Annotated in this window: 56 protein-coding genes and 1 tRNA gene (2 of these 57 only partly in view); 7 read left to right on the top strand and 50 right to left on the bottom strand. The window is 74.3% G+C overall.

The genetic code is table 11. The annotated features are described in order from the left end of the window. From ACI8AA_RS01110 to ACI8AA_RS01025, 18 genes are all read right to left on the bottom strand, one after another. Positions 1-881, bottom strand: partial view of a type I restriction endonuclease subunit R gene (locus ACI8AA_RS01110; RefSeq protein ID WP_457042669.1) — the beginning only. Its footprint begins 2,332 nt before the window's first position; 881 of the gene's 3,213 nt are visible here — the first part of the coding sequence; the start codon lies at positions 879-881; its stop codon lies beyond the left edge, outside the window. Positions 882-886: 5 nt separating this feature from the next. After that, complete coding sequence (locus ACI8AA_RS01105) at positions 887-2,176, bottom strand: restriction endonuclease subunit S (RefSeq protein WP_457042668.1); 1,290 nt, start codon at positions 2,174-2,176, stop codon at positions 887-889. Then, entirely contained in the window at positions 2,173-4,179 is a 2,007-nt protein-coding gene (locus ACI8AA_RS01100) for a type I restriction-modification system subunit M (RefSeq protein WP_457042667.1), read from the bottom strand. The genes ACI8AA_RS01105 and ACI8AA_RS01100 overlap by 4 nt, the downstream gene beginning before the upstream one ends. A gap of 994 nt (positions 4,180-5,173) precedes the next feature. Then, positions 5,174-5,605 carry a hypothetical protein gene (locus ACI8AA_RS01095; protein ID WP_457042666.1) on the bottom strand — a complete coding sequence of 144 codons (432 nt, stop codon included), beginning with the start codon at positions 5,603-5,605 and terminating at the stop codon, positions 5,174-5,176. A 179-nt stretch (positions 5,606-5,784) separates the two neighbouring features. Beyond that, positions 5,785-9,018 (bottom strand): LysM peptidoglycan-binding domain-containing protein, encoded by a 3,234-nt coding sequence (locus tag ACI8AA_RS01090; RefSeq protein WP_457042665.1) that lies wholly within the window; start codon positions 9,016-9,018, stop codon positions 5,785-5,787. After that, a complete protein-coding gene (locus tag ACI8AA_RS01085) occupies positions 9,015-9,455 on the bottom strand; it encodes a TadE/TadG family type IV pilus assembly protein (RefSeq protein WP_457042664.1) in 441 nt (146 codons plus the stop codon). The genes ACI8AA_RS01090 and ACI8AA_RS01085 overlap by 4 nt, the downstream gene beginning before the upstream one ends. Further along, a complete protein-coding gene (locus ACI8AA_RS01080) occupies positions 9,452-9,877 on the bottom strand; it encodes a TadE/TadG family type IV pilus assembly protein (protein ID WP_457042663.1) in 426 nt (141 codons plus the stop codon). The genes ACI8AA_RS01085 and ACI8AA_RS01080 overlap by 4 nt, the downstream gene beginning before the upstream one ends. After that, positions 9,874-10,269, bottom strand: coding sequence for a TadE/TadG family type IV pilus assembly protein (locus tag ACI8AA_RS01075; protein ID WP_457042662.1), 396 nt, complete (start codon positions 10,267-10,269; stop codon positions 9,874-9,876). Before ACI8AA_RS01075 ends, ACI8AA_RS01080 begins: the two co-directional genes overlap by 4 nt. Before the next feature lie 67 nt (positions 10,270-10,336). Next, positions 10,337-10,534, bottom strand: a complete 198-nt coding sequence (locus tag ACI8AA_RS01070) for a hypothetical protein (RefSeq protein WP_457042661.1) — start codon at positions 10,532-10,534, stop codon at positions 10,337-10,339. 31 nt (positions 10,535-10,565) lie between these two features. Further along, on the bottom strand, positions 10,566-11,477 hold the full coding sequence (locus ACI8AA_RS01065) for a type II secretion system F family protein (protein ID WP_457042660.1): 912 nt from the start codon (positions 11,475-11,477) through the stop codon (positions 10,566-10,568). Next, a complete protein-coding gene (locus tag ACI8AA_RS01060; protein ID WP_457042659.1) occupies positions 11,474-12,382 on the bottom strand; it encodes a type II secretion system F family protein in 909 nt (302 codons plus the stop codon). The genes ACI8AA_RS01065 and ACI8AA_RS01060 overlap by 4 nt, the downstream gene beginning before the upstream one ends. Then, on the bottom strand, positions 12,379-13,800 hold the full coding sequence (locus tag ACI8AA_RS01055) for a CpaF family protein (RefSeq protein ID WP_457042658.1): 1,422 nt from the start codon (positions 13,798-13,800) through the stop codon (positions 12,379-12,381). The genes ACI8AA_RS01060 and ACI8AA_RS01055 overlap by 4 nt, the downstream gene beginning before the upstream one ends. Further along, entirely contained in the window at positions 13,790-14,620 is an 831-nt protein-coding gene (locus ACI8AA_RS01050) for a hypothetical protein (protein WP_457042657.1), read from the bottom strand. The genes ACI8AA_RS01055 and ACI8AA_RS01050 overlap by 11 nt, the downstream gene beginning before the upstream one ends. 15 nt (positions 14,621-14,635) lie before the next feature. Beyond that, complete coding sequence (locus ACI8AA_RS01045) at positions 14,636-15,337, bottom strand: SAF domain-containing protein (protein WP_457042656.1); 702 nt, start codon at positions 15,335-15,337, stop codon at positions 14,636-14,638. Next, positions 15,334-15,987, bottom strand: coding sequence for an ATP/GTP-binding protein (locus tag ACI8AA_RS01040; protein ID WP_457042655.1), 654 nt, complete (start codon positions 15,985-15,987; stop codon positions 15,334-15,336). The genes ACI8AA_RS01045 and ACI8AA_RS01040 overlap by 4 nt, the downstream gene beginning before the upstream one ends. Positions 15,988-16,241: 254 nt before the next feature. Next, entirely contained in the window at positions 16,242-16,700 is a 459-nt protein-coding gene (locus ACI8AA_RS01035; RefSeq protein ID WP_457042654.1) for a hypothetical protein, read from the bottom strand. Positions 16,701-17,058: 358 nt separating this feature from the next. After that, positions 17,059-17,511 carry a helix-turn-helix domain-containing protein gene (locus ACI8AA_RS01030; RefSeq protein ID WP_457042653.1) on the bottom strand — a complete coding sequence of 151 codons (453 nt, stop codon included), beginning with the start codon at positions 17,509-17,511 and terminating at the stop codon, positions 17,059-17,061. A gap of 1,182 nt (positions 17,512-18,693) precedes the next feature. Next, positions 18,694-18,766 (bottom strand) — tRNA-Asn (locus ACI8AA_RS01025). A gap of 141 nt (positions 18,767-18,907) precedes the next feature. On the opposite strand from ACI8AA_RS01025, the gene ACI8AA_RS01020 reads away from it, so the two are divergent. Next, positions 18,908-19,222, top strand: a complete 315-nt coding sequence (locus ACI8AA_RS01020; protein WP_457042652.1) for a hypothetical protein — start codon at positions 18,908-18,910, stop codon at positions 19,220-19,222. Positions 19,223-19,242: 20 nt separating this feature from the next. On the opposite strand, the gene ACI8AA_RS01015 is transcribed toward ACI8AA_RS01020, so the two are convergent. The 12 genes from ACI8AA_RS01015 to ACI8AA_RS00960 all read right to left on the bottom strand — a co-directional run bounded on the left by ACI8AA_RS01015 (position 19,243) and on the right by ACI8AA_RS00960 (position 31,976). After that, positions 19,243-19,824 (bottom strand): hypothetical protein, encoded by a 582-nt coding sequence (locus ACI8AA_RS01015; RefSeq protein WP_457042651.1) that lies wholly within the window; start codon positions 19,822-19,824, stop codon positions 19,243-19,245. Further along, entirely contained in the window at positions 19,821-21,701 is a 1,881-nt protein-coding gene (gene dnaG, locus ACI8AA_RS01010) for a DNA primase (protein WP_457042650.1), read from the bottom strand. Before dnaG ends, ACI8AA_RS01015 begins: the two co-directional genes overlap by 4 nt. Positions 21,702-21,803: 102 nt before the next feature. Continuing rightward, on the bottom strand, positions 21,804-22,325 hold the full coding sequence (locus ACI8AA_RS01005; protein WP_457042649.1) for a hypothetical protein: 522 nt from the start codon (positions 22,323-22,325) through the stop codon (positions 21,804-21,806). A gap of 9 nt (positions 22,326-22,334) precedes the next feature. Then, positions 22,335-22,961, bottom strand: coding sequence for a YdcF family protein (locus ACI8AA_RS01000; RefSeq protein ID WP_457042648.1), 627 nt, complete (start codon positions 22,959-22,961; stop codon positions 22,335-22,337). A gap of 64 nt (positions 22,962-23,025) precedes the next feature. Beyond that, positions 23,026-25,737, bottom strand: a complete 2,712-nt coding sequence (ppdK, locus tag ACI8AA_RS00995) for a pyruvate, phosphate dikinase (protein ID WP_457042647.1) — start codon at positions 25,735-25,737, stop codon at positions 23,026-23,028. Positions 25,738-26,003: 266 nt separating this feature from the next. Then, positions 26,004-26,381 carry a hypothetical protein gene (locus ACI8AA_RS00990; RefSeq protein ID WP_457042646.1) on the bottom strand — a complete coding sequence of 126 codons (378 nt, stop codon included), beginning with the start codon at positions 26,379-26,381 and terminating at the stop codon, positions 26,004-26,006. A gap of 104 nt (positions 26,382-26,485) precedes the next feature. Then, positions 26,486-26,926, bottom strand: coding sequence for a hypothetical protein (locus tag ACI8AA_RS00985; RefSeq protein WP_457042645.1), 441 nt, complete (start codon positions 26,924-26,926; stop codon positions 26,486-26,488). Next, on the bottom strand, positions 26,923-28,077 hold the full coding sequence (gene dusB, locus ACI8AA_RS00980) for a tRNA dihydrouridine synthase DusB (RefSeq protein WP_457042644.1): 1,155 nt from the start codon (positions 28,075-28,077) through the stop codon (positions 26,923-26,925). Before dusB ends, ACI8AA_RS00985 begins: the two co-directional genes overlap by 4 nt. Positions 28,078-28,212: 135 nt before the next feature. Continuing rightward, positions 28,213-29,613: a glycine--tRNA ligase gene (locus ACI8AA_RS00975; protein WP_457042643.1), complete on the bottom strand. Its 1,401-nt coding sequence runs from the start codon at positions 29,611-29,613 to the stop codon at positions 28,213-28,215. Positions 29,614-29,707: 94 nt separating this feature from the next. Then, positions 29,708-30,694 (bottom strand): hypothetical protein, encoded by a 987-nt coding sequence (locus ACI8AA_RS00970; protein ID WP_457042642.1) that lies wholly within the window; start codon positions 30,692-30,694, stop codon positions 29,708-29,710. 39 nt (positions 30,695-30,733) lie between these two features. After that, complete coding sequence (locus ACI8AA_RS00965) at positions 30,734-31,051, bottom strand: antibiotic biosynthesis monooxygenase family protein (protein ID WP_457042641.1); 318 nt, start codon at positions 31,049-31,051, stop codon at positions 30,734-30,736. Between the two features lie 85 nt (positions 31,052-31,136). Continuing rightward, positions 31,137-31,976 carry a hypothetical protein gene (locus tag ACI8AA_RS00960; RefSeq protein ID WP_457042640.1) on the bottom strand — a complete coding sequence of 280 codons (840 nt, stop codon included), beginning with the start codon at positions 31,974-31,976 and terminating at the stop codon, positions 31,137-31,139. Between the two features lie 279 nt (positions 31,977-32,255). On the opposite strand from ACI8AA_RS00960, the gene ACI8AA_RS00955 reads away from it, so the two are divergent. After that, positions 32,256-34,070, top strand: coding sequence for a serine/threonine-protein kinase (locus ACI8AA_RS00955; protein WP_457042639.1), 1,815 nt, complete (start codon positions 32,256-32,258; stop codon positions 34,068-34,070). An 82-nt stretch (positions 34,071-34,152) separates the two neighbouring features. Here the strand turns inward: ACI8AA_RS00955 and ACI8AA_RS00950 are convergent, their stop codons facing one another. Then, positions 34,153-34,998: a protein kinase domain-containing protein gene (locus tag ACI8AA_RS00950; protein WP_457042638.1), complete on the bottom strand. Its 846-nt coding sequence runs from the start codon at positions 34,996-34,998 to the stop codon at positions 34,153-34,155. Between the two features lie 255 nt (positions 34,999-35,253). Between ACI8AA_RS00950 and ACI8AA_RS00945 the strand changes: the two genes are divergently transcribed. Continuing rightward, on the top strand, positions 35,254-37,371 hold the full coding sequence (locus ACI8AA_RS00945) for a cation:proton antiporter domain-containing protein (RefSeq protein ID WP_457042637.1): 2,118 nt from the start codon (positions 35,254-35,256) through the stop codon (positions 37,369-37,371). Positions 37,372-37,685: 314 nt separating this feature from the next. Here the strand turns inward: ACI8AA_RS00945 and ACI8AA_RS00940 are convergent, their stop codons facing one another. From ACI8AA_RS00940 to hrcA, 15 genes are all read right to left on the bottom strand, one after another. Continuing rightward, positions 37,686-39,185, bottom strand: coding sequence for an FHA domain-containing protein (locus tag ACI8AA_RS00940; protein WP_457042636.1), 1,500 nt, complete (start codon positions 39,183-39,185; stop codon positions 37,686-37,688). Next, the gene (locus ACI8AA_RS00935) at positions 39,185-39,619 is read right to left on the bottom strand and encodes a hypothetical protein (protein WP_457042635.1); all 435 of its coding nucleotides are present in this window, start codon (positions 39,617-39,619) and stop codon (positions 39,185-39,187) included. The genes ACI8AA_RS00940 and ACI8AA_RS00935 overlap by 1 nt, the downstream gene beginning before the upstream one ends. Positions 39,620-39,675: 56 nt before the next feature. After that, on the bottom strand, positions 39,676-41,232 hold the full coding sequence (locus ACI8AA_RS00930) for a hypothetical protein (protein WP_457042634.1): 1,557 nt from the start codon (positions 41,230-41,232) through the stop codon (positions 39,676-39,678). Positions 41,233-41,370: 138 nt separating this feature from the next. After that, positions 41,371-42,135: an isoprenyl transferase gene (locus ACI8AA_RS00925; RefSeq protein WP_457042633.1), complete on the bottom strand. Its 765-nt coding sequence runs from the start codon at positions 42,133-42,135 to the stop codon at positions 41,371-41,373. Beyond that, positions 42,125-42,916 (bottom strand): DNA repair protein RecO, encoded by a 792-nt coding sequence (gene recO / locus ACI8AA_RS00920; RefSeq protein ID WP_456928418.1) that lies wholly within the window; start codon positions 42,914-42,916, stop codon positions 42,125-42,127. Before recO ends, ACI8AA_RS00925 begins: the two co-directional genes overlap by 11 nt. Further along, the gene (era, locus tag ACI8AA_RS00915) at positions 42,916-43,830 is read right to left on the bottom strand and encodes a GTPase Era (RefSeq protein WP_457042632.1); all 915 of its coding nucleotides are present in this window, start codon (positions 43,828-43,830) and stop codon (positions 42,916-42,918) included. Before era ends, recO begins: the two co-directional genes overlap by 1 nt. Before the next feature lie 40 nt (positions 43,831-43,870). After that, on the bottom strand, positions 43,871-44,221 hold the full coding sequence (locus tag ACI8AA_RS00910) for a cytidine deaminase (protein WP_457042631.1): 351 nt from the start codon (positions 44,219-44,221) through the stop codon (positions 43,871-43,873). Between the two features lies 1 nt (position 44,222). Further along, complete coding sequence (locus tag ACI8AA_RS00905) at positions 44,223-45,554, bottom strand: hemolysin family protein (protein WP_457042630.1); 1,332 nt, start codon at positions 45,552-45,554, stop codon at positions 44,223-44,225. A gap of 4 nt (positions 45,555-45,558) precedes the next feature. Further along, positions 45,559-46,062 (bottom strand): rRNA maturation RNase YbeY, encoded by a 504-nt coding sequence (ybeY, locus tag ACI8AA_RS00900; RefSeq protein WP_093580955.1) that lies wholly within the window; start codon positions 46,060-46,062, stop codon positions 45,559-45,561. A gap of 5 nt (positions 46,063-46,067) precedes the next feature. Then, positions 46,068-47,201 (bottom strand): PhoH family protein, encoded by a 1,134-nt coding sequence (locus ACI8AA_RS00895; RefSeq protein ID WP_457042629.1) that lies wholly within the window; start codon positions 47,199-47,201, stop codon positions 46,068-46,070. 88 nt (positions 47,202-47,289) lie between these two features. Next, positions 47,290-48,117 carry an enoyl-CoA hydratase/isomerase family protein gene (locus ACI8AA_RS00890; protein ID WP_457042628.1) on the bottom strand — a complete coding sequence of 276 codons (828 nt, stop codon included), beginning with the start codon at positions 48,115-48,117 and terminating at the stop codon, positions 47,290-47,292. A gap of 67 nt (positions 48,118-48,184) precedes the next feature. Then, positions 48,185-48,544: a histidine triad nucleotide-binding protein gene (locus ACI8AA_RS00885; RefSeq protein WP_456928412.1), complete on the bottom strand. Its 360-nt coding sequence runs from the start codon at positions 48,542-48,544 to the stop codon at positions 48,185-48,187. Positions 48,545-48,626: 82 nt separating this feature from the next. Further along, positions 48,627-49,394, bottom strand: coding sequence for a 16S rRNA (uracil(1498)-N(3))-methyltransferase (locus ACI8AA_RS00880; protein ID WP_457042627.1), 768 nt, complete (start codon positions 49,392-49,394; stop codon positions 48,627-48,629). Beyond that, on the bottom strand, positions 49,391-50,524 hold the full coding sequence (gene dnaJ / locus ACI8AA_RS00875; protein WP_457042626.1) for a molecular chaperone DnaJ: 1,134 nt from the start codon (positions 50,522-50,524) through the stop codon (positions 49,391-49,393). The genes ACI8AA_RS00880 and dnaJ overlap by 4 nt, the downstream gene beginning before the upstream one ends. A gap of 14 nt (positions 50,525-50,538) precedes the next feature. Further along, complete coding sequence (hrcA, locus tag ACI8AA_RS00870; RefSeq protein WP_457042625.1) at positions 50,539-51,558, bottom strand: heat-inducible transcriptional repressor HrcA; 1,020 nt, start codon at positions 51,556-51,558, stop codon at positions 50,539-50,541. Positions 51,559-51,731: 173 nt separating this feature from the next. Between hrcA and ACI8AA_RS00865 the strand changes: the two genes are divergently transcribed. Further along, positions 51,732-52,133 carry a type II toxin-antitoxin system VapB family antitoxin gene (locus tag ACI8AA_RS00865; RefSeq protein ID WP_457042624.1) on the top strand — a complete coding sequence of 134 codons (402 nt, stop codon included), beginning with the start codon at positions 51,732-51,734 and terminating at the stop codon, positions 52,131-52,133. Continuing rightward, complete coding sequence (locus ACI8AA_RS00860) at positions 52,133-52,600, top strand: N-acetyltransferase family protein (protein ID WP_457042623.1); 468 nt, start codon at positions 52,133-52,135, stop codon at positions 52,598-52,600. Before ACI8AA_RS00865 ends, ACI8AA_RS00860 begins: the two co-directional genes overlap by 1 nt. A 3-nt stretch (positions 52,601-52,603) precedes the next feature. Here the strand turns inward: ACI8AA_RS00860 and ACI8AA_RS00855 are convergent, their stop codons facing one another. The 3 genes from ACI8AA_RS00855 to hemW all read right to left on the bottom strand — a co-directional run bounded on the left by ACI8AA_RS00855 (position 52,604) and on the right by hemW (position 55,657). Next, the gene (locus ACI8AA_RS00855; protein WP_457042622.1) at positions 52,604-53,209 is read right to left on the bottom strand and encodes a response regulator; all 606 of its coding nucleotides are present in this window, start codon (positions 53,207-53,209) and stop codon (positions 52,604-52,606) included. Then, on the bottom strand, positions 53,206-54,321 hold the full coding sequence (locus tag ACI8AA_RS00850) for a sensor histidine kinase (protein ID WP_457042621.1): 1,116 nt from the start codon (positions 54,319-54,321) through the stop codon (positions 53,206-53,208). Before ACI8AA_RS00850 ends, ACI8AA_RS00855 begins: the two co-directional genes overlap by 4 nt. 112 nt (positions 54,322-54,433) lie before the next feature. Then, positions 54,434-55,657 carry a radical SAM family heme chaperone HemW gene (gene hemW, locus ACI8AA_RS00845; protein WP_457042620.1) on the bottom strand — a complete coding sequence of 408 codons (1,224 nt, stop codon included), beginning with the start codon at positions 55,655-55,657 and terminating at the stop codon, positions 54,434-54,436. 47 nt (positions 55,658-55,704) lie between these two features. On the opposite strand from hemW, the gene ACI8AA_RS00840 reads away from it, so the two are divergent. Together ACI8AA_RS00840 and ACI8AA_RS00835 are read left to right on the top strand one after the other, a co-directional pair. Further along, a complete protein-coding gene (locus ACI8AA_RS00840) occupies positions 55,705-56,487 on the top strand; it encodes an enoyl-CoA hydratase-related protein (RefSeq protein ID WP_457042619.1) in 783 nt (260 codons plus the stop codon). A gap of 32 nt (positions 56,488-56,519) precedes the next feature. Further along, positions 56,520-56,675: a hypothetical protein gene (locus ACI8AA_RS00835; RefSeq protein WP_457042618.1), complete on the top strand. Its 156-nt coding sequence runs from the start codon at positions 56,520-56,522 to the stop codon at positions 56,673-56,675. 154 nt (positions 56,676-56,829) lie between these two features. Here ACI8AA_RS00835 and selB read toward each other — a convergent pair whose 3' ends face one another. Further along, positions 56,830-57,296, bottom strand: partial view of a selenocysteine-specific translation elongation factor gene (gene selB / locus ACI8AA_RS00830; RefSeq protein WP_457042617.1) — the 3' portion only. It continues 1,279 nt past the right edge of the window; only the last 467 of its 1,746 coding nucleotides appear in the window; the start codon falls outside the window, past its right edge; its stop codon occupies positions 56,830-56,832.

Raw genomic sequence — 57,296 nt, 5'->3', positions numbered from 1 at the left:
AACATCAGCGTCGTGGACCGCTTGATCTTGCCGGTGGCGGGATCCTCATAAACCTCGGTCTGAAGGAACATCTGCGATCCGAGGATGGCCAGCCAGTTGTCGCGCTGCAGGATCTGTTCCCACAGGTAGGACGTGGCGGCACCGTTCGGGTTCGGCGGGTTCCCGGGCGCGCCAGTGTCCTCGTGGCCACGGTTGAACGGCAGGAAGTAGGTCTTCTCACCTGCCAGCTTCGTGGTCATGTGGACCTGGTCGTCGTCGACGGCGAAGTGGACCAAGGCGCGGGTGCCGAACCCGAGAAGCGGCTGTCCCGCCGGGTTCCGGTCGGTCGCGTATTGGCTGACAGCGGTACGCCACTTCTGCTTGAAGAACGACTTCAGCTCACACGTCGCGACCGGAAGACCGTTGACGAAGAACACCATGTCGATCGACCGGGCATCGCCGCGCTTCGGGGAGAAGTGCACCTGGCGGACCACCCGCAGCCGTACCTTCCGGTATTGGTCGGTGACCTCGCGGTTCAAGGTGGTGGCCGGCTTGAACTGACACATCCGCAGGTGCGCGGTCGCACCTCGGGTGTGGGAGAACTTTCGGCGAAGCACGTTGAGAGTGCCGCCACCCGAGGCCATCGGCGTGTTCAGCTGCGTCACGAGCGAGTCCAGCAGTGCAGAACGATCCGCTGACTCCGCGGGGGTGCCGACCCGAACTACCTTGCCGTACTCATTGGGCTGAGTCTCGCTTAGCCACCAGTGCACATCCTCGGGCCACAGCGCCCGCTCGACGTCGTAGCCGTCGTCGGTCGCGCTGTACTCCCAGCCGTGCGCGGCGAGGTACTCGGCGATCTGGGTCTCGAACACTTCCTCACGAGTTCCGTCGGGTGCTGCCATCGCCCTCAGCACGCCTTCCGCACGGTCCGCACATCGACCCGTCCGGTCACCGCCGCAGAGATCAGCGCGGAGCCGCGTTCATTAGCGAGGGCAATGTGCTCCTCGGCCTTCGCGACCAGGGCGTCGATACGGGTGGTCTCGCTTTTGAGATCGGTCAGCTCGGCTCGCTGAGTGCCCAGGTTTGGGATGTCTAGACGAATATCGAGGAGGTCAGCGGTGTTGATCCGTGGCGTCCGAACGTTGCCGCTATCTGTGCCTCCGATTCCCCGGAGTCTCATGGTGATCTCACCCACGAAAGCCCTGGTGCGCATCGATTCCGCAAGCCAATGTGGATCAGTTTCCAGGGTGGCGACCCTGAGGACCGCGTAGTCGGGGCTGACGAGCCCGTCCTCTGGTGCCACTCCAAGAGCACCCTGGAAGGCACGCATCCGATTCACAACGATGTCGCCTTCGCGGCAGACCTTGTAGTGACTCAGGTCCTCCGCTCGTGCGAGCTTCTCCGTCATCTCATCTCGACGACGGACGCCCCAGTCAATCGACACCGACATAAGCGGCAGATCTGCTGCGCGCGCACCCGCACGCTGGTCGACCTCGTGGAGCACCCACCGCAACCGATGTCCATGGGTTACTCGATGCGCGAGCGCCTCACGTGCGCGCGTCCGTCGTTCCTGCAACAGTCGGACGAACTCCTGCTGCTTGGCCACAAGCGCGTCGATCTGGGCCGTCTCATGGTCGAGGTAGTCGGCGATGGCTCGCTGCTCGTCAAGCGGCGGGAGCGGAATCGTGACCTTGTTGAGGTCGGTGCTGCGGATGCCGACACGAGTCACACCGGCAGCGGTGACACCCCACTGGCGAGCGATGGGCTCGGACGCGAGCGCCCAGTACAGGAACTTCGGCGCAGTCTTACGCCGGTCTGGTCGGATTATGGCCAGGTGATACCCGCAGATAAGGTCGTCGGCTTCGTATTCAACGAAGGCTGGGACGCCGATGTCGTCCGCCGTCTCAGAGTCCTTGGTGATGAGGGTGTCTCCGACTCGAATTCGAAACTTCTTGATCTGTTCGCGCGTCGCGGTGGCGGCCATGAAATCGAGCGACTCGACGATGGAGTCATTTTTGTAGACGTCCACGTAGTTGCAGAGCCTGACCGATGGTTGGCCCTTCACCGTGTGCTTGTCGACGTTGCTCGTCCACGCGTCGGCGACTTCGAAAAGCCGAGCCCCCGTCCACCCTGCCGGAACGTCCCCGAGCCACTTGTGTACCCGCGCGACAACGGCATCTTGCGCCACGATGCTCACGCTTCGACCTCGCGGAGCATGTCCATAATCTCGCCGACGACCCGGTTGAGGTCGGCGTCGATCTCCTCAAGCGGTCTGGGCGGCTCGTAGTTGTAGAAGTGGCGAGTGAAGGGGATCTCGTATCCGGTCTTGGTCTTGGCCCAGTCGATCCAGGCGTTGTGGACGTGCGGCTTGACTTCGGCGTCGAAGTAGGCCTGCACCGTCTGCTCGAGCGCTTCGTGACTCTTGGGGTGCCCTCCCCATCCGAACGGAACGTTTTCCGTGTCACGAAGCGCGGGATCGGGCTCGGTCTCACCCTTGTGCGGCCCGGATGTGTACTGGCAGATGTCGGCGTCCTCGTCGTGGATTCCGATGGTCTGCCACAGTGTCTTGCGTTGAGCCGCCGTCAAGGTCAAACCGTGGTGGCGAAGATGACCGGCGAGCTCCAGGTTGAACTTCTCCCGGTTGAGAAATGGCTGGTCGCCAAACGCATCGAGGGCGTCGACCAGCCCTGCGATCTTACCGAGCGTCGCGTGCTCGGCCACCTCGGCGATGGTCTCGGGGGTGCATTCGAAGCGGAGTTGGAGAGGACGCTCGACGGTGACGGTCCAGTAGGCGAAGTCACGGTTGGCGAACACCTTCGCCGGCACCGCGGTTCCTTCCTCGTTGCTCTCCGTCTCGGCGAAGGCGCGGACGATCGATTGACGGTGCTTCCCGGAGATCTCGACGCGCTTAGAGCCGATCGACTTGCGCAGCTTCGAACCGAGCCCGCTTGCGTCGATCAGCTGAACCTTGCCGGCGCGGTTGGCGGGCTTGGCGTTAGAAAGAATCCACAGATAGGTGGCGATGCCGGTGTTGTAGAACATGTCGTTGGGCAGGGCGACGATGGCCTCGACCAGGTCGTTCTCGAGCATATGGCCCCGGATGTCGGAGGGCCCGGAGCCTGCGCCGCCGTTGAACAGCGGTGAGCCGTTGAGAACGATGCCGGCCTTGCCGCCACGGCCCGTCTCGTCGACGTCGCGCATCTTGGAAGCGACGTGGAGCAGGAACAACATGGCTGCGTCACCGACGGCGGGCAGCCCCGGCGCGAAGCGGCCCTGGCCACCACGGCTGTGCTGGTTCTTCACCTCGGCCTCGACGGCCTTCCAGTCGGTGCCGAATGGCGGGTTGGACAGCACGTAATCGAACCGCCGGTCCGCGAACCGGTCCACGACGAGTGTGTCGCCCTGTCGGACGTTGGACGGGTCCTGTCCCTTGATGAGTAGGTCGGCCTTGCAGATGGCGTAGGTGCGCGGGTTGATCTCCTGCCCGAACAGCGCCGTGGAGGCGTCGGGGTTCAGGCCGTGGAGGTGCTCATCGGCGACGGTCAGCATGCCGCCGGTGCCGACGGTGGGGTCGTAGATGGACCGGACGGTGCCCCGGTCACGCAGGGCTTCGGTGTCCTCGGCGTAGACGAGGTCAACGAGCAGCCTGACGACGTCGCGGGGGGTATAGAACTGGCCGGCCCCGTCGTTGGCGGACTCCGCGAACCGGTAGATGAGGTTCTCGAACAGGTCACCCATGTCGGCGTTGGAAACCGCATCGGGAGACAGGTCGATCCCCTCGAAGTGGCGGGTCACCTGGGCGAGCCGGTCACGTGCGTCGAGGGTGCGGATCACGTTCTCGAAGTCGAACGCCTTGAACACGTCCAGGTTCGCCGAGAACCCGCCCACGTAGTCGATGAGGTTCGCCGCCAGGTTGTCCGGGTCCTGCAGCGCCTTCTTGAGCGTGTAGTCGCTGGTCGTCCATAACGACAGCCCTGCGCTGTCCTCGCTGCGGGTCTTGATCTTCAGGTGGGTGCGACGCTGCTGCTCACCCGGGTACAGCGCGACGATCTCGGCCATCACCTCGCGGTGCGGGGCCATCACGCACTCCAGGCGGCGCAGCACGGTGAAGGGCAGGATGACTGAGCCGTACTCGGCCTCGGCATATGGGCCGCGCAGAGTGTCGGCGACACTCCACACGAAGCTGGAGAGGACAGACACGACAGGTGGTTCTCCGGATCCGGGAAGACGCTTGGGGAGGCCGGCTCGAGACCGCTGACGGAGAGTGGTCGCGAGCATGCGCTACGCACCCTAGATCAGAAGGGCGAGCGCAATCCGCAGGTCAGCAGGACCAGGCACCACGATGAAGATCCAAAAGAGAAGGTTCGCGATGGTGATGCCCTGCTGGCCTGCGCATCTGCACCGACAAGCTCGGCGAGCATGTCGCAACCGAAAACCGCTAGCGGACGTCGGCGAGCCGTCACTCAAGTACACCCCACCACGGGAGACACGCGGCCGAGGTTCCAGCTGGTGGTGGCCTCGAGCGGCATCGTCAGGGGCCGACTCGCTCTCCACAGCAGCCCCGGGCTAGTAGCCGTGCCCTGTCTCGTCGGACGCGCGCTTGCGCGTGGAGACGGCCTCAACAAGATCACCGCAACGAAGCCAGCTGTGGTCCCGTGCGCCAGACCCTGACCGGCCGGTCAGGCACAGGGGTAGGTCAGGTTGTGGAGGACTTCGCGCAGTCCAACAGGCGTCCGAGCCGTTGAACTGCGACAACGTTCGCTCCGAGGTCGAGATCCGACACCAACCGAGTGATCTACAACCCGCGATGACCTCCGTAATCACGGAGAAGTAGATGTCGATGAACAGGCGGATGGTCATCGACAGCTACACGTCCACGAAGTGACCTTCTACCGCTTCCTGGCCCGCCGTAGTTGGAGATCTCGTCAACGCAAGAAGGAGGTGCAGGTCCAGAACGAACCAACCTGCACCTCCCCCGGGTACCACTCAGCATCTCCGCGTCAATGTCTCCGTGAGACCGGAAGATGCCTCCGGGTGGTACTGGAGACAGATCTCCTCAGTCACCCCCTCGAGAGGTCGTCTCGGAAACGAGCTTTCGAGACGAAGGATGAACGCAATCCATATGCTCATCCCTCCCCTGGTGATCTTCATCAGTAGTGCGCGCGCGTATGTAGCCGGTCCGACCGGTACCTGCTCAGTCCGGAGCGGGCTCAGACTCCTGCTCCCTGGTGCCGGTTCTGCGGACCGTCAAGGTCCCCCGTCGAGCGGTACCTGGCGGCATGAAGGCGGCCAGGCTCGCCGGTCCTGTCACTGGGCCTTCGGGCGACCGAACCGGCCACTCCTCGGGCTGGGGCATCTGGGCCTGGTACGTCACAACCTGACCGTTGTAGCCGCCCGCGACACGGATCAACAGCTTGGCCCGGGTGGCCTCGGTGACCCGGTCGGTGATGCGCTTGGGGTGTACGCCAAGCGCCTCGGCCAGCTTGTCCCGCGGGATCTTGACCAGTCCCCGTTCGGTCATCTCGTGGGCCATGTGCAGGAGCAGCACCCGGCAGGCGTCGCCCACGAGGCGGGTGCGCAAGACCTCGGCATACCACTTCTCCCGCACCCCGGTCCGGCGGGCCATCAGGACCCCTCCCGAGGGACGTCGACGTGCTCGTCTTCGTAGGTGGGTTGTAGATCGACCTCGTCATGCCAGGGCGGGGGCGGCACGTCGATCTCGTCGTGCTCGGGGTCAGGAACGACGTCGACACCACCGTAAGCGAGAACTGCGTGCCGATCGTCGTCAACTACAGCCGGCATGTGCTAACACGAAGCGCGATCGAGGTACTGACGGCGAGCGCGGTTGATGGTCTCAGCGGTGCTGAGGGGTAGGTCCATCTCATCGTCACCGTCGTGGACGTCGATGAGGCGGGCGACGTAGGTCTCGGCTTCGGCGCGATTGCCTGCGCGATAGGTGACCCGCATGGCATCCAGCAGGACCCTTTCGTCGTCCGGCGCGACCAGGAGCGCGGTGGCACTGGCGGTCCGGGCGGCGTTCAGGTCGTCGTCGGCGAGTGCTGCCGTGACGACCTGGTGGGCGACATCGCAGATCGCCGCGGTGAGGGTGAGGTCCAGGCCGCCGAGCCACTCGTAACCGGTTGGACGTTGGGCGAAAGGCGGCCCGGACACCAGCCCGAGCGCGGCCAGCAGATCGGGCCTGCCGGCGTCGCCGCGTACGCCGGCGCGCGCGCGCAGCTGGCGGAACAGGTCGGCGTCAACGAGGACGTTGGTCAGCGTGTAGGGGCCGCGGTGGCCGGAGCTGAGGTGCTTCTCCCCGGTGGCAGGGTCGGTGCCCAGCCAGGCGCGGGCGCCGGCGGTGATCCGGTGCACGTACGCACGGGCGCTGACCGGGTCGCTCCTCCCGCCGCGGGCCGGCTGCAGGGCGCTCGCCGCCTCGTCGACGGTCGCGCCGTGCGGGCGGGTGGCGAGGTAGGCGACCGCCTCCTCGTAGCGGCGGCGCAGCCCGGACCGGGCGACGGCCTGCTCGTCCCCGTGCGCGCGCAGCGTGACCGGGCCGAGCAGGGTCAGCCGCGGCCGGGTGCAGTCGGGATCCCACCAGTCGGCGAGGTCGCGGTCGAGTTGCTCGAGGTCGTGCTCGAGCCGCTGTCGCAGTCCGGTCGCGCGCGGGCGGCCGGCCGCCGCGACGTCGTCCCCGGCCGGGGGCCCGGTGGGTGCTGCACCGCTGTCGGCCGGCTGCGGTGGCGCCGGGTCGGGCGCTGCCGCCGAGGAGCCGCGCTGGCTAGACCGGAGCGGGGCAACGGGTGCAGATGGCTTGTCGCCCTCGGGCAGGAGCAGGTCGTCGCGCAGGGCGCCGGCGGCGTCGGTGTGTGCCTGCCAGGGCCGGTCGCCCTCGGCGGCGGGGATGGGCTGGTCGGCGGCGTCGCGCTCGAAGGCCAGCAGCGTGGCGATGTCGCGGGCCTGCTGGACGGTCAACTGGGACGCCGGCAGGTGCAGACCGAGGGCGGGCACGTGCAGCGCCCCGTCCGCGGTGACCGTGATGAGCCATTCGTCTTCCGGCTGCGCCGGCTCGGCACCGAGCAGCACGACGACCGGGCTGCGGCCCTTCCGGGCGCACAGTCCGTCGGCGGCCTCGGCCAACCCGCCGCCGTCGTCGGGCCGGTGCGGGACGAGGACGACCTGCGGCATCCAGCCGGTTCCGCCCGCCGCCTGCAGCCGCCCCCGCAGCACGTCCTCCTCGCGATCGCCGGCTTCCCTCAGCACGGTGTGCAGGTCGGCAGCCGCGGCATCCTCGACCCAGCGGATCCGGTCGGGGGCGAGGTCGCCCAGTTCCTGACCGAACCCGACGGCGGTGACGGTGAGCAGGTCCGACCAGCCGTTGACAGCGAGCTCGGCGGCCAGGAAGCGGGCGAAGTCCTCGCGCCGGTCGGCCGGCCCGCCGACCCGCACGGCGCCGAGGTGTTCGAGGTCCAGCAGCCAGCGCTGCCGGCCGTCGGTGCCGATGCTGACCAGCGTCGGATACGGGGCCAGCCGGGCCCGGGCGACGTCGCTGTCGACGCCGGTGTCCGCGCCGAGGTCGAGGGACCACCACAGGCCGTCGTCGTCGGCGATCCACGGACGGGGCGGCGGCCGGTCGGCCGGCGCGGCCAGCCGCAGCCGCAGCCGGCGGTCGTCCAGCCGGGCGGCGACGACATCGGGCAGGCGCCCGCCGGGGTCCTCGGAGACGAGGACGGACAGGGTGCGGAGCGCGCGGTCCAGCGCGGCGTAGTCCGCCCGGCCGGCCTCGGCCGCGGAGGTGACCGCGGTCTCGGTGACGGCCAGCTCCGGCGGCAGCGGAGCCAGCCGACGGCCGGTCCGGCGGCGGCGCAGGCGCCGGCGGCGGTGGGCGAGCCACACCGTCCCGAGGCCGGCGGCGAGCAGAGCTCCCCCGCCGGTGAGCACGGCCGCCAGCTCCGACGCTGGCCGCTCCTCGGCGTCGTCGTCCGCGGCAGTGGGTGTCGGATCGGAAGATGCAGAAGGACTCGCGTCCCCGGGCGGAGCCGGTGCCGTCGGCGGTGCCTCGGTGGGCGGCGCCGGCCCGTCCTCGGGCGGTGGAGTCGTCTGCGGGGGCGCGGGGTCGGCCGGCGGGGGCGGCGCGGGAACAGGTGCGGCGACGGAGGGCAGGTCCAGCACCTGGCCGGGCCGGATGAGGTCGGGATCGGTGAACAGGCCGCCGCCGGGCAGGGGCTCGTCGGCGTTGAGGTCGAAGATCGGCCGCCAGCCGTCCAGCCCGTGCTCGTCGGCGATGTCGGCCAGGGTGTCGCCGGGCTGCACGGTCACCCGGGCGGCCGTCGGCTCGCCGGCGGGGACGGCGGCGTCGGCGGGGACGGCGGCGTCGGCGGGGAGGACCAGCACCCATCCTGGGCGGATCGCCCCAGGGTCGCCGAGCGCACTGCCGTCGGGCTGGGGCCGGCCGCGGTTGAGGTCGACGATCTCCTCGAAGCGCGTCCAGTCGCCCAGGTACCGGGCGGCGATGCGGCCGAGGGTGTCCCGCGGCTGCACGGTGTAGGTGGGTCCGGCCGCGGTGGGCGCCGTCGGTGAAGCATCCGGCGCCGGGGCGGGCACCGGCACGGGTTCTTCGACCGGCTGCTCGACACCCACCGGCGGTCCGGCCAGCGCGGGCACGGCGAGCAGCGGTGCCGAGCCGGCGCCGACGACGGCGGCCACCAGCAGGCCGGCCAGCCGCTGCGGCGCGGCGAGGCCGGGCAGCCGCAGCGGCGGCAGGCCGCGCAGCTGCGCCGCGAGCTCGACGGCCACCGCCAGGGCGAGCACCGCCCACGCGGCCCAGCCGACCACGACGAGCAGCCCGAGGAACAGCGCGCCGGTGTCCGGCCCGCTGAGCGCGGCGGTGACCTCCGCCCAGGAGGGCAGCCGGTCCGGCAAGTAGGAGCTCCCGAGCCGCCACAGCCCGATGGGCACGCCGAGCACCCCGGTCGCCAGGACCAGGAGGGCGGCCAGCCGGCGCAGCAGGTCGGCGGCCCGCGACGTGGTGGTGGTCATGGGCCCGCTCCCCCGCTCTCATCGGGGACCAGATCGGCGGTGCCGGACCCCTCGACGGTCAGGGTGGCGATGCCGATCAGGCCGAGGAACGTGGTGGGTTGGGTGATGGTGGTGGTCACCCGCAGGGTGTCGCCGTCGACGACGGTCACCGCGCCCGTCACGTCGTTGCGGTCCAGGTAGTCCTGCGCCGCGGCGACCGCGGCGGCCGGGTCCACCCGCACCCGTCCGCTGAGCGCGGCGGCGACGTCGAGCGCCTGCCCGCCGGCCCGGGCGGCCTCGTCGGCGATCGCGTCGGCGCGCTGGGTGGCGGCCACCTTGGCGCCGCCGTCGACGGCCAGCCCGACGATCAGCAGCAGGCCGGGCACGAGGACCGCGAGGAAGACGGTGATCGCCCCCCGCTCGGAGGACGCCCGCCGGAGCCGCTGCCGGGTGCTCATCGTTCGCGGTAGGCGTCGACGGGACTGGTGAAGGCCGCCTCGACCGTGACCGCGCCGGGCAGACCGGGGGCCAGCAGGTCGGCCATGCCGACGGTGCAGCTGATCGTGACGGTGACGTCGCCGGGCCGGCCGGGCGGCGCGGCGAAGCCGGCGGTGTCGACGGCGACGCCGGTGTCCCGGCAGCGCAGGTCCTGCGCGGCCAGGGTGCGCTCGGCCTGCGCGCCGGCCAGCGCGGCGGCGGTCGCGGCGTCGCGAGCGAGGGAGGCCTCCCGGGCGGCGGCGCGAGCGGCCTCCTGCACGGCGCCCTCGGCGATCTGGGCGCGCCCGGCGAGGATCGCGAAGAACAGCAGCAGCAGGAACGCCGGGGCCAGCAGCGCCAGCTCCACCGACACCGATCCCCGCTCCCCCGCCGCGGCGCTCATGGGGTGGGCCGTTCGACGGGGCCGACGGCGGTCTGGGTGACCGACCACCCGGACAGGCCGGGGAACAGGCTGAGCGAGGTGCCGGTGACGGTCACCGTGATGCTGGCCGGCGAGCCGCTCACGGTCACGTCCCGACCGGTGAGCAGGTCGGCGGCGGTGCGGTCGAGGAAGTCCTCGGCGGCCGACCGGGCGCGGCCGGTCGAGGCCGGCCGCACCCGCCCCTCGCGGGCGCCTTCCTCCGCGGCGCCGAGCGCGACGGAGCGGGCGTAGAACCACAGCGCCGCCTGGATCAGTGTCATGACCAGCAGCAGCACCACCGGAAAGGTGACCGCCAGCTCCACCGACGCCGCGCCGCGCTCCGCCGACAGCCGTCGGCCACCAGTGCCCCGCACGCCCCGGGTCCGGCCGGCCCGGGACGGCGGTGCGGGGCCGCACGGGCGGGTCGGGCGGGCCACGGCGCTACTGGATCTGGGAGGAGCGGGAGGTGACGGCGTTGGCGATCACCGCCACCAGCGCGACGGCGATGCCGATCAGGGCCACGGTGATGACCACCTGCTCGACCGACAGCGAGCCCCGCTCCGGGGCGGCCCGGACCGCGCGGAGCCGGTCGCGCAGCGCCGCCGCGAGGGCGGTGAGGATGCTGATCCACGGGTTCATCGGGGCTGTCCTTCTCGGTCGGGGGATGCGGTCAGGTGGCCAGCAGCCGGGCCAGGGCGGGATAGAGGAACAGCAGCAGGAACGCGATCGACAGCAGCGCGACCGGGGCGGTGAGCTTCTCGCTGGCGGTGTTGGCCGCCGCCTCCTCCTCGGCCAGCAGCTGCACCCGCAGCGAGGCGGCGCGGGCCCGCAGCGTGGGCGCGATCGAGGCGCCCTCCTGCGCGGCGACCACCGCGATGTCGGCGACGTCGGCCAGCTCCCCGACGCCGGTGTCGGCGGCCAGCCGGCGCAGCCCGTCCCACGGCGGGTCACCGGCCAGCCGGGCGGTGAGCAGCGCGTCGGTGATCCGCCGGAACACCCAGCCCTCGCCCACGGCGGCGGCCCGCTCCAGGGCGATGGTGGGTCCCTCGCTGGCGTCGCGGCGCAGGCTGACCAGGTCCAGGTAGGAGCACAGCGCGCGGCGCAGCTGGGCGCGGGCCTCGGCGGCCTGGTCGCGCACCACGAGGTCGACGACGAGGAACAGCCCGACCGCCAGCGCCAGCGACCCGGCGACCGGCACCAGCGCCGGCAGCCGTACGCCGGCCGCCCCGAGCACGGCGGTGAGCAGCGGCGCGAACACCGCGCCGAACGCGGCCAGGCCGACCTTGCGGGCGGCGTAGCCCTCCGGCGTCCAGCCGATCAGCGTCAGCGCCTGCGCCGGCGCCCGCCGCCCGGTGGGCAGCCGGGCCGCGGCCCACGTCCCGGCGCGGCCGGCCGCGCGCGCCCACCGGTCCCCCGCCGGCGGTCCGGGCACGGCCGGGACGGCGGCCGGGCGCCCGTCCAGGCGGGCCAGCGCGTCGGCCAGCCGCGGCTGCTCCACCACCAGGACGGCGCGCAGCAGCAGGAAGACCCCGAACCCGACGAGCGCGCCGGCGCCGATCAGCGCCGCCTGCCCGCCGCTCACGACGCCGGCACCTCCTCCGGCTCGCGCGCGGTCCGCCGGCCGCGGTCGGGGTCGACCAGGAAGCGGGCCGACGGCGCGGGGGCCGTGAGCCGGCGCATCCACAGCAGGCAGCCGACGATCAGCCCGGCGATGGCGGCCAGCACCAGCTGGCCCAGCACGGTGCCGTAGGGCGCCAGGTAGTCGCCGTTGAGCGCGGCCAGGCCGGCCGCGGCGACGGTGATCAGCAGCAGCCAGCGGGCGTTGGCGCGGGGCTTGGCGCGGTCGGCCTCGACCTTGCGGCGCATGGTGACCTCGTCGGTGAGGCTGCCCGCCAGCTCGGTGAGCACCCGGGCCAGCCCCGGCCCGCGCAGCTCCGCGCCGAGCAGCAGCGCGGCGACCACCAGGTCCCCGGCGGCGTCGTCGAGGTCGTCGGCGAAGGCCAGCAGCGCCCGCGACGTGGGCCAGCGGGCCTGCAGCCGGGCGGCCAGCGTCGCCACCTCGGCTCCGATCGGCGCGGGCGCGGTGCGCGCCGAGCGGATCAGCGTCTGCTCCAGCCCGCCGCCGGCGGCGAGCACGTCCGAGCCGCGGCGCACCCACTCCTGCAGCGCCTCCAGCCGCTCCACCGCGGCGGTGCCGCCGGCGAACTGCGCCAGCAGCCACGGCACGCCGACCACCGCTCCTCCGGCGAGGGCGCCGCCGACCGGCCAGCCTGACGCCAGCCACACCCCGGCCGCCACCGCGGCGGCGGTGCCCCACAGCACCCGCCGGCGCCGCACCCCGCGCGGATCGCCCGGCGCCGCGGCGCGCCGCCGGCGGCGCGGCGGCCGGGCCGGCGCCGCCGGGGCGGTGACCGCGTGGGCGGCCAGCAGCAGGCCGCCCACCACCAGTGCCCCGCACGCCCCGGCGAGCAGTCCCGCGCCGATCACCGCCGGCTCCCGGCCGCGCCGGCCCAGCGCCCGGGCGGAGGCCGCAGCCAGCCGGGATCGAAGCCGACGCGGGTGTAGTCGGCCAGGTCCACCGGATCGTGCTCGGCCACCGCCCGCCCGTCGGGGCCGGGGGCGAACACCTCGGTGAGCGCGGGGCGGCCGCCCTCCCCGATGCCGTTGCACTCCACGACCTGGCTGACGAACCGGTGCCGCTCGCCCCCGGTCCACCGCTCGTCGACGGTGGCGAGGTGCACGACCAGGTCGATCGCCGACGCACACGACCGGTAGGCGTGCTCCGGGGTCACCCCGGGCCGCCCGCGCATGCACAGGTTGGCCAGCCGCTCGAAGGCGTGCGCGGCCGAGCGGGCGTGCAGGGTGCAGGCCGAGCCGCCCTCGCCGGCCTCCATCACCTCGATCAGCGGCCAGGCCTCCTCGCCGCGCACCTCACCCAGCCACACCCGGGACACGTTCATCACCAGCGCCTGCTCGACCAGCTCGGTGAGCGTCACCTCTCCCAGGCGGCGGCCGTCCGGGCCGCGCTCGCCGGTGCCCTCCCGCGCCTCGAACGGCACCACCCGGGGATGCCGGTCGGGCAGCTCGTGCAGCAGCAGCTCGAAGTGCTTCTCGATCGTGGCCAGGTTCTCCGCGACCGGGAGCTCGTTGGCCAGCGCCCGCAGCAGCAGCGTCTTGCCGGCGCCCTGCCCGCCGGTGACCACGATGTTCTTCCGGGCCCGCACCGCCGCCCGGAGGAACCCCGCCAGCGGCCGATCGAGTGCCTGCAGCCCGATCAGGTCGTCGAGGTCGACGTCGCGGATCCGGTGCCGCCGGATCACCAGCTGCGGGCGCGGCACGGTCTCGATCACCGCCGCCAGCCGGGACCCGTCGGGCAGCCGCATGGTCAGCAGCGGGCTGGCCGTGGTCAGCGTCCGCTCGGCGCGGCCCAGCCGGGCGGCGATGTGCTGCAGCTGCCGGACCAGGTCCTCGTCGGAGTCGGCGATCGGGTCCACGCGGACGTCGCGGCCGTCGGCGTAGCCGATCCACACGTTGTCGTGCCCGTGCGCCTCGATGTTCTCCACCCGCGGGTCGTCCACGTAGGGCTGCAGCCGGCCCAGCCCGAACTGCGCGGCGAACACCGCCGCGGCGATCGCCCGCTCCTCGGCCGGGGTGGGCACCGGCTGACCGGCGCGCATCCGCTCGCGCACCAGCCCGTCGATGCCGTCCTGGACCAGGGTGCGGGCCAGCTCCTGCTGCGCCGTCGGCGTCAGCGCCGGGCGGCGCTTGAGCTCCTCGGCCAGGGCGGTCGCCGTCGTCTCGTGCAGCCGACGCACCAGCGCCCAGTCCATCGCCGCCGACGGCTCGGCGAGCGCCCGGCCGGTGCGCCCCGCGGTCCGACCGTCGGTCAGGGGGTCAGCGGCCACGGCCGCCTCCGGCGGTCGTCGGCGACAGGGGCGAGGGCGACGGCGCTGGCATCGGCGGCGGTGGGGTCAGCCGGCCCTCGGAGGCGGCGGCGACCTCGGCCAGCCCGACCGCCGTGGCCCGGGCGGCCCGCAGCAGCGCCGACTGCGGAAACAGCCGGCCGGCCGGTGCGCCGTCGCTGAGCACCGCCGCCGCCCGGGTGTTCCGCGGCAGCACCCCGACGACCGGCACGCCCAGCGCCTCGCCGATCTCCCGCTCGCCGTACGGCTCCCCCGGCCCCACGACCAGCGCCGCCAGCGCCCCGGCCCCAGGACTGAGCCCCGCCCCCTCGTCGCGGAGTTCGGCGACCGCCTGCGCGGCCGCGCGCACCGCCCGCAGCGTCGACCCGGTCACCACGACCACCGCCGCCGCCCGGCGGAGCACCGCGGCCGGGAAGTGCTCGGCCCGTAGCCGCCCGCAGTCAGCCAGCACGTCCACGGCCCCGTCCTCCACCGACGCCAGCGCACCGGATAGCCGCTCCCAGTCCACGTGCCGCGCGGTGGCCGCATCCGACAGCCCGGGCAGCAGCCGCGCCCGCCCGACGGCGTCCAGCCGCACGAGGTGGGCGTCCAGCTGCCCGGCCAGCCCGCCGCGCCGCGCCGCCAACTGCAGCTCGGTCAGCCCGCCGGCGGGCAGCCGCGCCCGGCCGTAGCCGGCCAGCACGTCGCCACCGGCCGGGTCCAGCTCGGCCAGCACCGCGCCGCGGGGCCAGGACAGCGCCAGCGCCAGCGCGGCGGTGGTCACGCCCGGGGCGCCCTTGGCCGAGCACAGCGCGATCAACACGGCGGCCGCCCCCGCCTACTCGCCGGCCACCACGACGATGGCGACCAGGCCCGCGGCCGCGCGGGCCGCCACGTCCGGCCCGTCGGCGGCGTCCACGAGCACGTCGACCACCCGCAGCCCGTCGGTGCCCGGCGACCCGGACCGCACCACCGTGGCCGCCACCGGGCCAGGCGTCCCCGCCGTGCCCGGCACTTCCGCGGTGTCCGGCGCCCCCGCCGCACCGCTGCCGGCCACCGGGACCAGCAGCACGTCATCACCGGGTCGCAGCGGCGTCGCCGGGAGCTGGACCGCCGACACCCCGACGCCGACCAGTTGCTGACCGGCAGGCGGCAGCGGCTGCGCGGTCAGCGCCGCGCGGGTGAGCAGCGATCCTGGCGTCAGGGTGGTCGCGGCGACCATGCCGATCACCCGGTCCCGCTCGGCGTACGGGATCGGCTCCAGGGCCGGATCGGCGGACACCTGTGCCTCCACCAGGTCGGCGGCGGTGATCTGCTGCCCCCAGGGCACCTCCCGAGCGACCGCGATCACCGGGGACGTCTGTCCCAGCGACGTGGCCAGGTAGGCGGCGCCGAGCGCACCGAGCACCACCATGGCCACCGCCAGCGCCAGCAGCGCCGGGCGACGGCGGCGGCGCGGTGGCGGCAGCACCGGTGCTGATCCGTTGAGGGCCGCGGCGCGCGCCGGTGTGCCGGTGCTGAGGGGCTGGGTGCGGGTCATCGGCTGCCGCCGTCCTGGTTGAGGACGTGCAGCTCGCCGACGACCAGCTCGGCCGACGACGACAGCTCCAGCGTCTCCGTGCCCGACAATCCGCCGCCGGACCAGGTGATCGTCCAGGTGCTCGTCGCGGTGATCGGCCACGCGCCCCCGGGCACGTGCCGGGTCGACGCCCGGGCGTAGACGTGGCCGCAGTCCGGGGACTCCCCTTCGGTTCCCGGCGTGTACGGCGTCCCGGCGCCGCACACGACGGTGGTGCCGTCGCCCATGTCCCAGACGATGCGGCTCACCTCGCCCACGGCGGTGACCGTGACCCCACCGGCCGACACCGACTGCCGGGCCGGGCCGAGGAACTGCTCACCCCGCTCGGTCCACATCCACACCGGCAGGCCGACCAGCCCGCTGGTCGAGCCTGGAGGCGGGGCCATCCGGATCTCCGGCGCGCGCATCACCAGCGATGCGATGGCCTGCTCCGCCAGTACCCGCGGATCCACCGGAGGCGCGGGGGGTGTGGACCCGTTCGCCACGAAGACCAGGACCGCCGCGACGCCCGACCCGTCGACGCGTGGACAGACCTGCACGTACACCACGCCATCAGCCGCGGTCTTCCCCTGCCAGACCACGCTGTCCGGCGCCGGCTGCGGCTCGGCCACGCTGTACGTGCATGGGTTCGGAGATGTCTCGCCCCGGCCGTCCTGCCCTGCGCCGGTCTCCGCGATTGAGGTATCCCTCGTGCCTCCATCGCCAGCGGCACCGATGTCTCCTGGCGTCGATACCCACAGCAGGCAGGCCCCGGTGCGGGGGTTGGTCTTCGAGCACTCGACCGACGGCTCAGCTGCGGCAATGCCCGGAGACGTCACTCCGACCAACACGGACGTGACCACTACGGAGGCACGGAGGACCTGCTTCAGCATGGCCGGTCCGTCAGGGGCTCCAGACTGGTTACCAGCCAGGGCTGCCCGGGCTCCGCCACGAACTGGACGACTGCGATGTCCCAGATGTAGTGAGGCGGAGTACCGGGCGGCACGACCTCACCGGTCTCGACGTTGATCGTCCGGGCACTCCGACTGTCGTAGCAGCCGGTCATCCTCACTGTTGGTCCCTCGGGCCCAGACAGGTCAACCTCGGTGACCTGCACCTCCACGGCGGAATCGCCCTCTTGTCGGAGTCCGAGGGTGGCGTAGTCACGCACGGACTCGACGGTGAGAAGAGCGGCCGGATCGGCCGCATAGCGGCGGATCTCGCCTTCCCAGTCTCGAGCGTTCGGCTCACGGCTCGCCGCGTCACTGATCTGCAGCAGGCCTTCGAAAGTCTCGATGGCGGTCTCGGCTGCTTGCTCGTCAGGACTCGGGGTCTCCGACGGCATTGCTGGAGGCGCTGCGCTCGGCCTTGACGGGGTCGCCTCGCTCGACGAGGAGCTCTGCGGGGCCTCCGTCTCCGTAGAGCATCCGGTCAAAGCGAGAAGGGCAGGCAGGAGCACACCCGTCGCCCGCCCCCGCGTGGTCATCGCGACAGCGCCCTACGCGTACGCGGATCGATCCTCAGCACACCGACGGGCCGGCGGGCGCCCGCAAAGGATCGATGGAGGAGCGCGGGCACTGGGCTGGCCCAGGCCACACGTGCCTGTGTCGGCTGAGCCATGGGCACCTCCCGGGCAGCGGTGGCGGGAAATTACCACCGAGATCGCCCGTCGAGGCAAGGCCTTCCTCCAGTAAATCTCCTGTTCAGCCGCCGAAGGAGGCCACGGCAGCATGGTCGCGGCGGGAGCGACGGGCGGCGGCATCCACTCTGCCAACGTCCGCACCCAGGACCTCAGCAATGGCTGAGATGAGCCTGCCCGAGGGATCCGCGCCGGGCCGGCCGTCCTCCAGTCGGACGTACGTCATGACGGACAAGCCAGGAGCGGTCACTTCGTTCGTGGCAAGCCCGGCCGCCAGGCGAAGGGCTGCCAAGGGTGGGTCATCGGGATCGACGTCAAGGAGATGTAACGGGTCAACACCCAGTGCGGCTGCCAACCGAGGTACGAAGCGGGGTCGGGGGCGCTCGAGCCCCTTCTCCCACACCCGGATGCGCGACGGGCTCGAGAGCTCGAGCTTCGTGGCCAGTTCTTCCCGGGTCAGCGCCATGGCCTCGCGGGCAGCCTGCAGGCGGTCGCCTCGAAGCAGTGGGCGCGCCACAGCAGTCCCCCATCACCCGTTCGGTGACAACCCGCCCCGTGGCGCCGAACCCTAGCGCCCGATGCCAGACCGATCCCCCAGCGCTTCTCCGCCGGCACGGCACGGTTCTGCGGCTGGAGAGCTACAAGAGCGGAACTGGAGAATGGGGGGCGCCGGCGAGCGCAGGGTGCAGCCGGTGCTGAGGACCCAGGAGGACATCGGCTCAGGGCCGGACTAGGGCCTGTCCTGCGTGGATCATGTGCGTCACCAACCGCCTCCAAGGCTGCTTCCGGGACACCTTGTCGTCGTCATCCACCACCGCCACCCTGGAGGTATGGCAGAGGTGGGCGAGCACCTTGCGGTGCCGGCCGCGAGGGCTGCCACGGAGCAGGCCCGTGCGGCAGCCGAGCGCACCAGGGAAGCGATAGCCAAGTTGGCTCAACTCCAAGAGCGAGTACGTCACGCAGAGGCTAAGACCGCCACCACCGAGGCCCAGATCGCCGACACCCTGCGCGACTTGGCCGCAACAGCCAGGGCCCAGGGCCGTTCCGCAGACGCCGAGCGGCTCCTACGGGAGGCTGATGCGGCGGAACGGGTAGCGCGACGCGCGCCAGGCCGCGCCCGTGACGCCTGACCGCTCAGAGCACCCCCGAGGACCAGTCGACGGCGACCTGGCGAGGGATCGTCGCGTCTCAGAAGCGTTCCGGCGGGCGGTGGCTCGGGAGCATGAGGCCATCGCAGCGCATGAACGCGCGATCGCGATGCACGAGGCCACCGCTACTCGCCTGGAGGCCGATGCCGACAGCGAGCCCGACCCAGAAGTTGCCGCCCAACGCCGGGGGGGGCGGACGTTGAGCGGGCACGGGCGCAGGCTGCCCGGACGCGCGCTGCGGCGGCCCTGAGACGACTGCGTGAAGAGGGGGCTTTGTGAGAGGTCCCACTGGATGGGGCGCTCAGGGGTAACCGGCGGCGGTCGCGGCGCACATGATCCGCAGGACAGGCCCTAGATGGAGGCACCCGTCGCTGCCCGACCGGGGCTAGCACGCGACGCTTCTCACACGTGGCTCCCAGTGCTCTAGAGCCCTGCCGGCACTCGAGAGTCGCCCAGGACACCACACCGGTCGCCCGGATGGCTATTTCATGGGTTTCTCATGGGCCACCGCGGGACTTGTCTCACTCATACGCCCCTGACCTGCGGTTCTGCTCCCCCGATTGGACTCGAACCAATAACCCTGCGATTAACAGTCGCATGCTCTGCCAATTGAGCTACGGGGGATGGGCGGGTGCGACCCGCGCGCCTCATGAATGTACCTCACGCCTGCCGGAGCCCTGCGCAGGCCCTCCGGATCGCGGACGATCGCGTCCCGCCGTAGCGTGATCACGAAGCCAGTCCGCCCCTGCGACCTCGGAGGTCCCCGTGGCCAAGTTCTCCTTCCTCCTCGGCTTCGGCGCCGGATACGTGCTCGGCGCCCGGGCCGGCCGCGAGCGCTACGAGCAGATCCGCGGACTGTGGTCCGACGCCAAGGACAACCCGCAGCTGCAGGGCCTGGCCGGGATGGCGCAGGCCCGCGCCGACGACGTCGTCAGCTCGGTGAAGGCCAAGATGGGCCGCGACACCGGCTCCAACGGCGCGGCCCCGCGCAGCACCGGCACCACGACGACGCCGCCGACCACGGCCACCGAGTCCCCCGACCTGACCGCACTGCCGGTCGACCCGCCGTCGATGACCTGAGTGGGCCGCCCCGACCGCGCTCAGCCCGGCCGCTCCGCGGCCAGCGCCTCCTCGAGCTTGCGGCGGGCCACCTCGCGCGCCTCCGGGTCGCTGCGGTCGCCGTCGTCGTCGAACACGACGGTCCACTCCCGCGCCGCCTGGCCGGGCACCCGGCGCGCCACGAGCACCACCCCGCCGCCGTTCGGCAGCGGCGAGCGGTGGCTGGCGACCACCGTCTGGTCCACCCGGCGGCGCACCACCGCGGGCAGGTCGCCGGCGTCGCTCAGCGCGTGCCGCTGCGCGGGCTCGCGCGCCTGCACGCCGGGCTCCACCTCGGCCAGCGCGCTGACGGTGAAGCTGCCGCCGCCGTCGTTGGTGGCCGCCCAGCGGGCCGAGCCGACCTCGTGCCAGCGCAGCACGCCCACGTCGCCGGCAGCGTCCAGCGGCAGGTCCGCGGGGACGACGCGCAGCCCACGGCTGGTGGCCACCAGCCAGCCCTGCCCGCGGACCAGCGTGCCCCAGGCCAGCACCCGCTCATGGGCGTCGGGCGAGGCCTGCACGACGGCGCGCACCGGCTCCGGCGGGCGGGTGAGCCGGCGGCGCAGGGCGGAGGCGAGGCTCACGTGAGCCCGCCGATCGCCCGCTGCCGCAGCGAGATGGCCTCCTGCTCCAGCGCCATGAGCTTGGAGAAGGCGCGCATGTACGCGTCGCCCTCCTCGACCGGGTTCATCCGCTGCAGCCTGGCCTTGAGCGCGGTGACCTGCCGGACGATGGCCATCTCCTGCAGCCGGGCCAGCACCGCCGAGACGTAGCCGGCGTCGCCCTCCCCCACCGACCGCAGCGGCTCCACCGCCAGCGCGGTCAGCTGGGCGCGGGCGGTCTCGCGCTCGCAGTGCGCGGCCACCAGGTCCAGCCACTCCGGCCCGGTGACCTGCGCGGCCGCCGCTCCCCCGGCCTGGATCACGGCCGCGGCGACGGCGGCGTAGTCCGGGTCGGTGTAGGCCTCCGGCGGGACGGCGTCGAAGGAGGGCCCGGCGATCTCGGGCACCTGCAGCGCGGCCTTGACCGCCTCCCGCTCGACCGCCAGCGCGGCGTCGTCGGGGGTGCGCTTGGGCACCCGTGGGCGCGACCGCGAGGACGCCACCTCCCCGCCGGTGATCCGGCGCACCCGCTCGAGCACCTCGCCCTCGTCGGTGTCGCCGATCAGCCCGGCCAGCCGGCGGGCGTACGCCGGGCGCAGCGCGTGGTCCTTCACCTGGGCGATCAGCGGCGCTGTCCGGTCCAGCGCGGCGACCCGCCCCTCGACGGTGTCCAGGTCGTACTCGGCGAGCGTGGTGCGCAGGACGAACTCGATCAGCGGCGTCCGCCGGGCCACGAGGTCCCGGACGGCGGCGTCGCCGTGCGCCTGGCGCAGCTCGCAGGGGTCGCGCCCGTCGGGCTCCACGGCCACGAAGGTCTGCGCGACGAAGCGCTGGTCCTCCTTGAACGTCTTGAGCGCGGCGGCCTGGCCCGCGGCGTCGCCGTCGAAGGTGTAGACGACCTCCCCGCGGAACTCGTCCTGGTCCATGAGCAGCCGGCGCAGCACGCCGATGTGCTCGGCGCCGAAGGCGGTGCCGCAGGACGCCACCGCCGTCGTCACCCCGGCCAGGTGGCAGGCCATGACGTCGGTGTAGCCCTCGACGACGACGGCCTGGTGCTTCTTCGCGATGTCCCGCTTCGCGCGCTCGATGCCGTAGAGGACGCTGCTCTTCTTGTACAGCGGCGTCTCGGGGGTGTTGAGGTACTTCGGGCCGGGGTCGTCGTCCATGAGCTTGCGGGCGCCGAAGCCGATGACGTCGCCGGTGATGTCGCGGATCGGCCAGACCAGCCGGCGGTGGAACCGGTCGATGAGCGTGCCGCGCGAGGACTCCTTGGCCAGCCCCGCCGTCACCAGCTCCTGCTGGCTGTAGCCCCTCGCGCGCAGGTGCCGGGTGAGCGCGTCCCACCCGCCGGGTGCGTACCCGCAGCCGAAGTCGACGGCGACCTGCCGGTCGAAGGCGCGGTCGGCGAGGAACTGCCGCGCGGGCGCGGCCTCGGGGCTGCGCAGCTGCTCGGCGTAGAAGGCCGCCGCCTCGGTGTTCGCGGCGACCAGCCGCGCGCGCTGCCCGGCCTGCGCCCGGTCCGGCGCCCCGGTGGGCCGGCCGCCGTCGTCCTCGTACTTCAGGTCGATGTTGGCCCGGGCGGCCAGCCGCTCGACCGCCTCGGTGAAGCTCAGGTGGTCGATCTGCTGGACGAAGCTGATGACGTCACCGCCGGCCCCGCAGCCGAAGCAGTGGTAGAGGTTGCGCGAGGGCGTGACGTGGAACGACGGCGACTTCTCGTCGTGGAACGGGCACAGGCCCTTGAGGCTGCCGCCCCCGGCGCGCTTGAGCTGCAGGTGCTCGCCGACCACCTCGTCGATCCGGCTGCGCTCGCGCACCAGCGCGATGTCCGCCGCTCGGATGCGTCCCCGGCCGGCCATGGGCCTCCTCCGTCGTGCTGCTGCCGGGACGCCCGTGCGCGTCCCGCACCGATCATCCCCCGTCGCGACGACGGCGAGCGGCGGCCCTCGCCCGCCGTGGGCTCAGCCGCTGCCCGCGGCCGCGGCGCCGCCGGTGACCGCCGCGCCGATCGCGGCGCCGTAGGTGCGCCGCTGCAGCACCAGGACCAGCCACAGCAGGAGGACCTGGACGTCGAGCGGCAGGTCGTCGTCCGCGGCCAGCGTCGGCCGGGGTGACCAGCCGCCGGTGGTGCCGCTCCCGGCGACCACCCGCTCCCCCACCGTGAACCGGTAGGTGCCCTCCCACCAGGACGCCGGGACGACGTCGACCGCGGTGCCGTCGGCCTCCACCCGCCAGGTGCCCCGCCACGCCGACACCTGCCGCGCGGTGAACCGGGCGGCGTCCTCGGGCTCGGCCGCCCACCGCCCGGTCAGCACGCCGCCCCTCCGCCGTCCGAGGACCCACTCGCGGTCGCCGACGACGGCGAGCGACGCCTCCTGCCAGAGGTCGGTGGAGCGCAGCCGGCCCACCGGCTCACCGTCGCGCAGGATCGGCACCTCGCCCTTCGGCGTCCCGTGCTCCCCGGCCCTCCCCAGCTCCAGCACGCGCCCGCCTCAGCCGATGCCCGGCGCGCCGGCGACGCTCTCCCCGGTCACGCGGTAGAGCAGGTAGGCGGCGGTCTCCCGGAGGATGTACCGGAACTGGGTGTTGCGGGTCTGGACGGCGGGGCCCTGCCGGGTCGGCGAGCTCTCGGCGCTGATGCCGGCGTCCTCGGCCATCCGCTCGGCGCGCATGGCGTGCCAGGGGTCGGTGACCACGACGGCGCTGGTCCACCCGCGCTCGCCGAACGCGGTCCCGACCGCCCGCATGCTCTCCAGCGTGTCCACACCCTCGGGCACCGCGAGCAGCGACTCCCCGGGGATGCCCCGGCCCATGAGGTAGTCGCGCCCGGCCTCGGCCTCGGTGAACTGGTCACCGGCCGCCTTGCCGCCGACGGTGACGACCACCGGCGCGACGCCGTCCTCCCACAGCGACAGCGCGTGCTCGAGCCGGGCCTCGAAGATCGACGACGGGACGCCGTTGTACTGCGCCGAGCCGAGCACGACGATCGCGTCCGAGGCCGGCCGGGCGTCCTGCCGCGCGGTCCACCAGATGGCGGCCGCGGTCGAGGCGACCAGCAGCAGGACGGCGAGCACGGCGGCGCCGAACACCCGCGTCACCAGTGCCCCGACCCGCGTCACCGGTCGAGGATGACACGGGCCGTGCGCCGGGTGTGGTTGGTGCGACGGGCGTGCCGCGCGGCCGTCAGGACCCGGCGCGCTCCCCGCCCAGCGCCGCCCGGCCGGCCTCCAGCCGGGCCACCGGCACCCGGAACGGCGAGCAGGACACGTAGTCCAGCCCCACCTCGTGGAAGAAGTGCACCGAGTCGGGGTCGCCGCCGTGCTCGCCGCAGACGCCGAGCTTGAGGTCCGGCCGCGCGGCCCGGCCGCCCTGCACGCCGACCTCCACCAGCCGGCCCACGCCCGGGCGGTCCAGCGACTCGAACGGCGAGACGCCGAAGATGCCCTTGTCCAGGTAGGCGTGGAAGAACGCCGCCTCGACGTCGTCGCGGGAGAAGCCCCAGGTCATCTGGGTGAGGTCGTTGGTGCCGAAGGAGAAGAACTCCGCCGACCGGGCGATCTCCTCCGCGGTGAGCGCCGCCCGGGGCACCTCGATCATCGTGCCGATGAGGACGTCGAGGTCGGCGCCGCACTCCGCGAACACCGCCGCGAGCACCTGCTCGGACTCCTCGCGGATCGCCTCGAGCTCCTGCACCGCGCCGACCAGGGGGATCATGACCTCCGGCCGCGGGTCGCCGCCGGCGGCCTTGCGCTCGCACGCGGCCTCGGCGATGGCCCGCACCTGCATGGCGAACAGCCCGGGCACGACCAGGCCCAGCCGGACGCCGCGCAGCCCGAGCATCGGGTTCTGCTCGTGCAGCCGGCGGACGGCGGCCAGCAGCCGCAGGTTGGCCTCGTCGGGGTGCCCCTGCGCCTCGGCGACGGCGACGCGCACCGACAGGTCGGTGAGGTCGGGCAGGAACTCGTGCAGCGGCGGGTCGAGCAGCCGCACGGTGACCGGCAGCCCGTCCATCGCCTCGAAGATCTCGACGAAGTCCTGCTTCTGCAGCGGCGCCAGCGCGTCGAGGGCCGCCTGCTTGTCCTCGTCGGTCTGGGCGAGGATCAGCTTCTCCACCAGCTGCCGGCGGTCGCCGAGGAACATGTGCTCGGTCCGGCACAGGCCGATGCCGCGGGCGCCGAAGCGGCGGGCGCGGGCGGAGTCCTCGGGGGTGTCGGCGTTGGCGCGCACGTCCAGCCGCCGCACCTCGTCGGCGTGGGTGAGGATCCGGTGCACGCTGCGCACGAGGTCGTCGGCCTCGGGCGAGTCCGGGCCGATCTCGCCCTCGAAGTACCGGACGACGGCGGAGTCCTCCACCGGCACCTCCCCGAGCCACACCCGGCCGGTGGAGCCGTCGATGGAGATGACGTCGCCCTCCTCGACGGTGACGCCGCCGGGCGCGGTGAACCGCTTGGCCGCGGTGTCGACCTGCAGCTCCTCGGCGCCGCACACGCACGTCTTGCCCATCCCGCGGGCGACGACGGCGGCGTGCGAGGTCTTGCCGCCGCGGCTGGTCAGCACGCCCTCGGCGGCGATCATCCCGGCGAGGTCGTCGGGGTTGGTCTCCCGCCGGACGAGGACCACCTTCTCGCCCCGGTCGGCCCACTGGACGGCGGTCTCGGAGGAGAACACCGCCTTGCCCACCGCGGCGCCGGGCGAGGCGTTCATGCCCTGGGTGAGCCGGGTGGCGTCCCCGCCGGAGACGAACCGCGGGAACATCAGCTGGGCGAGCTGGTCGCCGGTGACCCGCCGGACCGCCTCGTCCACGTCGATGAGGCCCTCGTCCACCAGCTGGGTGGCGATGACGAACGCGGCCGCGGCGGTGCGCTTGCCCACGCGGGTCTGCAGCATCCACAGCTTGCCGCGCTCGACGGTGAACTCGATGTCGCACAGGTCGCGGTAGTGCGACTCCAGCCGCGCCATCGTCTGCATGAGCTCGTCGTAGGCGCCGCGGTCGATCCGCTCGAGCTCGGTGAGCGGCACGGTGTTGCGGATGCCGGCGACGACGTCCTCGCCCTGCGCGTTCTGCAGGTAGTCGCCGTACACGCCCTGCGCGCCGCTGCCCGGGTCGCGGGTGAACGCGACGCCGGTGCCGGAGTCGGCGCCGAGGTTGCCGAACACCATCGAGCAGACGTTGACCGCCGTCCCCGCGTCGCCGGGGATCCGCTCGCGGCGGCGGTAGAGGATCGCGCGCGGGCTGTTCCACGAGTCGAAGACGGCGTTGATCGCCAGGTCCATCTGCTCGCGCGGGTCCTGCGGGAAGTCCCGGCCGGTGTGCTCGCGCACGATCGCCTTGAACCGGCCGACGACGTCGCGCAGGTGCTCGGCGTCGAGGTCCAGGTCCAGGTCGGTGCCCTGCTCGCGCTTGGCCTCGTCGAGCGCGTGCTCGAACGCCTCGCCGTCGATGTCGAGCACCGTCCTGCCGAACATCTGGATCAGCCGGCGGTAGGAGTCCCAGGCGAAGCGCTCGCTGCCGGACTGCGCGGCCAGCCCCTGCACCGACTCGTCGTTGAGGCCGACGTTGAGGACGGTCTCCATCATCCCGGGCATCGAGGCCGCCGCCCCGGACCGGACCGAGACCAGCAGCGGGTCCGCGGGGTCGCCGAGGGTCTTGCCCATCGCCTTCTCCAGCGCCGTCAGGTGCTCGGTCACCTGGTCGGCGAGGTCGGGCGGGGTGCTGCCGTGCTCGAGGTAGTGGCGGCAGGCGTCGGTGGTGATGGTGAAGCCGGGCGGCACGGGCAGCCCGAGGTTGGTCATCTCGGCGAGGTTCGCGCCCTTGCCGCCGAGCAGGTCCTTCTGGTCCTTGTTGCCCTCACTGAAGTCGTAGACCCAGGTGGTCGTGCTCGTGACGCTGCCCACCGTGCACCTCCGCGCTCGTCTCGCCGGCCGCCCGTCCGCTGCCGGTGCGGCGTCGCGGGGTCCCCGTCGGCCGCTCCGGCGAGCGCGGCCCCGGGTCCCCGGTCGGGGGTAGACGTCTCATACGTCCACCCGGAGCCAGGCAGCGATCGTGACCCACCGGACGGGGACACGCCAGCCCGTGTCCCACCACGGGACACGGACGTGTGCGGCCTCACGCAGCGGACGGCCGGCCCGGTGCGGAGAGCGGGCCGGGCCGGCCGGAGGGGTCAGGCGACGAGGGCGAAGCCGAGGACGGCGAACAGCAGCGTCAGCACGACGACGAGGATGCCGACGTACAGGCCGGTGCGGTTGACCGGCGACGGCGGCGGCGGGACGTAGCGCGGGAAGCCGCTGGCCAGCGCGCCGCGCTGCACCTGTGCGGCCTGCTGCGGGGTGGGCGCGAACTGCGGCTGCGGCGGCAGCTGGACCTGGCCGGGGAAGGCCACCTGCGTCGGCGCGGCCGGCTGCGGGACGGGGGCGGGGGCGACACCGGCGGGCGCGACACCGGCGGGCGCGTAGGGCGCAGCGGGTGCGAAGGACCCGGCGGGCCCGGGCGGGGCGTACGGCGCGGCGGGGGCGACGGGCGGGTGGGACGGCTGCGTCAACGCGGTTCCTCTCGGGCTGGCCCGGTGGACCTCCAGCCGGGCGGCGCACATGGTGACAGCCCGGTGGCGCTCCGAGAAGGGATCCGCTCGCGGCGCCCGCGCGCTCAGCCGGAGGTGCCGCAGACGCGCGGGCCGTCCTCGAGCACCACGGCGAGCGTGGCCTCCGCGCCGTCGTCCCAGCGGACCCGGACCTCCTGGCTGTCCTGGTCCCCGAGCCGGCCCTCCGCGACGCCGACCACCCGGGCGTCGCCGGGGTGCTCGTACCCGGCGAGGACGTCGCCGACGTCGCCGCGGTCGCGCTCGGCCTCGCACAGCAGGTCCCCGGCGGTCTCGGTGTCGCCGGCCTGCAGCGCGGCCAGGAAGACGCCGACCGCCTCCCGGGCCTGCTCCTCCCCCGAGCCCTTCACCAGCGGCAGGGCCACGACCATGGCGACGGCGAGCGCCACCGTGCCGCCGAAGATCCCCAGCAGCAGCCCGTTGCGGCGCCGCGGGGTGCCGGTGTGCAGCGCCTCGGGACCCTCGTCGTACAGGTACGGGCCGCTCATCCGCCGCTCGTCTCCAGCTCCGCGCCGGCCGGCGGGCGCGGGTCGTCGCGGTCGTCGAGCCAGCCCGCGGGCAGCGCCACCGGCCGGGGGCTGCTCGTGCGCCCGCGCGGGCCGCCCAGGACGGCCGTCGGGTAGGGCTGGTCGGGGATGCGGTCGAGCAGGCCGGCCAGCTCGTCCAGCGAGCTGACCATGGCCAGGGCGCGGCGGACGTCGGAGCCCACCGAGAAGCCCTTGAGGTACCAGGCGACGTGCTTGCGGAAGTCGGTGCAGCCGTGCAGCTCGCCCTGCCCCTCCGAGAGCAGCTGCGCGTGCCGGACCATGACCGCGGCCACCTCGCGCAGCGTCGGCAGCGCCCGGCGGGACTCCCCGGCGAAGGCGGCGGCGAGGTCGCCGAACAGCCAGGGCCGGCCCAGGCAGCCGCGGCCGATGACGACGCCGGCGCACCCGGTCCCGGCGACCAGGCGCAGCGCGTCGTCGGCCTCCCAGACGTCGCCGTTGCCGAGCACCGGGATGTCGACGGTCTCCACCAGCCGGGCGATCGGTCCCCAGTCGGCGGTGCCGCTGTAGAGCTGGTCGGCGGTGCGCCCGTGCAGGGTGATCGCGGCGGCGCCCTCGTCCTGCGCGATCCGGCCGGCGTCGAGGTAGGTGACGTGGTCGGCGTCGATGCCGATGCGGGTCTTGACCGTCACCGGCACGTCGCGGGCGGCGCGCACGGCGGCCCGCACGATGTCGCGGAACAGCACCCGCCGCCACGGCAGCGCCGACCCGCCGCCCTTGCGGGTCACCTTGGGCACCGGGCAGCCGAAGTTCAGGTCGACGTGCGCCGGGCGGGTGCCGGCGACCTCCTCGTCGACGAGCATCTCCACCGCGCGCCCGACGGTGGCCGGGTCCACGCCGTAGAGCTGCACGGAGAAGCCGGCGGCGGCCTCCTCGGGCGTGGCCCGGATCATCCGCAGCGTCTTCTCGTTGCGCTCCACCAGCGCCCGCGTGGTGATCATCTCGCAGACGTAGAGACCGGCCCCGAACTCGCGGCACAGCGTGCGGAACGCGGGGTTGGTGATGCCGGCCATCGGCGCGAGCATCACGGCGGGGTCCACGGTGAGCGGCCCCAGCCGCAGCGGGGCGACCGCCGGCGCCAGGGTGCTCGTCACGCCGTCCAGGGTAGGTGGCCGCGCCCGGTGGCCGGGGTCACCCGCGGGGAGGCGTCCCCGCACGGACCGGCGCCGCAGGCTCGTGTGCACTCCCGCGGACCCGCCCGGAGCAGGTCCGCGGAAGTGCACACGCCGTCAGCAGACGGGGAGCTTGGCCTTGAGGTAGTCCTCCACCCGGTCCAGGCCGATGCGCTCCTGGCTCATCGAGTCGCGCTCCCGCACGGTCACCGCGTCGTCGGTGAGGGTGTCGAAGTCGACGGTGAGGCAGAACGGCGTCCCGACCTCGTCCTGCCGGCGGTAGCGGCGGCCGATGGCGCCGGCGTCGTCGAAGTCGACGTTCCAGCTGCGGCGCAGCGCGGCCGCGAGGTCACGAGCCTTCGGCGAGAGGTCGGCGTTGCGCGACAGCGGCAGGACGGCGGCCTTCACCGGCGCCAGCCGCGGGTCCAGCCGCAGCACCGTGCGGGTGTCGACGCCGCCCTTGGCGTTGGGCGCCTCGTCCTCGGTGTAGGCCTCGACGAGGAAGGCCATGAGCGAGCGGGTGAGCCCGGCCGCCGGCTCGATGACGTACGGCGTCCAGCGGGTGTTGGTGGCCTGGTCGAAGTAGGACAGGTCCACGCCCGAGTGCTCGGTGTGGGTGGACAGGTCGAAGTCGGTGCGGTTGGCGATGCCCTCGAGTTCGCCCCACTCCGAGCCCTGGAAGCCGAAGCGGTACTCGATGTCGACGGTGCGCTTCGAGTAGTGGGAGAGCTTCTCCTCCGGGTGCTCGAAGTGCCGCAGGTTGTCCGGGGAGATGCCCAGGTCGGTGTACCAGCGGGTGCGCTCGTCGATCCAGTACTGGTGCCACTCCTCGTCGCTGCCCGGCTCGACGAAGAACTCCATCTCCATCTGCTCGAACTCGCGGGTGCGGAAGATGAAGTTGCCCGGCGTGATCTCGTTGCGGAAGGACTTGCCGATCTGGCCGATGCCGAACGGCGGCTTCTTCCGCGCCGCGCCCATGACATTGGCGAAGTTCACGAAGATGCCCTGCGCGGTCTCCGGGCGCAGGTAGTGCAGCCCCGACTCGTCCTCGACCGGGCCGAGGAAGGTCTTGAGCATCATGTTGAAGTCGCGCGGCTCGGTCCACTGGCCGGTCACGCCGCAGTTGGGGCAGGTGACCTCGGTGAGCCCCTCCGGGAGCCGGCCCTTCTTCGCCTCGAAGGCCTCCTCGAGGTGGTCGGCGCGGAAGCGCTTGTGGCAGTTCTGGCACTCGGTCAGCGGGTCGGTGAAGACGCCGACGTGGCCGGAGGCGACCCAGGTCTGGCGCGGCAGGATCACCGAGGAGTCCAGGCCGACGATGTCGTCGCGGCTCTGGACGACGGTGCGCCACCACTGCCGCTTGATGTTCTCCTTGAGCTCGACGCCCAGCGGACCGTAGTCCCAGGCGGAGCGGGTCCCGCCGTAGATCTCACCCGACGGGAAGACGAACCCCCGGCGCTTGCAGAGGTTGACCACCTTGTCGAGGCGGGCGGGGTCGTGCGTGGTGTTGCTGGCGCTCACGAGCTCGGTGCTCCATCCGGCTGGCGGTCGGCGGTTGACCCGCCCACGGTAGACGCCCCGCCCGCGCGGCCCGCCGCCGCTGCGGACCGGCTCCCTACGGCGAGGTGTAGCCGCAGACGGCCGGGCCGTCCTCGTCCACCACGGTGACGACGAACGTGGCCGGCTGCCCGCTGTCCAGCGTCACCTCGAAGGTGACCTCGTCGACGTCGCCGGCCGCGACCGCGTCGGTGGCCGAGCCCTCGGTGATCTGCCCGCCCAGGAAGGTGTCGAAGTCGTCGAGCACCGCCTGCCCGTCGGGGAACTGGCCCTGCCCGTCCGCGCACAGGCCGTCGTAGGCCGCGGCCGCGTCGCGGTCGACCACCGACTGCACCCACGAGGCGGCGAAGTCCGGGCTACCGGGGACGTTGAGGTCACCGCCCGCTCCCCCGCCGCCGGTCGGGGTGCCGGCGCCGCCGCCGAAGCCGCCCTCACCGGACGACGACCCGGGCGAGGAGGACGAGGGCGACGACGAGGTGGACGCCGACGTGCCCGCCGACGTGCCCGCTGACGTCGCCGTCGCGGCCGGGCTGCCGCCGTCGTCGTCCCGGGAGAGCAGGACCGCGGCGAGCACACCGCCGCCGACCAGGAGGACGCCGAGGGTGACGAGCAGGGCGACCAGCGGGCCGTGGTTCCTGCGCGGCGGCTGCGGGGGGGCGCCGTACCCGGGCGGCCCGTAGCCCGGCGGCCCGTAGCCCGGCGGTCCGTAGCCCGGCGCACCGGCGGGCGGCGGGCCGTACGGGGACTGCTGGCCGTAGCCGGGCGGCGGGCCGTAGCCAGGCGGCGGGCCGTAGCCCGGCTGCGCCTGCCCGTGGGAGGGCTGCCCGTACCCGGGCGGGCCGTACGGCTGCTGCGGTCCGGGCTGCTGGGCTCCCGGCTGCTGCCCGGGGGTGCCCATGCGCAGGGTGGGGTCGCGCTGCTCGGGGCCACCGGGCAGCCGGTCCGTGGGCCGGTCCGGACGCGCCAGCGGGGGCGGCGGGGGGAGGCGCACCTCGCGGGTGCGGTCGGGCGGCGGCGTCCCGTCGTCCTGCGGCGGCTGGCTCATCGCGCCCCTCCCGGGCCGGTGTGGACTGTCCCGGGCAGGCTACGCACCCGGGGCCCGCGCGACCGGGCGCTCGCCGGGCTCGTCGACGGGCAGGTAGGCGCCGGGCTCGTCGAGGGCGTGCACCCACACCGGCGCGCCGGCGACCTTGACCTCCGCGGCCGACAGCGCGCGGCGGTAGGCGCCCACGCCGTCCCAGCGGGTGACCAGCGCCCACAGCGTCGGGTCGTCGGCGCAGCGGCCGGCCTCCCCGCCGCGGCAGCCGGGCCGGGCGGTCAGCGCGGCGAGCAGCCCGTCGACGGCGGCGGCGAGGGAGGCCGCCTCGGTCTCGGGCACGCGCAGCCGGGTCACCGCGAACACCGGCCCATCGTGCCGCACGGCCGGCGGCGGAGACGCCGACGGCCGGCCCCCGCGCGCTGCGGGGACCGGCCGTCGGAGGGGTGCGTCAGCCGAAGTTGCAGACCGTGAGGTCCTGGCCGACCCAGACCTGCACGCTCTGGACGGTGCCGTCGGAGAGGGTCAGCTCGAAGGTGGCGACGTCGACGGCGTTGGCCGGGTCGTACTCGATGCTGACCAGGCCGCCCTCGGCGATCGTCTGGCCGCCCAGGACCTGGCTGTAGAAGTACAGCGTCAGGTACTCCTCGGGGCCGTACTCGGTGCCGGCCGAGCCCTGCTGGGCCGCGGCCTGCAGCTCGGCGCAGGACAGGCCGTAGGCGGTCGCGAGGTCGAAGTCGTAGACCGCCTGCACCCACGCGAGCGCGAGGTCGGAGGAGCCGGGGATCTGGCCGGCGTCGGCGCCGCCGGTGTCGTTCCCCATGGGGGTGCCGGTGCCGCCGCCCCCGCCGTTGCCCGGGGTGCCGGCGCCCGGCGGCACGCCGACCGGGCCGCCCATGTCCATGCCCATCCCCGAGCCGGTGCCGGACCCGGTGTCGGAGCCGGTGTCCGAGCCCTCGTCGCCGCCGTCCTCGCCGCCGTCGTCGGAGGCGTCGGCCGACGGCGAGGACTCCTGGGCCGCCGGGGCCGGGGTGTCGTCGCCGCGGAGGAGGAAGAACAGGAGCACGCCGACGCCGGCCAGCACCACGACCAGCCCGGTGATCACCCAGGGCAGGACGCTCTTCTTCTGCGGCGGCTGCCCGTAGCCGCCCGGACCGAAGCCGGGGCCGCCGCCCGGGCCGAAGCCGGGCGCGCCGTAGCCGCCGGGGGCGCCGTACTGACCGGGCGCGCCGTACTGACCGGGCTGCGCGTACTGACTCGGCGCGCCGTACTGGCCGGGGGGCTGACTCATCTGCTTCTTCCGTTCGTGGGGACGGGCGCTGGGGGCCCGAGAGCGAGCAGAAGATAGGGAGACCCCGCCGTCCCGACCACTGGTTCGCGCGCGGCAGTTCTCCCGCCGGGTCACGGGTCGGTCACGGTCCGCCGCCCGTGTCCACCCCGTCCCGCCGGCCGACGAGCCGCGGCCGAGACGCTGGTCGGCCCGGGGACCCGTCCCTAGACTCCGCCGTCGACCCGCACCCGGCGCCGGCTCCGACGAGCGCCCGGAGCTGCGGCACACGGAGGATCACCGGTGGAGTTGCAACAGTTCGGCCCCTACCGCATCGAGGCGCTGCTCGGCCGCGGCGGGATGGGAGAGGTGTACCGCGCGTTCGACACCGAGCACGACCGCACGGTCGCGCTCAAGGTGCTCTCCGAGCACCTCGCCGCGGACCAGGGCTACCGCGAGCGCTTCCGCCGCGAGGCCCACCTGGCGGCGCGGCTGAACGAGCCGCACATCGTCCCGATCCACCGCTACGGCGAGATCGAGGGCCGGCTGTTCCTCGACATGCGCCTGGTGCCCGGCCGCGACGTCGCCGCGGTGCTGGCCGAGGAGGGGCCGATGAGCCCCGAGCGGGCGGTCGGCATCGTCGGCCAGACCGCCCGCGCCCTCGACGCCGCGCACGCCGACGGCCTGGTGCACCGCGACGTCAAGCCCTCCAACGTGCTGCTGACCGGCAGCGGCGACGACGAGTTCGTCTACCTCGTCGACTTCGGCATCGCCCGGTCGACGTCGGACGCGCAGGGCCCGGCGCTGACCCAGACCGGCGCCGCGCTCGGCTCCTTCGACTACATGGCGCCCGAGCGGTTCCTCGAGAAGCCGATCGACAAGCGGGTCGACGTCTACGCGCTGGCGTGCGTGCTGTTCGAGTGCCTCACCGGCCGGCGGCCGTTCACCGGCGACGGCCTGGCCACGCTCATGTACGCGCACCTCAACACGACCCCGCAGCCGCCGTCCGCGCTGCGGCCGGGCCTGCCCCGCGGCCTGGACGACGTCGTCCTCAAGGGCCTGGCCAAGGAGCCCGACGAGCGGTACGCGACCTGCGGCGAGTTCGCCGCGGCCGCGCGGGCGGCGCTGAGCTCCGCCGGCGTGACCGTGCGGCCCGAGGCCGCGCCGCCGACGTCGGTCGCCCCCCTGCCCGCCCACCCGCAGACCGTGGGCTTCTCCAACCCCGGCCCCGCCGGCACCTACGGGGCGCCGTCGCACCCGGGCGCGCCCGCGGCGCTGTACGGCCCGCCGTCGAACCCCGGCCCGCCGACCGGCTACGGCCCGCCGTCCGCCCCGGGCCCGCCGACCGGCTACGGTCCGCCGTCGAACCCCGGTCCGCCCACCGGCTTCCCGCCGCCGGCCGGGCCCGGGTTCCCGCCGCCGGCCGGCTCGTCGGCCTCGGGCGGCGGGAGGGGCTCGAACAAGCTGCCGCTGCTCATCGTCGGGGCCGCGGTGGCGCTGATCGCGGTCGTGGTCGGGGTCATCGCGCTGGCCGGCGGCTTCAGCGGCGGCGACGACGTCCGGGCCGACGACACCGACACCTCGACCGGGAACACCTCCGACGCCGACACGTCGACCGGGAACACGTCCGGCGGCACCACCGGCGGTGGGACCTCCACCGACGCCCAGGACCAGCTGCTGGCGATCATCCCCGGCGACTTCGACCCGGCGACCTGCGAGACCGCGGACCCGGCCGGCGACGGCGACGTCGCCGCCGTCAACTGCGGCGCCGCCGCGACCCAGCCCGGCCCCCAGGCGTCGTCGTTCTACCTCTACGAGGACGCCGCGACCGTCGACGCCGTGTTCCTCGCGGACATGACCCGCGAGGGCGTCAGCGCCTTCACCGGCCAGCCGGACTGCGCGACCGGGCAGGGCTACGACGAGTACACGATCGGCGGGGTGGACGCCGGCCGTCTCGGCTGCTTCGTCGACGGCAACAACAACGCGATCCTCTACTGGACGCAGGACGACCTCGCCGCCGAGGGCATCGTGGCCATCCAGAACGGCGGCCAGGCCGGGCTGGGGACCCTGTACGCCTGGTGGACCGACAGCGCGCACAGCGACTTCACGCAGCGCTGACCGGCCCCGGTCCCGCACACGACGAGGGCCCCGTCCCCACCGGCCGGTGGGGACGGGGCCCTCGTCGTGTGCGGGTCGCCGCTCAGGTGCGGGCGGCGCCCAGCGCCTCGGCGGCCATCCGGTCCAGCCGCTCGGCCACCTGCAGCGCGGTCACCGGTCGCTGCCCCACCGGGGCGAGGCACTCGGAGACCAGCGCGGCCTCCTCGTCGGTCAGGCCGGGGGCGATCGCCGGCTCGGCGCTCATCACCCGGCGGATCGCCAGCAGCGGCTCGCCGTCGGGCAGCTCGCCGTACAGGCCGGTGCCGGTGAGCGCCCGGTTGAGGGTGGCGCCCAGGGCGAACACCTCGGTGGCCCGCGAGGGCCGGTCGCCGCGCAGCAGCGCCGGGTCCAGGAACTCCACCGAGGCGGCGCTGGCCATGCCGGTCAGCGTGACGCCCGGCGCGAGGTAGCGGGCCAGGCCGAGGTCGGAGAGCTTGCCGCCGTCCTCGGTGAGCAGGACGTTCGCCGGCTTGATGTCGCCGTGGGTCAGGCCCGCCTCGTGCAGCGCGTGCGCGGCGTGGGCGGCGTGAGCCACCGCGCGCAGCACCTCGCCGCGGCTCAGCGGCCGGGCCGGAGCGGCCAGGGAGCCGAGGGGGCAGTACTCCATCGCGTACAGGAAGCTGTCCTGCAGCACGGCGTCGTAGACCGTGACCAGGTACGGCGAGGCCACCTGGGCGAAGGCGCGCAGCTCCCGAACGCCCCGCTCGTAGGCCTGCTCGCTGTGGCTGCCGGTGAACACCTTCACCGCGACGTACTCGTCGGGCAGGCCGAGCCGCGCCGGCGGGCGGGCGAGGTAGAAGCGGCCGTTGTTGCCCTCACCGAGCACGCGGACGACCTGGTAGTCCGCGATGTTGGCAGGCGCCGCGCCCACCAGGCCGACGGCATCCATGCATGTCCTCCTGAAACGCTGTCTCCCCGGCCGCGCCGGGACGCCGCGGTGCGCGGCAGCGGCACAGTGTGCCGGGGGACCCGCCGTCCGGGAACCGGTTCGCGCCCGCCGAGATGCCGCGCGCGCGGGCCCCCTACGACCGGACCGCCGCGGCTAGCATCCCCGCCCGGCGTGGCCCCGGGTGCCCGGGCCCCGCCATCCCACCCGATCCCCGCGCGGTCCCACGCGGCGCGGACAGCTATGCCCGGAGGCCCAGTGGAACAGCACTCCGTCGCGGAGATCACGGCCTTCGTGTTCCTCGACCTCGCCGTGATCATGGTGGTCGCCCGGCTGATGGGGCGGCTCGCCGTGAAGGTCGGCCAGCCGGCCGTCATGGGCGAGATCGTCGCGGGCATCCTCCTGGGCCCGACGCTGCTCGGCGCGCTGCCCGGGGACCTGGACGCCGCGCTGTTCCCGGACCACGTCCGGCCCTACCTCGAGGTGCTCGCCCAGCTCGGGCTGGTGCTGTTCATGTTCCTCGTCGGCCTCGAGGTGGACCTGTCGTTCATCCGCGGCCGGGAGAAGATCGCCGTCTCGGTGTCGGTGTCCTCGATCGTGCTGCCCTTCGCCCTCGGGGTGCTGCTCGCGACCTACCTGCACTCCGCCCACGACGTCTTCACCCACGACGACGGGACGGCGCAGGCCATCTCGTTCATCGGGTTCGCCCTGTTCATGGGCGTGGCCATGTCGATCACCGCGTTCCCCGTGCTCGCGCGGATCCTGGCCGAGCGGCAGATGCACCGCGTCCCCACCGGCGTGCTCGCGCTGGCCTGCGCCGCCGTGGACGACGTCCTCGCCTGGGCCCTGCTGGCCGTCGTGGTGGCCGTCGTCGCCGCCGGCTCGTTCTCCGGCGTGCTGCTGATCCTGCTCTGGTCGGTCGTCTTCGCCCTGGTGATGTTCCTGGTGGTCCGGCCGCTGCTCAAGCACCTGGTGACGCGCTACGAACGCCTGGGCCGGCTGACGCCGGAGATGCTCGCGCTGGTGCTCATCGGCATCCTGGGCAGCGCCTGGGTGACCGAGGAGATCGGCATCCACTTCATCTTCGGCGCCTTCGTGTTCGGCGTCGTCATGCCCCGGCAGGGTGCCGGGGCGCTCAACCACGAGATCATCGACCGGCTCGAGCAGGTCAGCGTCCTCCTGCTGCTGCCGGTCTTCTTCGTGGTCACCGGCCTCAAGGTCGACGTCGGCGCCATCGACGTGACCGGTCTGGGCGAGCTCGGCCTGATCCTGCTGGTCGCCATCTCCGGCAAGTTCGTCGGCGCGTTCGCCGCGGCCCGCACGCAGAAGGTCCCCCGCCGGCAGGCCACTGCCCTCGGCGCGTTGATGAACACCCGCGGGCTGACCGAGCTGGTGATCCTCAACCTCGGGCGCGAGAACGGCGTGCTCGACGACACGATGTTCACGCTCATGGTGCTCATGGCCGTCATCACGACGGTCATGACCTCGCCGCTGCTCAACGTCATCTACCCGAAGCGGGTCCTCGAGCGGGACATCGCCGCCGCCGAACGGGCGGCCATGGGGCTGACCGAGGCCTACACGGTGCTGGTCGTGGTCGACGACCCGGCACGCGACGCCGGACTGGTCGACCTGGCCTGCGACCTGGTGGGCCGCGAGACGCCGGCGCAGGTCCTGGTCACCCGGGTGGTCCGCCGGTCGCGACCCAAGCCCGAGGTGGCCAGCGGCCTGGGTGCCGACCTCGAGCTCATGGCCACCGTCGCCGGTGAGCTGCGGACCCTGGCCCAGCGGGTGGAGGAGCGTGGCCTCAAGGCCTCGGTGGCGTCCCGGTTCAGCGAGGACCCCTGGGCGGAGGTCGCCGACCTCGCCGGCAACAGCGACGCCGACGTCGTCCTGGTGCGCAGTGGCTGGGGCATCGCCGAAGGCGCGCTGACGGCGGACGGCGCCGGCACCCCGTGGCCCCCGTCGTTGCAGGGATCGGTGGTCACCGTCTCCGGCGAGCTGGGCGAGGCCGGGCTGCAGCCGGGTGGCCCGGTGGCCGTGGTCCAGGACGGCGACGCCGACGGCCGCGCCGCTCTCCGGCTGGCCGCGCACGCCGCCCTGGGCCGGCAGGTCCCCCTCCAGCTGCGGGCCGGGGAGGGCCGGCGCTCCGGGCGGCGCCTGGGCGCGGTGGCCGGTTCACTGCGCAAGGCGGGCGTGCGGGTCAGCGAGGACGCCGAGACGCTGCCGGCCCTGCTGCTGGCCCCGGCCGGCGCCGGGCCCGTCCCCGCCGCCGACGACCTGACGCCGATCCTGCTGGTGCACGCCGGCACGGCCGACAGCGACCGGGACATGGACGAGACCCTGGCCGGCATCGCCGCCCGCCCCGGGGCGCTCTGAGTCCCGCTCCCCCGCAGGCCCGGAGCCCGCGTCCCGTTCGAGGGGACGCGGGCTCCGTCGTTCCCGGGGCCTGCCGGCGCCGTCCCCGCGCGGGCGCCCTCCTCCCCCGGCGTGCTCGTGCTCTGCCCACGGGTGTGTGCAGAGCACGAGCACGTCCGGGACGGAGGTCCGGCACGGCGGGCACCGCACGGGCGCCGGCCGGCGGCTCCTCCTGCCGGCGCAGCACCACCCGCGGGCCAGGGAACCGGTCACGGACGCGACGGCGCCCGCCTCCCCGGTGGGGAGACGGGCGCCGGGATGGAGCGGGTTGCGGGTCAGTACCCGCCGTGCTGCGACTCGAAGGCGAACTGGCGGCCGCCCATGCGGATCGCCGTGCCCGGGGCCAGCCGGATCGGCTGGTGCGGCACCAGCGAGGACCAGCCCGGGGCGCCGCGCGGGGCGACGAGCGTGCCGTTGGCCGAGCCGACGTCGACCAGCAGCACGTCCCAGCCCTCGAGCCGGATCTCGGCGTGGTGCCGGCTGACGCCGCCGGTCTGGTCGAGGACCAGCAGCGGCCGCACCTGGCCGGAGGCGACGCGCTCGTCGGTCTCCGGCTCGCGGCCGAGCAGGTAGTCCATGTCCAGGCTCACCGTGGCGCCGTCGTCGAAGACGAGCAGGCCCAGGGGCGGGCGCACGCCCTCGACGACCACCGCCGTCTGCTGGGTCGTGCGGATGCCGCACAGCGCGCAGAACCCGGCCCGCGGGTCGTTGAGGTGGCCGTTCTTGCAGAGGATGCCGTTGACCCTGGGCCGCTCGTCCTCCGGCTCCGCGGCCGCGGGCGCCGGCTCCTGGCCCGGGGTCGGCAGCGGCTGCCGCGCCGGCTCCGCCTCGGCGGCGGCACCGAACAGCAGCGCCGACCGCTCCGGCGCCGGCAGCTCCACCGGCGCCGGCGGTGCCGCTGCGACCGGAGCCGGGGCGACGGCGGGTGCCGGGGCCGCGGGCGCCGCCGGCGCGGGGTGCGCGTGCCCGGCGTGGTCGTGACCGGGGTGGTCGTGGCCGGCGTGCGCCGGGACCTCGGCGGGCGCGGCGGGCACCGGGCGGGCCGGCTTGGCCGTGGACAGCGGCACCCGCGCGTGCGGTGCCGGCAGCCGGACCTGCATGGTGCCCGACGGCACCGGCGGGGCGGCCGACGGCGCGGGGGCCGGCGAGAGCACCGCGGCCGCGCCGGGGACCGCACCGGCCTCGAGGTCGGCGAGCGGGTGCGGGGCGGTGTCGACGGGCGAACCGGCCGACAGGTGCAGCGGGGCCGGCGGCCAGGTGACGGAGCGGTCCAGCACCAGGGTGCCGTTGTCCAGCTTCTCCCCCTGGGCCGGCGTGAGCCGCAGCCCCAGGTCGGGCACCTCGGCGCACCCACCGCCGACGAGCACGAGCGTCAGCCCGTCCTCGGTGGCGGCGGCGACCGCGAACGACGGCGGCTCGGTCACCGTGCCGAGCCAGGAGCGCAGCTCCTCGTGCAGCCGGCGGCCCGGGGCGCGGGAGCCGGCCGCGGACACCCGGCGGCAGAGCATGACCAGCTCGCCGACGTGCACGTCCCCGGCCGGGGCGGCGGCGGGGGCGGGCGGGACCGGGGCGGAACCCCAGCCGACCAGCGCGGGCTTCGCCGTCGGCGCGTCGGGGCCGGCCGGCTGCGTGGTGACGCCGACGACGAGGAGCACCCCGGGCATCCGGACGACGAGGTCGGGACCGGGGGCGACCCGGACGGCGACCTGGTCGAACGGCGGCACGGTGGCCGGCGCGCCGGTGGCGCCGGGGATCGGGGGCGTGGGGGCCGACATCAGATGAGCCTCCCGCCGTTGATCCGCCAGTGGATGAACGGCACGCGCATCGGGCCGTTGGCGACCAGCCACACGATCAGCCAGGTGCTGACGAAGTGGATGGCGAACGCCGGGCCGGGCAGCGAGTCGATCCACGGGATCGCACCGCCGGCGAAGAGGAACCAGACGAGCAGGCCCTCGGGGATGCCGGTGAGCAGGCCGAACAGCGTCGGCCAGTCCTTCTCCCACCGGAACTGCTGGATGCCGTGGTAGACGAGCTCCCAGAGCACGCCGAGCACCAGCACGACCAGCAGCACGGAGAAGGTGGCGCCGTAGGAGGCGCTGAGCGAGGCCCCGGTCGGGAGCACCGGGGTGATGATCAGGGTCCAGATCGAACCGACCACGGCCAGCAGGAAGATCCTGGTCTGGATGCGGCCGTTCAGGGTGGGCAGCACGGTGTCGTCTCTCTCGGTCGTCGCGGGCGTCGGTCGTCGAGTCGGGGGCGGGTCGGTCAGATCTGCTTGTTGCGGACCCACTTCCACCACTGGCTGGTCGACCGGCCCGGCCCCAGCTTCTGCGCGAACCCCTGCTCGATCAGGTCGTCGGCGATCTCCTGCGCGGCGATCTGCAGGCCGAAGAAGGTGTCGACGCCGGGGAACGGGCCGCCGAGGGTGGCGCTGCCGGAGGCGTAGACCTTGCCGCCGTTCTGGGTGCCGGTGACCTCGAAGTTCCGCTGGACGTCGAGCCGGCCCACCGGGTTGCGGGTGGCGTTGGAGTGGTCGAGCAGGTCGGCCAGGACGCGGTGCTCGCGGATGTCGGCCTCGAGGCCGGTGCAGTCGATGACGGCGTCGAAGGTGCCGGTGTGCGGGCCCTGGTCCGGGGTGCTGACGGTGACCTCGACGAGGTCGCCGACCGGCTTCATCTCCTCGATCTTGCCGATCATCACGCGGTACCAGCCCTCGGCGCGGCCGCGCTTGAGCTGCTCCTTCCAGTCCCGGCGGACGGGGGTGTTGGTGCCGCCCATCTCCTCGTAGAGCCGCTTGCGCTCGGCCCCCTCGCTCTTGCGGACCTGCTGCTTGAGCTGCCCGCCCCACACCGACTTCGGGTAGTTGAAGCCCTGGTAGGCCCAGCCGTCGGCGCCCTTGCGGCGCTTGAGGATGCCGGTGCCGTGCGGCTTGTCCACGTAGGTGCGGAACAGGTGGACGATCTGGGTCTGCAGGCCGAGCCGGTCGCGGTCGTCGATCAGCCGCTGCAGGACGCGCGAGGCCACGATGCCGCCACCGCGGATGAGCACGGTGCCCGGGCGCTGGTGCAGCCGCTCGTAGACCTGCTCGTGCCGCTCGTAGGCGTTCACGACCTTGCCGTAGTCGTTGTACTCGTTGCGGTAGCGCTGCAGGTCGGGCAGGAACTTCAGGCCCGGGTAGCCGACGGCGACGTGCACCCACGTGCTCCGGTACGCGATCCGCCGGGTCGGGGTGGCGCCCTCGGGCGGGGTCAGGATCGTGAAGTACCCGCCGCCCACGCGGCGCCGGACCATGCGGACCTGGCCGTTGACGACCATCTCCGGGTACCGGATCCGGTACATCTCCTTCTCCATCGACTCGAACGCGTGCCCCGCCTTCGGGGTGTAGTAGTTCGCGAAGACGGGCTCGACCAGCACGTTCCAGGCCTGCTTGAGGTTGCCCTGCAGGGCCTCGCGGATGGCGTAGCTCGGGAAGCCCCAGATGTTGTCCGGGCAGGACGACGAGTCCGACCGCAGCCGCTCGCCGCGCGGGATCTGCGAGACCGTCGTCAGGTACTCGTAGCTCTCCCACGGGGTCTTCAGCGGGGTGAGCACGCGCATGGCGCTCGTCGGGACGCCGCAGATCCGCAGGTAGTCGACCGTCACGAACGACCCGATGCCGCCACCGAAGGTGACGAACGGGACGTCGACGACGGGGATGCCGGCGTCGGCCAGCATCTGGTCGGTCCAGAAGTCACTGGCGATCAGCTGGTCGTTGAGGTCACCGGGCTGCGGTGGCGCCGCCGGGGTCCGGGCGTGCTGGGACGCGATCGTGCTCTCGCTCACGGTGGGGGTCTTCCGTCCTCTGTCGGGGGAGCCGCCACTGTCAGGTCACGCGCACGCACTGTCAACGGATTCCGGCGCGGCACCCCCGACCGTCGGCCGGGGCCGCCCGGCGTCCGCGGGGGACCCCCGCGCGGGTGCCTAGGCCTTGCCGAAGCGGCGCTGGCGGGAGGCGTACTCCTCGCACGCGGCCCAGAGGTGCCGGCGGTCGAAGTCCGGCCAGAGGGTGTCGAGGAAGACGAACTCGGCGTAGGCCGACTGCCACAGCAGGAAGTTGCTCGTCCGGTTCTCCCCGGAGCTGCGCACGAACAGGTCGACGTCGGGCATGTCCGGCTCGTCGAGGAACCGGGCGACGGTGTCCTCGTCGACCTTGCCCGGGTCCAGCCGGCCGGCGGCAACCTCGCGGGCGATGGCCGCGGCGGCGTCGGCGATCTCGGCGCGGCCGCCGTAGTTGACGCACATGGTCAGCGTGAGGACGTCGTTGTCGCGGGTGAGCTCCTCGGCGACCTCGAGCTCCTTGATGACGCTGCGCCACAGCCGCGGGCGGCGGCCGGCCCAGCGCACGCGGACGCCGAGGTCGTGCATCTCGTCGCGGCGGCGGCGGATGACGTCGCGGTTGAAGCCCATGAGGAAGCGGACCTCCTCGGGGCTGCGCCGCCAGTTCTCGGTGGAGAACGCGTAGGCACTGATCGCCTTCACGCCGAGCTCGATGGCGCCCTCGACGCAGTCGAACAGCGAGGACTCCCCCGCCTCGTGCCCGGCCGTCCGGGGCAGGCCGCGCTCCTTCGCCCAGCGGCCGTTGCCGTCCATGACGATCGCGACGTGCCGGGGCACCTTGTCGGTGGGGAGCTCCGGCGGGCGGACGCCCGAGGGGTGCGGGTTCGGCGGCTTGACCTCACGCCTCACTCAGCAGGCTCACTTCCCGGCGCGGGGCCGACGGGTCCGAGCGGTCGACCAGCGGCAGCGAGCGCAGCCCGCGCTCGAGGTGCCACTGCAGCAGCGCGGCCACCAGCCCGCTGCCCTCGCGGCGCTGCGGCTGCTCGCTGGACTCGGCGGTCGCCCAGTCGCCGGACAGCAGCGCCTCCAGGTGGCCGATGGTGACCGGGTTGGGCATGGCCGAGCCGGTCGGGCGGCAGCCGGGGCAGACGGTGCCGCCGGCCGGGACGGAGAAGTGCCGGTGCGGCCCCTCGAGGCCGCAGCGGGCACAGTCGCCGAGCGCGGGCTCCCAGCCGGCCACCGACATCGCGCGCAGCAGGAACGCGTCAAGCACCAGCCCGGCCGGGTGCGTCTGCTCGGCCAGCGCCCGCAGCGCGCCGACGACGAGCAGGAACAGCCGCAGCGAGGGCTCCTTCTCCTCCGCGGTCAGCCGGTCGGCGGTCTCGAGCACCGCAGTGCCGGCGGTGTAGGCGCGGTAGTCCGCGGCGATCACCGAGCCGTAGGAGCGGATGGACTCCGCCTGGCTGACGATGTCCAGGTTGCGGCCGGTGTAGAACTGCACGTCCACGTGGCTGAACGGCTCGAGCCGGGCGCCGAACTTGCTCTTGGTGCGGCGCACGCCCTTGGCCACCGCGCGCACCTTGCCGTGCCGGCGGGTGAGGACCGTGACGATCCGGTCGGCCTCCCCCAGCTTCTGGGTGCGCAGGACGATCCCCTCGTCGCGGTAGAGCGACTTCGGCGTGGTGCTCATCAGTACCCGAGCCGGTTGAGCTTCTTGGGGTCGTCCTGCCACTCGCCGAGCACGGTGACGTGCAGGTCCAGGTGCACCCGGGCGCCGAGCAGCTGCTCGAGCCCGGCGCGGGCCTCGGTGCCGATCGCCTTGATGACCGACCCACCCCTGCCCAGCAGCATCGGCTTCTGGCTGGGGCGCTCGCAGTGCAGCAGCGCGTGCACCTCGACCAGCTCCGCGCCCTCCCGCTTGGGGTCGGGCCGGCGGTTGAGCTCCTCGACGGTGACGGCGAGCGAGTGCGGCACCTCCTGGAACACCTTCTCCAGCGCCGCCTCGCGGATGAGCTCGGCGATCTGGCGGTCGGTGTCCTCGTCGGTGGTCTGCTCCTCGGGGTACAGCGGCGGCCCCTCGGGCAGCAGGCCGACCAGCAGGTCCTCCAGCAGCTCCACCTGGTCGCCCGCGACCGCGCTCACCGGCACGACCTCGGCGGCCTCGACGAGCTGGCTGGCGGCCACCAGCTGCTCGGCGACCTGCTTCCTGCTCGCGGCGTCGGTCTTGGTGACGACGACGACCACCGGCGCCGTGACCTCCTTGAGCTGGCGGGCGATGAACCGGTCACCGGCGCCCACCGGCTGGTCGGCCGGGACGCAGAACACCACGACGTCGACCTCGGACAGCGTGTCGCGGACGACGTCGTTGAGCCGGCGGCCGAGCAGGCTCTTGGGCTTGTGCAGGCCCGGGGTGTCGACGAGCACAAGCTGCCCGCCCGGCCGGTGCACGACGCCGCGGATGGCGTGCCGGGTGGTCTGCGGCCGGTTGCTGACGATGCCGACCTTCTCGCCGACGATGGCGTTGGTCAGCGTGGTCTTGCCCGCGTTCGGCCGGCCGACCAGGCAGGCGAAGCCGCTGCGGTACGGCTGGTCCGGCGTGCTCACCGGCCCAGTCTCCCACTGGAGGGTGACACGAGCCGGGTGCTCACGCGGTGGCGCGCAGCACCCCGTCCGGGCCGGCGAGGAACACGGGCGCGGACGCGGTCAGGTCGTGCACGGCGGCCAGGCCCTCCTGCTCGACGGCGTCGGCGTCGGACACGATCGCCGCCGCCTCCAACCCCTCGACGCCGCTGGACACCGCCGCGGCGACGGCCGCCTGCAGCGCGGACAGCCGCAGCGAGGGCAGCGCGACGCTGGCGGCGACGTAGGTGCGCCCGTCGGTGTCGCGGACCGCGGCACCCTCCGGGGCACCGGTGCGGCCGCGCGCGGAGCGGGCGAGGGTGACGAGCTTGGCGTCCTCGGGCTGCAGGTCGGGCACGAGGGACGAGCTTTCCACGTCAGCTCTCGGCGGCGGCCGGGACCTCCGCCCGGGTGGCCCCGGACTGGTGCTCGGGGTCCGCGTCGGGCACCCGGCACACCAGGATCGTGTCGATCCGGTTGCGCCGCCCGCCGGTGCTCTCGGCGACCAGCCGCAGGCCCGCGACCTCCGCCGACGAGCCCTCGATCGGCACCAGCCCGAGCTCGCGGGCGAGCAGGCCGCCGACGGTCTCCACGTCGTCGTCGCGGGGCAGCTCGACGTCGAACAGCTCGGCGAGGTCCTCGACCGGCAGCCGGGCGGTGATCCGCACCGACCCGTCGTCGAGGTGCTCGACCGGCGGCCGCTGGACGGCGTCGTGCTCGTCGGCGATCTCGCCGACGATCTCCTCGAGGATGTCCTCGATCGTGACCAGCCCGGCGAAGCCGCCGTACTCGTCGACGACGATCGCGATGTGGATGCGGCGGGCCTGCATGTCGCGCAGCAGCTCGTCGACCGGCTTGGACTCCGGCACGAACGCCGGCGGGCGCATGAGCTCCTCGACCTTCGGGCCGCGGGCCTCGCCGAGGTTCTGCGACCGGCGCACCAGGTCCTTGAGGTAGACGACGCCGACGACGTCGTCCACGTTCTCCCCGATCACCGGGATGCGGCTGAACCCGCTGCGCAGCGCCAGGGCCAGCGCCTGCCGGACGGTCTTGGTGCGCTCGATCCACACGACGTCGGTGCGCGGCACCATGACCTCGCGGGCGATGGTGTCGCCGAGCTCGAACACCGAGTGGATCATGTTCCGCTCGCCGGACTCCACGACGCCGCGCTCCTCGGCGAGGTCGACCAGCTCGCGCAGCTCGACCTCGGTGGAGAACGGGCCGTCGCGGTAGCCGCGGCCCGGGGTGATCGCGTTGCCGATCAGGATCAGCAGCGTCGCGACCGGGCCGAGCACCCGGCCCAGCAGCCGCACCACCCCGGCGGTCGCCAGCGCGACCGGGTAGGCGTGCTGGCGGCCCAGCGTCCGCGGCCCGACGCCGACCAGCACGTAGCTGACCACGGTCATCACGCCGGCCGCGGCGAGCACCGCCTGCCAGCCCATGCCCAGCACGCGGACCAGGACGACGGCGACCAGCACCGCGGCGACCATCTCGCAGACGATCCGCAGCAGCAGGAGCAGCGCCACCAGGCGGGCGCGCTCGTCGAGGACCCGCTCGAGGGTGGCCGCCCGCCGGACGCCGTCGCGGCGCAGCTCCTCGACCCGCGCCTTGGACACCCGCTGCAGGGCGGCGTCCATGGCGCCGAACAGGCCGGCCAGCGGCACCAGGCAGATCGCGACGACCAGCAGCGTGACCGCACCGGCGCTCATCGCGTCACCGCGTCCCGGGACCCCGTTCGGCCGGCTCACCGGTGACCGGCTGCCGCGGCGCCGAGCGCCAGCCCTCCAGCAGGCGGGTCTGCAGGCCGAACATCTCCCGCTCCTCCTCGGGCTCCATGTGGTCGTAGCCGAGCAGGTGCAGCACGCCGTGGGTGGCCAGCAGCAGCAGCTCGTCGTCCATGGAGTGGCCGGCGGCGCGGGCCTGCCGGACGGCGACGGAGGGGCACAGCACGACGTCGCCGAGCAGCGCGGGGCCGGGCTCGGGGTCGTCGGGGCGGGCGGTGTCGAGCTCGTCCATGGGGAAGGCCAGGACGTCGGTCGGGCCCTTCTCCCCCATCCAGCGCTCGTGCAGCACGGACATGTAGTCCGGGTCGACGCACAGCACCGACAGCTCGGCCATCGGGTTGACGCCCATCTCGGCGAGGACGTACCGGCAGATGCCGGTCAGCTCCGCCTCGTCGACGGCGATCTCGGACTCGTTGGCGACCTCGACGGGCACGGCGCTCAGCTCCCCTGCCGGCGCGTCGGCCGCGCGGGCCGGGCCGGCCCCGCGGGACGGCCGGCACCCTGCTGGTGGGCGGCGTCCCAGCGCTCGTAGGCGTCCACGATGTCGCCGACCAGCCGGTGGCGGACGACGTCGGAGCTGGTCAGGTTGGCGAAGTGCACGTCCTCGATGCCGTCGAGGATCTCCCGCACCACCTTGAGGCCGCTCTGCGCGCCGCCGGGCAGGTCGACCTGCGTGACGTCACCGGTGACGACGATCTTCGAGCCGAAGCCGAGCCGGGTGAGGAACATCTTCATCTGCTCGGCGGTCGTGTTCTGCGCCTCGTCGAGGATCACGAACGCGTCGTTGAGCGTGCGGCCGCGCATGTAGGCCAGCGGCGCGACCTCGATCGTGCCCGACTGCATGAGCCGCGGGATCGACTCGGGGTCGACCATGTCGTGCAGCGCGTCGTAGAGCGGGCGCAGGTACGGGTCGATCTTCTCGCTGAGCGTGCCGGGCAGGTAGCCCAGCCGCTCGCCGGCCTCGACCGCGGGGCGGGTGAGGATGATCCGGTTGACCTGCTTGGTCTGCAGCGCCTGCACGGCCTTGGCCATCGCCAGGTAGGTCTTGCCGGTGCCGGCGGGGCCGATGCCGAAGACGACGGTGTGCGCGTCGATCGCGTCGACGTAGCGCTTCTGGTTCAGCGTCTTGGGCCGGATCGTGCGGCCGCGGCGGCTGATGATGTCGAGGCTGAGCACGTCGGCCGGCCGCTCGGAGCCGCCGCTGCGCAGCATGCCGATGACCCGGCGCACCGAGTCCGGGCGCAGCGCCTGGCCGGTGCCGAGCAGCGCGATGAGCTCGTCGAACACGCGGACGGCGAAGGCGTTGTCGGCCGGCTGCCCGGTCACGGCGATCTCGTTGCCGCGGACGTGCACGTCGGCCTCGACCTCGGACTCGACCAGCCGCAGCAGCTCGTCACCGGAGCCGAGCAGGGCGACCATCGAGACGGAGTCCGGGACGGTGATGGTGGCGCGGACCGCGGCGGGGGTGGCGCTCGCGAGGGTGCTGGCGCTGTCCGCGGCGACGGCCTGCGCGGAGGCCTCGCGGGACGTGGGGGCGCCCGGCACGGGGACGTTCGGGGAGGTGTCGGGCAAGAACCCTCGACCCTGCCTTCCTGGCACGGGGACTGAACGCCTCGACTCTACCCGCGCCCCGCCACCGGGAACCGCGCTCGCGCGCAGGTCACCGCCCCGCGTAGGTGGCCTTCCCCGGCCCGTCGGCCAGGAACGAGGCGACGGCGCCGCGCAGGTCCTCGGTGGCGAACAGTGCTCCGGAGACCTGCGGGGTGATCTCGTCGGCGGCCCGCGCGCCGTGCCGCACCGCCGTCGTCACGAGGCGCTTGGTGGCCGCGTGGGCGATCGTCGGGCCGGCGGCGACCCGGTTCGCGTAGGCGCGGGCGGCCTCGGCGAAGCCGTCGTCGGGCAGCACCCGGTTGACGACGCCCCACCCCTCCAGCACCGCGGCCGGGTAGAGGTCCCCGGTGAAGATGAGCTCCTTGGCCCGCGCCGGGCCGGCCCGCTCGGCCAGCCGCTGCGGCCCGCCCATCGACGGGGTGAGCCCGACGCGGATCTCGAGCAGCCCGAACGACGCCTTCTCCGCGGCCAGCAGCAGGTCGCAGGCCAGCGCCAGCTCGAAGGCGGCGGTGAGGGTGAGCCCGTGGGCGGCGAACACGGTGGGGACGGGCAGGTCCTCCAGCGTCTGGGCGATGCGCAGCAGCCGCGCCCACAGCGCCGCGCCGCGCTGCGCCGGCTCCGGCCCCTCGGCGATGTCCCGGAAGGCGTGCACGTCGACGCCGCCGGAGACGACCTTGCCCCGGGCCTCCAGCAGCACCGCGCGGGCGCGGTCGGGCCGGCCGGGCTCGGTGAGGGTCACCAGCTCGGCGACGACCCGCTCGAACGCGGCGAACACCGACTCGTCGAAGAGGTTGAGCGGGGGTGCGTCCAGCACGACGACGGCGACGTCGCCGTCCCGCTCGATCCGGACGGGGGCGGCGCTGCCGGCGTCGGTCATGCCGGCCACCCTGCCATCCCGTGCCCGGGCGGCAGAAATGGCCATTCCTGCCGCCCTCGGGGCCGGCTCAGCCCGGGGGCCAGCGGAGGTCGCGGCCGCCGAGGACGTGCAGGTGCAGGTGGTGGACGGTCTGCCCGGCCTGCGGGCCGGTGTTGGCCACCAGGCGGTACCCGGGCTCGGTGCCGTCCTCGCTGGCCAGCCCCTCCTGGATCGCCACCGCGTGCGCGGCGGCCACCACGTCGGCGAGCAGCTGCGGATCGGCGCCGACGAGCAGCCCCGCCGTCGCGTGGTGCTGCTTGGGGATGACCAGCACGTGCGTGGGCGCCTGCGGGTTGACGTCCCGGAAGGCCAGCGTGCGGTCGGTCTCGTGCACGACGTCGGCGGGGATCTCCCCGGCGACGATCCGGCAGAAGAGGCAGTCGGTCACCCCGCCGACCTTAGGAGGACCCCCTCGCCCCCCACCGCTCGCGAGCTCGCGGCGGGCCCCTGCGAGGCGGCCACACCCGCAGCTACTGCCAGCGGGTCCGGACCGACAGGGCGGCCAGCGCCGCGGCGCCGGCGGTGGAGGTCCGCAGCACCTCCGGGCCGAGCCGCACCGGCTGGGCGCCGGCCGCGCGCAGGGCCACGACCTCGCCGTCGGTGAGCCCGCCCTCCGGGCCGACGACGACGGCGACCGTGCCGCTGGCGGGGATCTCCACCCCGGCCAGGGGCCGGCGGGCCTGCTCGTGCAGCACCAGCGCGAGGTCGACGTCGGCGAGCTCCCCGCACACCTGCCGGGTGGTCATCAGGTCGCCGATCTCGGGGACCCGCGGCCGCCGCGACTGCTTGGCCGCCGCCCGCGCCGCGGCCCGCCACTTCGCCAGGCCCTTCTCGACGCGGTCCTCGCGCCAGCGGGTGACGCAGCGCGCGGCCGCCCACGGGACCACCCGGTCGACGCCGAGCTCGGTGGCCAGCTCCACGGCCAGCGGGCCGCGGTCGCCCTTGGGCAGCGCCTGGACCAGCACGAACTCCGGCTCGGGCGGCGGCACCTCGTGGCGGGCGGTGACCTGCACGCGCAGCCCGGCCGGGCCGGCGTCGACCACGGTGCCCTCGACGACGGCGCCACGGCCGTCGCCGACCCGCACCGCCTCGCCGGTGGTCAGCCGCAGCACGTCCACGGCGTGCCGGCCCTCGGCGCCGCCGACGAGCACCTCGCCCCCGTCGGGCAGCTCGTCGAGCAGGAACAGCGGGGAACCGTCGAGGGCCGGCCGGGCGTCGTCGGGGGCCGGGACGCTCACTTGAACGAGTTCCGGACCCGGGAGAACAGGCCGCCGTGCGTCTCCGACGGGCCGGGGCGGTCCTCGCCGCGCAGCACCGCCAGCTCGCGCAGCAGCTTCTCCTGCTCGGCGTCGAGGCGGGTGGGCGTCTGGACGTCGACGTGCACGTGCAGGTTGCCCCGGCCGGTGGCGCGCAGCCGCGGCGCGCCCTGCCCGCGGAGGGTGAGCACGGTGCCCGCCTGGGTGCCGGGGCGGACGTCGACGTCGGTGTCCTCGCCGTCGAGCAGGGTCAGCGGCAGCGTGGTGCCCAGCGCCGCGGCCGTCATCGGCAGCGCCACGTGGCAGTGCAGGTCCTCGCCGTCGCGGGTGAACACCGGGTGCGGGCGCTCGCGGATCTCCACGTACAGGTCGCCGGCGGGGCCGCCGCCGGGGCCGACCTCGCCGCGGCCGGTGAGCCGGATCCGCATGCCGTCCTCGACGCCGGCGGGCACCTTCACCTGGATGTCCTGCCGGGACCGGACCCGCCCCTCGCTGCCGCACTCGGGGCACGGGTCGGGGATGACCTGGCCGGTGCCGGCGCAGGTCGGGCACGGCCGGCTGGAGACGACCTGGCCGAGGAACGAGCGCTGCACGCTCTGCACCTCGCCGCGCCCCGAGCAGGTGACGCAGGTGGTCGGGTGGGTGCCCGGCGCGGTGCCGGCCCCGGCGCAGGTGCCGCACAGGACGGCGGTGTCGACGGTGATCGTCTCGGTGGTGCCGAAGACCGTCTGCTCGAGGTTGAGCTCCAGCGCGATCAGGGCGTCGTCGCCGGCGCGGACCCGGCTGCGCGGCCCGCGCGTGCCCATCCCGCCGCCGAAGAAGGCGTCCATGATGTCGCCGAGCCCGCCGAAACCGGCCCCGCCGAACGGCGAGCCCGCGCCGGCGCCGGCGCCGCTGTCGAACGGGTCGCCGCCGAGGTCGACGATGCGCCGCTTGTCCGGGTCGGTCAGCGCCTGGTAGGCCCGGCTGACCTCCTGGAAGCGCTCCTTGGCCTCGGGGTCGGGGTTGACGTCGGGGTGCAGGTCCCGCGCCAGCCGCCGGTAGGCCTTCTTGATGTCGGCGTCGGAGGCGCCCCGGGAGAGCCCGAGGACGCCGTAGTAGTCGGTTGCCATGGGGGGTCGAGACCTCAGCTCCCGGCCAGCAACTGGCCGACGTAACGGGCCACGGCTCGCACCGCGGCCATGTTGCCTGGGTAGTCCATGCGGGTCGGGCCGACGATGCCGAGTCCGCCCAGCGCCCGGTCACCGGTGCCGTACCCCACCGAGACGACCGACGCACCGGCCAGCGCCTCGTGGGCGTTCTCCTCGCCGATGCGCACGAGCACGGCGCCGCTGCTGTCGACCTCGCTGATCAGCTTGAGGACGACGACCTGCTCCTCCAGCGCCTCCAGCAGCGGGCGGAGGCTGCCGGGGTCCAGCGCGACCCGGGCCAGGTTCGCCGTCCCGCCGATGACCAGGCGGTCCTCCCCCGGCTCGACCAGGGTCTCGATCAGCGCGGCGCTGACCGCGGCGACCAGCGCCCGCAGGTGCTCCGGCGCCGTCTCGACGAGGTCGGGCACCTTGCTGCCGGCGTCGGCGAGCCGGGCGCCGGTGAACGCGGCGTTGAGCGTGGCGCGCAGGTCGGAGACGTCGTCGCGGCTGACGTCGACCGGGCAGTCGACGACCCGCTGCTCGACGCGGCCGGTGTCGGTGATGAGCACCAGCAGCAGCCGCGAGCCGGTCAGCTGCACCACCTCGAGGTGACGCACCGCGCTGCGCGACAGGGTCGGGTACTGGACGACGGCGACCTGGTGCGTCAGCTGGGCCAGCAGGCGCACCGTCCGGCCGAGGACGTCGTGCAGGTCCACCGCGCCGTCGAGGAACCGCTCGATGGCGCGGCGCTCGGCGGGCGACAGCGGCTTGACCGCCGACAGCCGGTCGACGAACAGCCGGTAGCCCTTGTCGGTGGGCACCCGCCCGGCGCTGGTGTGCGGCTGGGTGATGTAGCCCTGCTCCTCGAGGACGGCCATGTCGTTGCGGATGGTCGCCGGCGAGACCCCGAGGTCGTGCCGCTCGGCCAGGGCCTTGCTGCCCACGGGGTCGTTGGTGGAGACGAAGTCCTGCACGATGGCCCGCAGGACCTGCAGGCGCCGTTCGTCGTGCGCCACGGTGACACCTCCCCGAACCGGTCGACGTCGCCGTGCGGGGAGCCCCGCGGGCTCCGGCCCGCCCCCGCCGGGCGTCCCGGCGGGGCTGGCACTCGCACGGACCGAGTGCCAATCCAGCATACGACCAGGGAGCCGTTCCGTCGCGGACGTGACGGGGTCCACCACCCCGGTGGGTGCCCGGCACGGCAGGCGGCGGGCCGATAGGCTCGGACGCGTCGGTGCCGGTTCGGGGCAGCTGTCGGACGGAGGTCGGGTCCCTGATCTTCAAAGCGGTGCGGAGCGGGCGCCCCTATCCCGAGCACGGGTTGTCCACCAGGGACTGGGCGATGATCCCGCCCCGCCAGATCCGGCTCGACACCCTCGTCACCACCAAGCGCGAACTGGCGCTGGACACCCTGCTCGCCGACGACTCGACCTTCTACGGCGACCTCTTCCCGCACGCCGTCCAGTGGCACGGCGACCTCTACCTCGAGGACGGCCTGCACCGCGCGCTGCGGGCGGCCCTGCAGCAGCGCTCGGTGATCCACGTCCGGGTGCTCGACCTCGACGCGCTGATGCCCGCCAACCTGGCCTGATGGACCGGGCCCGGCTCGACGGCGGGGTGCTGCTGCGGGAGGCGACCGCCGGGGACCTGCCCGCGGTGGTCGCGCTGCTGGCCGACGACCCGCTCGGTGCCACCCGCGAGTCGGCCGATCCCGCCCCCTACGAGCGGGCGTTCGCCGCCGTCGACGCCGACCCCGCGCACCTGCTGGTGGTGGCCGAGGACGCCGGCGCGATCGTCGGCACCCTGCAGCTGTCGTTCCTGCCCGGGCTGTCCCGCGGCGGCGCGCTGCGCGCGCAGGTGGAGGGCGTGCGGGTGGCCGCGGCCGCCCGCGGGCGGGGGCTCGGCGAGGCGATGCTGCGGTGGTGCGCCGCGGAGTCCCGCCGCCGCGGCGCGGCGCTGCTGCAGCTCACCACCGACGCCCGCCGCCCCGACGCGCACCGCTTCTACGAGCGGCTGGGCTTCGTCGCCTCGCACGTCGGGATGAAGCTCGAGCTGTAGGCCTCAGAGCCAGCCCTTGTCGGCGGCGACGCGGGCGGCCTCCACCCGCGTGCGGGCGCCGGTCTTGCCGATCGCCGAGGACAGGTAGTTGCGCACCGTGCCCTCGGACAGGAACAGCCGCCGGGCGATGTCGGCGACGGTGGCGCCGTCGGCGGCCTCGCGCAGCACGTCAGCCTCCCGGGCGGACAGCGGCGTCGCGCCGATCGCCAGCGCGGCGGCGGCCAGCTCCCGGTCGATCACCCGCTCCCCCGCGACGACGGCGCGGATCGAGCGGGCGAGCTCGGCGACCGGCGCGTCCTTCACCAGGAAGCCCGCCGCGCCCACCTCCATGGCGCGGCGCAGGAAGCCCGGCCGGCCGAAGGTGGTGAGGACGACGGCGCGCACGCCCGGCAGCTCGGCGGCCAGCTCGCGGGCGGCCTCCAGCCCGTCCCGCCCGGGCATCTCGATGTCCAGCAGCGCGACGTCCGGCCCGTGCTCCCGGGCGGCGGCCAGCACCTCGTCGCCCCGGCCCACCTCGGCGACGACGGTGATGTCGGGCTCCAGCTCCAGCAGCGCCCGCAGCGCGCCGCGGACCATCGACTGGTCCTCGGCCACCAGCACCCGGATCACCGGGCCACCGCCGCCGCGGGTGCCGGCAGCAGCGGCAGGACCGCGCGCAGCTCGTAGCCGCCGTCGCGGCCGGCGCCGCCGGTGAGCCGGCCGCCCAGCGCGCCCACCCGCTCGGACAGGCCGGTGAGCCCGGAGCCGGGCGCGGTGTCGTCGGCGGGGCCGCGGCCGTCGTCGGCGACGGTGAGCACCGCGTCGGTGCCGTCGTCGGTGAGGGTGACGGTGACCGTCCGGGCGCCGCTGTGCCGCAGCACGTTCGTCGTCGCCTCGCGGACCACCCAGCCCAGGGCGGCGTCGACCGGGCCGGGCAGCACGGGCACCCGGTCGGGCAGGCGGGCGGCGATCCCCGCGCCGGACAGCGCCGCGCGGGCCTCGGCCAGCGCCTGCGCGCAGCTGACCTGCCGGTAGCCGCTGACGGCGTCGCGGACCTCGGCCAGCGCGCGGCGGGCCGCGGCCTCGACGTCGGCCATCTCGGCGCGGGCCCGTGCCGGGTCCACCTCGGCCAGCCGCCCGGCGAGCTCGCTCTTGAGCGCGATGAGCGACAGGCTGTGGCCGAGCAGGTCGTGCAGGTCGCGGGCGAAGCGCAGCCGCTCCTCGGCGACGGCGTTGCGGGCCAGCTCCTCGCGGGCCGCGGCGAGCTCGGTGTTGACCTCGACCAGGTGGCGGGTCCCGCGCATCGCGAACGCCGTGAGCACGCACATCACCGGGAGGATGAACAGGCTCCCGAGCTGGCCGTCGCCCGCGACCACCCCGGCGCACACCGCGGCGGCGGCGAGCACCGCCGGCCACACCCAGCGCCGCGGCAGCGCCGCCGCCGAGGCTGCCGACACGTAGATCAGCAGCCCCGCCCACGCCGGGCCCAGCCAGACGGCGAGGCCGGCACCGAGCGCCGCGACCACCGCCAGCCGGCCGAGCCGTCCGCCCGGGTCGCAGGTGGTGAACGACCGGCGGAACACGTCGAGGTAGACGGCGGTGAACACCAGCAGCGCGGCGCCGGCGACCACCCGGACCGCCGTCGGCCGGTCGGTGGTCAGCAGGTCGGCGAGGGGGAAGACCTGGAACAGCAGCCAGGGCAGGGACCAGCCGATCTGCCGCCACCGGGAGTGGGCGTCCACGGCGCCCGACCGTAGACCTGCCGATCCCGGTGCCGGACCTGCCGGACGTCGTCCGCCCGGGCTGACATCCGTCAGGTGCCGTCCCCGCCTCCCGCGCGCGGGAGGCGGAGCCTCAGTCCGTGAGGTCCCGCACGACGGCGTCGGCGAGCAGGCGGCCGCGGTCGGTGAGCACCGCCCGGCCCCCGGCGTGCGCGACGGGCTCAAGCAGACCGCGGACGACGGAGTCGGCGGCGCGGGCCCGGCCGGCGTCGGACAGCGCGGTCAGCGGCAGCCCGTCACGCAGCCGCAGGCCGAGCATGACCGTCTCCAGCGCGCGGTCGGCGGGCTCGAGCACCTCGCGGTCGGCCGCCGGGCTCTCCCCCGCCGCCAGCCGCTGCGCGTACGCCGCCGGGTGCTTGACGTTCCACCAGCGCACACCGCCGACGTGGCTGTGCGCGCCCGGGCCGATCCCCCACCAGTTCGCGTTGGCCCAGTACAGCTCGTTGTGCCGGCAGCGGGCGGCGTCCCCGCGCGACCAGTTGCTGACCTCGTACCAGTCGAACCCGGCGCCGCGCAGCACGGTGTCGGCCTGCACGTAGCGGTCGGCGAGGACGTCGTCGTCGGGCATCGGCAGCTCGCCGCGGGCGATCCGGCGGGCCAGCCGGGTGCCGTCCTCGACGATGAGCGCGTAGGCGCTGACGTGGTCGACCGGCGCGGCCAGGACGGCCTCGAGCGAGGCGGCCCAGTCGGCGTCGGTCTCGCCCGGCGTGCCGTAGATCAGGTCCAGGTTGACGTGCTCGAAGCCGGCCGCGACCGCCTCCCGCGCGGCCTGCGCCGCCCGCCCGGGGGTGTGCCGCCGGTCGAGGACGGCGAGCACGTGCTCGGCGGCGGACTGCATCCCCAGGCTCAGCCGGGTGAAGCCGGCCGCGCGCAGGGTCGCCAGCGACGCCGGCGTCACCGACTCGGGGTTGGCCTCGGTGGTCACCTCGACGTCGCCGGCGACGGGGAACAGCTCGCGGACGGCGGCCAGCACGGCGGCGAGGTCCTCGGCGGGCAGCAGCGTCGGGGTGCCGCCGCCGACGAAGACGGTGGAGACCGTCGGCAGGTCCGGGCCCAGCACCCGCGCGGCGCGGCGCAGCTCGGCGATCGCGGTGCCCGCGTACTCGGCGCGGTTGGCGCCGGGGCCGAGCTCGTCGGAGGTGTAGGTGTTGAAGTCGCAGTAACCGCAGCGGGTGGCGCAGAACGGCACGTGCACGTAGAGGCCGAACGGCGTCGTCGTCAGGTGCTCGCGGGCACCGGCCGGCAGGTCGTCGTCCGCGGGCGGACGCGCCGGCAGCAGCGGCAGGGTGGTGGTCATCTGCTCCCAGTGTGCCGCGCCCCCGCCACCCCGGGCACGATGCCCGGGTGAGCTCTGCACCCGTGGGCGAGGACCGGCTGCTGCAGGTGACCGTCGCGGGGGGCGTGGCCCGGCTGGTGCTGGACTCCCCCGCCAACCGCAACGCGCTGTCCCGGGTGCTGCGCGCGCAGCTGCGGGAGGCCCTCGACGCCGCGCTCGCCGACGACGCGGTGCGCGTGGTCGTGCTCGACCACACCGGCCGGGTGTTCTGCTCGGGGATGGACCTGTCCGAGGCCGCCGGCGCCGGCGCCGGGGACCAGGGCGTGCGCGAGCTCCCCGACCTGCTGCGGACGATCTGGACCGCACCCAAGCCGGTGGTCGCCACGGTCCGCGGGCCGGCGCGCGCGGGCGGGGTCGGCCTGGCCGCGGCCTGTGACGTCGTGGTGGCCGCGTCCTCGGCGACGTTCGGGATGTCGGAGGTGCGGCTCGGGCTGGTGCCGGCGGTGATCTCGGCGGTCGTGCTGCCGCGGATGCTGCCGCACGCGGCGCACCGGCTCATGCTCACCGGCGAGGTGTTCGACGCCGCCACCGCCGCGGCCGGCGGGCTGGTGGACCTGGTCGCGCCCGACGACGAGGTCGACGCCGCCGTCGACGGGCAGGTGCTGGCGCTGGCCGCCGGGTCGCCGTGGGCGCTGGCCGAGACCAAGCGGCTGCTGCGGGCCGGCGGGCTGCGCGGCTCGTTCGACGACCTGCTGGACCTCTCCGCCCGCGCCTTCGCCGGCGAGGAGGGGCAGGAGGGCATCGCCGCGTTCCGCGAGAAGCGCCCGGCGCGCTGGGTCCCCACGCTCTAGCGGACCCGGGTCCCCCGCGGGACCCTGCGCACATGACCACCCCCGAGGACCCGCGCGAGCGCTTCCGCACCCTGCCCGAGCCGGTGGACCCCCAGGACACCGTGGAGACCGTCGACGCCTCCTCCGCGCAGCCGGTGGTGACGGAGAGCGACGAGCGCGACGCGCTGCTCCGCCAGGCCGGGGGCTGACCTCCTCCCGCGGACGGTCGTGCTCTGCCCCGCCGGTGGGGGCAGAGCACGAGCTCCGCCATCCGAGGTCTCCTGCCGGGAGTCGTGCTCTGCACACACCTGTGTGCAGAGCACGAGCGGGGACGGAGCGGACCTGCCGAGGTGGCGCGCCGGGTCAGCGGAGCCGACGGGAGGCGTCGGGCAGCCGCTCGGTGACCCCGCGCGCGTCCAGCCACTCCATGAGCGGCACGGCCACCCGCCGCGTCGTCCCCCACGCCGAGCGCGCCTGGCTGAGGGTGAACGGCTGCGGCACCGCGGTCAGCCGCGCGCGGGCGGCCTCCTCCACGCCCGGCGCCAGGTAGACGCCGTCGGCGATGCGCACCAGCTGCCCGTCGCGCACCGCGGCCGCCAGCTCGCGCGGGCCGAGCCGGGCGGCGCGCAGCTCGTCGGCGTCCGGGGCGGCGAACGGTTCGGCGGCCAGCCGCGCCCGGATCGCGTCGACCGCCCGCTGCACGGCCGGCGGCAGCCCGGCGGCGGCCACGACCACGCGGCCCCCGCGCAGCGCCAGCGGCGGCCGGACGACCAGGGCCACCAGGTCGTCGTCGGGGAGGTCCAGCTCCCGGCGGACGACGGCGACCGGCG

The sequence above is a fragment of the Geodermatophilus sp. SYSU D01180 genome, from assembly GCF_054050415.1.
The sequence above is the reverse complement of the archived record's forward strand: the minus strand, read 5'-3'. Positions and strand labels throughout refer to the sequence as shown.

Coding starts and splice junctions, on each gene's coding strand:
- ACI8AA_RS01095 (WP_457042666.1), bottom strand. CDS start 5,605: ATGGCCCGCCGGACCGGGGTGCGGGAGAAGTGGTATGCCGAGGTCTTG.
- ACI8AA_RS01090 (WP_457042665.1), bottom strand. CDS start 9,018: ATGACCACCACCACGTCGCGGGCCGCCGACCTGCTGCGCCGGCTGGCC.
- ACI8AA_RS01085 (WP_457042664.1), bottom strand. CDS start 9,455: ATGAGCACCCGGCAGCGGCTCCGGCGGGCGTCCTCCGAGCGGGGGGCG.
- ACI8AA_RS01080 (WP_457042663.1), bottom strand. CDS start 9,877: ATGAGCGCCGCGGCGGGGGAGCGGGGATCGGTGTCGGTGGAGCTGGCG.
- ACI8AA_RS01070 (WP_457042661.1), bottom strand. CDS start 10,534: ATGAACCCGTGGATCAGCATCCTCACCGCCCTCGCGGCGGCGCTGCGC.
- ACI8AA_RS01045 (WP_457042656.1), bottom strand. CDS start 15,337: ATGACCCGCACCCAGCCCCTCAGCACCGGCACACCGGCGCGCGCCGCG.
- ACI8AA_RS01035 (WP_457042654.1), bottom strand. CDS start 16,700: ATGCCGTCGGAGACCCCGAGTCCTGACGAGCAAGCAGCCGAGACCGCC.
- dnaG (WP_457042650.1), bottom strand. CDS start 21,701: ATGGCCGGCCGGGGACGCATCCGAGCGGCGGACATCGCGCTGGTGCGC.
- ACI8AA_RS00985 (WP_457042645.1), bottom strand. CDS start 26,926: ATGAGCGGCCCGTACCTGTACGACGAGGGTCCCGAGGCGCTGCACACC.
- ACI8AA_RS00970 (WP_457042642.1), bottom strand. CDS start 30,694: ATGAGCCAGCCGCCGCAGGACGACGGGACGCCGCCGCCCGACCGCACC.
- ACI8AA_RS00960 (WP_457042640.1), bottom strand. CDS start 31,976: ATGAGTCAGCCCCCCGGCCAGTACGGCGCGCCGAGTCAGTACGCGCAG.
- ACI8AA_RS00950 (WP_457042638.1), bottom strand. CDS start 34,998: ATGGATGCCGTCGGCCTGGTGGGCGCGGCGCCTGCCAACATCGCGGAC.
- ACI8AA_RS00940 (WP_457042636.1), bottom strand. CDS start 39,185: ATGTCGGCCCCCACGCCCCCGATCCCCGGCGCCACCGGCGCGCCGGCC.
- recO (WP_456928418.1), bottom strand. CDS start 42,916: ATGAGCACCACGCCGAAGTCGCTCTACCGCGACGAGGGGATCGTCCTG.
- ACI8AA_RS00905 (WP_457042630.1), bottom strand. CDS start 45,554: ATGAGCGCCGGTGCGGTCACGCTGCTGGTCGTCGCGATCTGCCTGGTG.
- ACI8AA_RS00890 (WP_457042628.1), bottom strand. CDS start 48,117: ATGACCGACGCCGGCAGCGCCGCCCCCGTCCGGATCGAGCGGGACGGC.
- dnaJ (WP_457042626.1), bottom strand. CDS start 50,524: ATGGCAACCGACTACTACGGCGTCCTCGGGCTCTCCCGGGGCGCCTCC.
- ACI8AA_RS00860 (WP_457042623.1), top strand. CDS start 52,133: ATGGACCGGGCCCGGCTCGACGGCGGGGTGCTGCTGCGGGAGGCGACC.
- hemW (WP_457042620.1), bottom strand. CDS start 55,657: ATGACCACCACCCTGCCGCTGCTGCCGGCGCGTCCGCCCGCGGACGAC.
- ACI8AA_RS00835 (WP_457042618.1), top strand. CDS start 56,520: ATGACCACCCCCGAGGACCCGCGCGAGCGCTTCCGCACCCTGCCCGAG.